Origin of the sequence: Streptomyces typhae, from assembly GCF_009755605.1 — a bacterium.
Taxonomy (GTDB): Bacteria; Actinomycetota; Actinomycetes; order Streptomycetales; family Streptomycetaceae; genus Streptomyces; species Streptomyces typhae.
This window is the reverse complement of the sequence record NZ_WPNZ01000031.1, coordinates 1-56190: the sequence shown is the minus strand read 5'-3', so window position 1 is coordinate 56190 and position 56190 is coordinate 1. Positions and strand designations below refer to the sequence as shown.

Below are 56190 nucleotides of genomic sequence, written 5' to 3'. Positions count from 1 at the left end.
TTCGTGCAGCTCGCCCTCAACCCCGACTTCCCGATGGCCCACCGCTCCGGCCCTCTGCTTGCTGACCGCGACGAACAGGGCCGTCCGATGCTGTTCCTCACCGAGCCGGAAGAGGCCGAGCAGTTCGGCCCGCTCCTTCCCGACGTCGCGGTCGCCCTGGGCTGGCACGCACCGACCCAGGCCCCGCCGCGCTGGCGGCGCGCTGCCCGGCCCGACGGCGGGCAGTGAATCATCCCCGCACCCCATGGAGGCGCCCCTGTACCCGCACCCTCCCTCTGACCGTTCCTACCCCTGCTCGCCGGATGCGGTGCGCTGGGTCACCCCGCGCCATCTGGCCGGGGACGACGACGTTCTTGCCGAGCGGATCGGCGATACGCTGACCGCACTGGGCTGGCGGATGTGGCCGACCGCCCGCGACACTCTGCTGTATGTCAGCCCGGACGCGCTGCGCGGCGCCGAATGGATCCTGGCCGCCAGCCCGTTCACCCTCGGCGGCCTGAGCGTGGCCCTGCAGATCTCCGCACGCCCCGACGCCGCCAGTGCGGTGGTGCAGTGGAACGCGTACTTCACCACCGGCGTGCCGCACGAGGTCCTGCACGACTTCCTCCTCGCGCTCGACGCCGGCGCGGCGCCCGACACCGGCTTCGAAGAACCCGAGGCGGTAGTGGCGGCGCTGCGCGCGCAGGGCTGGATCCCCGACGCGGACCGCCCCCGCACCGCCGCCACGGACCCCGGCTTCGCCTCGCACGTCTCGCTGGAGATGCTGCCGGACCTGATCGCGGACGCCGACCTGCGGGAGGACCTGCTGGGCTGGCAGGCATGGGCCGAGCCCATCTTCGGCGCCCCCTACCTGTGGTGCGCGAACTTCAGCCCCAGCGTCCCCAACGAGCTGGTCGCCGTCTTCGCCGCCTCGCTCGCCTCCCCGGCACCAGTGGCACGCCACCGCCTGCCCCAGAGCGCCATGAAGCGCCTCACCATCGTGAACCGCGCCTGACAGCAGGGCCCAGCCATCGCGCCGGGCCTTGCCCCGTCCTACCCGGGCTACGGGCACGCCTCGAACCTCTGGCAGAGGCTGCCCGTCACGAACCGCCCCACGCTGGTCAGACTGTGCGCTGCAAGCGCTGTGGCGCCGCCGGGATATCTGCCTGGTGCCTCGACTGCCCCGAGCGGGCCGCCAGCTCTTCGGCCAGCGAAGGGGCACTGCTGCGACGACGAGTGTTGCCCTCGCCACCGACCACGACGGGCTGCGCGCCGCACGCGCCTGACCCTTCTGCTCTGCTGTCTACCTCCATGGAGGTTCGTTGTCCCTGCCGCTGATCCGGCTCGCCATCGGCCGTACGAACGGCATCGCCCACTACGGCGTCCTGCTCGACGCCACCGGACCGATGACGGTGTGCGCCACCCGAAACCGACGGGTTCCCGGATTCCGGAAGTAGAACGGCCACGAACTCACCGCAGCAGGACTGCTATGACGGGCAGCCTGCAGCGGGTTCGTGGCCGTTCTGGGGGTCCTTGGCTCAGCGGGCACTGCGTCGAGGTAGCGCTTGATGCCGGACACTAGACGGAGCTTGTCCGGGATGCCCGACTTCCGAACCAGTACTGGCCACCTCACCCTGGAGCCCCCGGGACCGGCTAACCTCACCAGGTACAGCTCTGCGTGAAGTCTCAGCCCAAGTCGGGCATTACCAGCAGCGAAGTGTGCACACTGTCCAGATGAGCCACCAGGACAAGCTCGGCAAGATCTTCGGATCCGTTGCGCGACAAATGCAGGAACGCTTTGAGTGCACGAAGGGCGTGGTCCGGCACAAGGGGCTGAAGGGGAAGGCCGCCGAGAGGAATGTGGTCGCCTCGTATCTCGACCAGTACCTGCCGGGGACCGTCGACGTCCGACAGAACGTCGAGATCATCAGCAGCGCAGGTGAGCATTCCACCGAGTGCGACGTGGCCATCTGCGACGCTTCAACCCCACCTCTATGGTCCGACGAGGCCGAGCTCGTCCCGGTCGAATTCCTGCATGGCCTGATCGAGGTCAAGTCGGTTCTGAGCACGGACGGACTCCGTGAGACGTGGCGGAAGACCGCCGCCGTCAAGCGCTACGCGAAGACCGCGTGGATCCGCAAGCAGACCCCGGAAGTCTTCCACCGCGCCATCCAGGCATACGGCAAGCAGTTCGACTACTTCCCCACAGCGGGCTTCCTCTTCGCCTACACCTCGTCCGCGACGCTGCAGAGCCTGGGCAACGTCATGTGGGAACTCGCGCAGGACACCGAACCCGAGCACCGCCTGGACGGCGTTTGGATCCTCAACAAGGGATCGATTACCTGGGTTTCATCAACATCCGGCGAGTGGCTCACCGCTCAGGCCGGCGAGCCCTGGATGCGTCTTCTCACGCCCCCTCCCGGTGGATCGCCGCTGCCTCTGATGACTATGCAACTGCAAGGGGTCTTCCAGTCCGTGTTCATGCGGCCCTTCCGTATCGGTGACTACATGGGGGACCTGCCCTTCGGTACCGGGCACATCATCGGCCCCGAGAACCCCACGCTGATGCCGCCATGGCTCACGGACACCAGCCCAAATGCTGGCCGCGATAACACCTGAGAGCCTCGAACTCTCGACGGCCAAGCCTCCTGGCGCTTATTACCATGTACGCCGAGGGCTGCGAGCCGGGAGGTAGCCGGTTTCCGGCTGCGCGACCTCGCCGCACGGACCGCTTAGTCACTCTCGACCAAAAGCTTCCGCACAAGCGGAGGAGCCGAGCCCGCGACACGCCCGGCAGAGTCCGACCACGCAACTTCCGACCACTACCTTCAGTGAGGAAGGCTCCGAAACTGCGGTGCGGCAGTCCAGCTGGGTAAGTTCGGATAAAACCAGGTTGGCGCGCTCGACCTGGTACTGAACGCCGCCGTGTTGTGGACGACCCGCTACCGGGACGCCGCGGTCACCACGCTGCGGGCGCTGCCCGCCGGCCAGCGCGAGCACAACGTCCTGGACGAGGACGTGGCCCGGCTCTCCCCGCTCAAGCACGCGAACCTCAACTGCCGGGGCCGCTACAGCTTCCGCCCCTCCCTACCTGCGGGCGACGGGTTGCGTCCCCTACGCGCCTCGCGTGGACGCGCTCGGTGATGCGGACGACTACTACAGCACGGGGGTGATTTGAGTCGGAGCCGCTGATTTCAACGGGTCAAGACGCCATCGTGGCGGGTAGCACCCATGAAGGCGCATTCTGCGTTGTGCTGCTGGGGGAGGAGCAAGTGGGGGGTCTGGGGGAGCCGGGCGACGTTGCTACAGCCGAACGGGACGACGTCGAGCTAATCGCCGTGGATGCGGGCGGCCAGCGGATCTACCTGTCCGTACGGCAGGACCAGCCAGGGCAGGAGTCGGCAAGGAGAACTGGGGCCGAGGACGAAGAAGAGGAGATCGGCGCCCGGCGGCCGGGCCGTCCCCGACTTGAGCAGCTGCTGGACGGGCTTGCGGGATTCGCCCAGGAGATCGCTAGCAGGCTCCAGAGCACCGACGCCTCGAAAGTCAGCGTGCAGTTCGGCTGCGAGGTGATAGTGGAGTCTGGCCAGTTCGTCGCCGTGATCGGCAAGGCGTCTTCGAAGTCGACGATCACGGTCGGGCTGGAATGGGACAAGCCGACACCGTGAGTCCGCGATGACCAGACTGGAAGATCTGCTGCACGAGGCGACCCTGGAGCTGGAGTCCCGTGTACGCGGCGGCGGGGGCGTGATCGAGGGAACCGGGTTCCTGGTCGCGCCGGGGATCGTGGCCACCTGCGCGCACGTTCTCGCCGACCGCCGAGAGGAACTGCCCGGCACCGTTGAGGCCCGGACCGCCACAGGCCGCGAGCTGGTTCTCGAAACGGCGCCGGAGTGGTATCTGCGGGAGCGTGCGGGCGGGTTGGACCTGGCGTTCCTGCGCGCTCCGCTGGACGCCGGGCCACACGTGCTGCTATCTGGCGTAGTCCAGACGGGCGAGACAATGTGTACGTGGGGGCACCCGGCCGGCAGGTTCCGAGCTGGGCAATCGGCGCTGTTCACCGCGCAGGGTGCCTCCCGGCTGCGCGCGGTCGATGCTGGTGGTCGCCCACTGGGCGATGAGTGGCAGCCGGAGCGCGTGTTCGGTACCCCAGTAGGCGGCGGGTACAGCGGCAGTGCAGTGCTCAGCCGCCGTACCGGCGCGGTGTGCGGCATGCTGTACTCCCACAAGGCGGGCAGCGCACACCTGGTGTCTGCCGCCGACATCCTGACCGCCCTGCCGCAGGTCACTCAGGTCCAATCCGATCCGGCCTGTAACACACGATGGCTGGGGCAGCTCGACGACGAGCAGATGTGGATCGGCGGCTGGTCCTATCCGGGGCCGCGGCTGCGCGCCTACCTGGACGCCGCCATCCTCGTGGCGCGGGAGCACCCGTACCCAGGTGTGGTGCCGGGCACTCGCCCCCCGCCGTTGACCGCAGTGCACCTGCGCCAACACGCCCGGCAAACGCATGCTGACGCTGGCTCCAGCGCTGGACTTCCGGCGGACGCTTTCGATGCTCTGACAGTGCCAGCCGAGGACATCCTTGAGCGGGAGGAGGACGCCCTCGTGATAGCCGGGCCAGGGGGTGGCAAGTCCACCCTGCTGCGCACCGGACTGGTCAGTTTGGCCGAGCGCTGGCGCACGGACCACACCAGCCGACTGGTCCCGGTGTGCTTGTCGGCCACCGCCCTCGCTGCGCCCGGTTCATTGCACGAAGCTATCGCCCATGAGGTGAAAAGGGACCTGAGTACGGCAGCTCCAGCACCGGACTGGCCGCCGCAGTTCTTCAACACCGAACCGCTGCGCGGGGTGCGCTGGCTAGTGATGGTCGACGGCCTGGACCAAATCACGGACCCCGAAGCCCGCCGGAACCTCGTCACCAAGCTTAAGAACGCGTCCGCCCGGCCCGGCTCGCCCTACCGGTTCATCGCGACCACCCGTCCGCTGTCCCTGTCGGAGCAGCAGTCTGCACAGCTGACGAAGCGGGAGTCTGAGGGCTGGCCAGAGCGGCGCTACGAACTGCTGCCCTTCACTGCCGAGGACCTGAACCGGTTCGCCCAGCAGTGGTTCACCGCTCTAGAGCTGCCAGACCCCGGACGCACTGCCTCGGACTTCAGCAGCGAACTGCAACGGCGCCACCTTGAAGGTCCAGCCCGGACCCCGCTGATGGCGACCGTGCTGTGCCAGCTGTACAGCATGGACCCCGAACGGGTCCTGCCCGCTAGCCGGGGTCAGATCTACAAGCACTTCATGGACCTGCTGTACAGGCGCCAGCGCTCTGCCGGGCTACGGGCCCAGACCCGAACCACCCTGCAGGAGTGCGGGCAAGAGGCCCTCGACGCGGCGGATCAGATGCTCACGCAGTTGCAGAACATGATCGCCTTCCTGGCCGCTGAACGGCGCCTCGGCAACACCACGCCGACGCTCGACCTCATAGCTTCCCAACCAGACGCCGCACGGCCGGAGTGTGTTCCCGAGGCTGAATGGACGATGTTCTTGGCGGAGAGCCTGCGCAGCAGCGGGCTACTGACGGTACGCGAAGGGGAGGCCGCCTTCCTGCACCCGACCCTTGAGGAATACCTGGCTGCCTGCCACACCACACGCAACGGACCGGCCCGAGCTCAGGCGCACGAGGTACTCAACCGGCTCACCAAATATTCCTCTGGGGAGCGCATCCGGCCCTTCGCGCCGGAACAGTGGGCACACCGACGCTGGGGGACAAAGCCAGAAGATTCTGACTCCTTCGTCGGCTTCCTCCTCGACCTCAGTTACGCCGAGACCACCGACGCACTCCAGGTCGAAGAAGGTCTCCTAACTCTCGCCATGCAGGGACTGGAGGGTGCTGAGTTCGTCGTCAGGCAGGCACGGCTCGGAACTCGCATTCCGGGCCATGTCGCCAACGCCGTCACCGACACCCTCACAAAGCTTGCCAGTAACCGTTGGCTCGCCCGCTTTCAACGCATGGACGCAGCCACAGAGCTTGCTTGGTTCGACCACCAGCGCGCCACTGACCTCCTGACCCGCCTCGCCTGCGAGCACGACCTAAATTTCCAGGATCGCATTGAGGTGGCGGAAAGACTGTTTGAGCTCGATCAGGAGCGCGGCACCGACCTCTTGGCCCGCCTCGCCCGCCAGCCCGGCCTCGCCCGCCAGACCGGCCTGGGAGCGCCGGGCTTCGCAACGCGTGGCCTCGCCCGCAAGCTCGGCAACCCGCATGGTGCGGAATGCATTATGGCGGCGCTAGGAGTAGCCAAGCTTGATCATGAACGTAGCGCGGACCTCCTGGCTTTCCTGGCGCGGGAGCGCGGCCTGGGCGGGGAGGAACGCAAACTGGCGGCGGAAATACTGACCGAGCTGGATCAGGAGCGCGGCGCGGAACTCGCCCGTGATGGCGGCTACGGCCTTCCGGAACGCCGCCACGCCGCCGAAACGCTGATCAAACTTGATCAGGAGCGTGGCGTCGAGCTCCTGGACCTCCTGGCCCACGATGACAGCCTCGACGGACTCCAGGTTTGGGCAGCTTTGGCCCTGTTCGAGCTCGATCACCAGCGTGGCGCCGACATTCTGGCTCTGCTCGCGCGCGACCGAACTCAACCCTGGCGGGGGCGCCGCAAGGCGGCAGCAGCGTTGCGCGCCAACAGGCACCGCGGTTCGCATAAATGACCACCTATGAAACACCGAATCGCAGCCGAGCGGCGAACAGCCTCGTGCAGCACAGCCCTAAGCACCACGCTCAGCTGCATGCCGGTTGGTTCGCCCCTCATTGACGGCGCCCCTGACGCCCAGTGTGATGGGCATCACGGAATGCATTCCAAGATTCTTTGCCGGAACCGGGCTGCGCCGAGACCGAAGGCTGAGACTGAACCCCGCTGCCGGAAGGAACCGCCGCCCGTGATCTCTATCGGCAAGCCCTCTGCGCCTCCTCGGGGTGCAGGAGAGCCGCCCTCTTGGCCTACGCAGTTCACCCTGACTCCCCGTGCCGGCTTCGACGGGCCGTCACAGCTCCGCGACTTTCGCGCCCTCCTGCAGACACGGCTCGTGCTGGCGCTCGGGGAATCCGGCCAATCCCCGGCCCTGGATTGGGTCGCCAACCACGTCCTCGGCCTTCGAACTGGAAACCTGTGGCGTGAAGCCGTGTCGACTGCACTGATGGGCGACTGGGCTGAGCACCGGGGGACCGAGGTCTACGTGCACGGCAGCATCGCTGATCTGCGCGCGCAGGCCCGCACGATCCACCAGCAGCTGAGGCCGCTGTGGCGGCGCCGGGCGGGTGGCTCGCGGGTGGTGCTGCTCGACACTCCGCTGGGGCATGAGGTGACGCTCTACGACTTGGTGGCGGGAAGCCCCACCCCGCCGGAACTGGCCCTCGGCGCGCTGCCCGACGATCCCCGCCTCACCGCCGTCCTCAACGCGCTCACCCCCGCCGAGCGCCGGGTGGCCTTGGCTTGGGCCCACCCGGCCGTAGCCACCTGGGCCGAGGCGGCCCTCGCTGCGGGGGCGGCGGATCCGGTCAAGGCTGGCGAGCGGGTACGGCGCAAGCTCAAGCGACTCGGCCAGCAGCAGGTCGTCCGTGCCCAAGCCGCTCGACTCCCGCGGGACGGTGCCCAGTGAACCAGGGCCGGGATCGCGCGGTTCTCATCCGGATGCCCAGCGCGTCCGCCACCGCCGCCGTGCTCAGCAACGGTTCCGCCACCACCCTGCTCGTCGGCGGCGCAGTTCCCGCTAACTCACCCCTGGTGTGGCCACTCGTTGTCCTCGCACTCGGATCCATGGCCTACGACCTCGGGGCCCGAGCTCTGCGCCGGACGAGCCAGTAGCGTCTTGCGTCGGATCCCGGCGATCCGACGCAACACGCACCCGTGCGGCACTACGGGCCGTACCGGGAGACTGTCTGCCCGTGTTGTCGCCGAGCTCGCACGCGGCTTGGTGCCCGACGTGTTCGAGGAGCGCCGCAGTGATCCGGTGTGCTACACGCGCGACGTCCTAACGATTCGCGACAAGTTCCTCCCCACCTTGCCCGTGCGGGCAGTGTCAGGCGGCCTGGCCGAGGCTGGCGGCGGTCAGGTCCTGCTCGCGCAGCGGGGCGCAGCCGAGGTCGAGTTTCGGATCGTACGCCTCGGGCTGGATGCCGAGCTCATGCCTGAAGTACTCGTCGACCCGGTTGATGTGCTCGGTCAGGTACGGCGAGACATGGGCCAGGTCCTCCTGGGCGATCTCCCCCTTCGTCCAGCAGCTGCCGCACGATCTCCGCAGTGTGTCGCGTATCTCGGTCAGACCCCATACGCTCCCGGCGACCACACGCAATCACATCAGGACCGACCTCAGCGGAGAGTACGCGCCGCGACACCTCAACATGACGTCAAGCTGACTGATGGGCCTCACCGTTTCGCTCCGGAGGGCGGCGGTTCTCTACGACCAACCAGCCAACTGCTCCACCTTGGATGGCACGGATCATGTCCAGGTTGTGGTGATAGATCTGCGACCCGAGCTTGGTCAGCAGCACATCGTTGATCCGCTCGCGGCTCGCCGTACCAGGGTCGTTGTCGAACCGTCTCCACATGGCCTCCACGGCCTGGCCCAGCTCGACGAAGGCTGCCCCGATCCTGTAGTCGAGACGATCTCGGAGCGCGATGCCGAAGTACTGTTGGATGAGGGCGAGGTTCCGGTTGATGCTGTCGTTCCACTCGTACAGTACTTGCCCATAGTCCTCCATACGTGACTCGGACCGTTCGGAGCGGACGTCCGTGTCAGCAGCAAGGCTCCAGTAAAGAAGCCGAAGCCGATAGAGGCGCTTGTCCAGCAACCTGCTGACTTCCTCAAACACCAGGACGCCCCGTCCCCTCTCCTGGGTCTGGACATAATGCTGGTGGGCCCAGGTGCGTCGTTCGAAGAAGAAGCCCAGCAGCCCACCCAGCACCGTGGTTAACAGGAACCCAGCCACCACCGGAATCAGCTCTTTCACGGGCCCGTCCCTTACCTTCGTCCTCGTGCCGTCCCCCGGTCCACGCCGAGGCTGGGCCGGTCCGGGGAGGCTCTCTGCAGCCTGCAGCCTGCAGCCTGCAGCCTGCAGCCTCGCATCGCTCACCGCGTCATGGCACCGCGATCGACCAATCCTGAGCTCTCACTCAGCGTCATGAGCTGCAGGCACCAGCCACAGATACGCGACACCGAAACATGCGAGCCCACCAGTCCCGACGCCGGATCATGCCTGGATCGGGTCGGCCCTCTTGTCGGGGTGGGCAGCGGCGACGTACTTCATCGCAGTGACATCCGACAGGCCGAAAACGCGCATGAGGTGGACGGGGTCGGCGGTGTGCCGGGCCTCGTCGAAGATCCGGTCCTGACGCAGCTCGCTCGCGCGCAGCCCGACTGTGCGGAAGGGCTGCCCAATCACGTCGCTACTGGCTGGTCGGTGCAGGTCGTCGATGGCCGTTTCGCGGCTCACGATCAGGTAGGGGTTGGCGCAGTCCGGCCAGCGCCGATATCGCTCAGCGATCCAGGCGGTGGCGAGTTCCATGGTGAGGTCGTCGAGGTAGATGACGTGGTCCGGACGGCCGACGCGTCGAACTCGTTGTTGGCCGCGGGCCCGGTCCAGGTCCTCCAGCAGGAGCTGGGTGATGGCGCGGGGAAAGAGCGCATGGACGGCGACCAGGGAGACGATCAGCCGCCCTCGGGCATCTGTGATCGGGTTGAGCAGGCCCGTGAGCCGGTCCGATGGCAGCGGCCGGGGCAGACGGCGGGCAATGGCCAGCTCGACGGTGCGGGCGGGGTCGCGAAAGATCAGACGCTCTCGGCGCAGGGCCCGGAACATCGAGCGCAGGCCGACATGAACGCCCCGGGCAGTGGAGCCGCGCAGCGGTTCGATGGCTGCCTCGATGTGCTCCCTAGTGACCTCCCGCGGGCCGCCAAGACCGTCGTTGGCCCAGTCCAGCAGGACGGGGGCGACGTAGCGCGTATAGCGCTGGATGGTCTCGGCCCCCAGGGGTTGGCTCGGCTTGCTGCCCTGGCCGACGAGCACGTCGATCCAGACGTGTACCGGCTCGCTGAACGTCGCCGGCAGTCTGTCCGCGATGGAGCGCGCTTTCGCCACGTAGGTGTCGACGGGCTCGTCCGAGATCAGCAGACCGCGCCGTCGCAGGTAGTTGATGACGCGTGCGCCCTGGTGGTTGTGGCTCAGGCCGGCGACGGCCCTGATATCCGTTTCCCGGATCGGTGCGGCGATGCCCAGGTACGCGGCGAGGATCCGCAGGGTGCGGATGCTGGCGCCGAGCTGACCGATTTTCCAGCCCCGCCTGCGGATGTAGGCGGTGAAGTCGTCCAGCACGGCGGCTGCTTGCTCGGTCAGTGCGGGCAGTTCCGCCTCGTCCAGGCCCGTCCAGTCCCGTGCCGGGGTGTCGAACAGCTCCAGCTGGCCGGGGTCGGTCAGGTGGGCGGAGACGGAGCGAGCGGCCTGTTCGGCCTCCTGGGCGAGTCGCCGCTTGGACGCGTAGCGGCCCTTGCGGCGAGCGCCGGGATAGCGGGCATCGAGCGTCCGTAGCCGCGGGCCGATCTCGCGGCCGAACCAGAGCTGGTCGCCACCGGCCATCGCAGCGCCGTCGACGTCGATCTCGGTCTCGGCCAGCACGACGGTGCAGAACCGGCACAGGCCGCCGGTGACCGGCAGGACTCGGTGGCAGCGTACGCACTCGCTGTTCTCGTGGCCGAGGTACTTCCACTGAGCGCAGCTCAAGCAGACCCTCACCCGGTCATTGGCCCAGGCCAGACAGTGTGCGCAACTGCCGTGCACCAGGTCCGTTGCCGAGCCTCGGCCGCCGCGACGTGCTGAGCAAACCCACCCGTTCCAGCGCGTGTCCGACCGTGGGGCCCATCTTCGGCAGCCACGACAGCACTTCAGAGCGGACCTGCCGCTCACCGGGCTCACGCGCAGCAAGCGCCAACCGGGCCAGACCGGAGGTGAACTGGAACCAGGAGGCGGCTCTCACGCCCCGCTCTGTGGCGATCACCTTCAACTCGGCGATGAGCAGCTGAAGATCAGGGATCTCGCGGTCGCGGATGCGCGCGGGATCGGTGACCGCGAAGTGCCGCTTCGGTGTGGGGAACAGCGCGAGCTGGCCGGGCATCTGGGGTGGGCAGACTCGAGGGTCGTCCTTCACCGGCTCGGGGCACACCGCCCGTACCCACGGTGGAATCTTCTGCACGGCCATCGGCTGGTCGTGTCTGCGGATCGGCAGCGCGTCCGGCAGCCGGACCCCGCTCAGGCTGAACGCCAGTTGCAACGGTCGGCCGGGCGGCAGGTACCCGCGCCTGACCTCGGCCCACATCCACTCTTCGTCCTGTCCGGCACGGACCGCCAGCAGACACGCGCGGCACGTGCCGTCGCGAGCGACCGGCTGCGGATGGCCGCATCGGCGACAGGATCCGTAACGGCGATCGTGGACGCCCTTGTTGGCGTCTTGCCGCAGTCTTCCGCACGGTGGACAGAGCCATTGCATGGTGACGGTGCCCCAGCTCGCGCAGTACGCGCAGGAGCCCACTGGAGGCCGCTTTCGCCGGGCCACTGCCGCCTCCTCAGTTCGGGGGCAACGAGCGGCGCCGCCCGCCGCTGCCCGGCTTCGGGACCGGCCGGATTGCCCCCGCCGTGTCTTCCCCGCCGACGGCCCGCGGCTCAGCCTGCCGCTCGCTGTCGGCCACCTCGACGGGCTCGGCCTCCATCAAGTCCGCGACCGTGCAGCCCAGCGCGGTGCAGATCTTGTCCAGGTCGTCCAGCCGAACAGTGATCGGCTTGTTCGACCACAAGGCCGCGACCTTGCTCAGCGACGGGTTGAAGCCGACTTCCTGGAAGGCGGCCAAGAGCTGAGTGGGGCGCCAGATGTCGCGCCGGGCAGCAACCCAGCGCAGGTTCCATTTCATGGGATCACGACTCCAAAGTCAGCCGGCGAACCGCTCGCCGGGAGGACTCCAGGCTCTGCCGTTCCGGGTCGCCCTTGGCGGTCGCGAGATATCCAACCGTGGTGGTCGCCCAGGTATGGCCCAACAAGACCTGCACGTCCCACAACGGCATTCCCGCCTCGTAGTTGTGGGTGGCGCAAGCATGGCGGAGCAGATGCGGAAACAGCTCGCCAACCGGCCCCCGAAGGTGCTCGCGCGACGCGATCTTCAAGGCCCTACGGAACGTGTCCGGCAGCACAGCGGGAGCGACCGGCATCTCCAGCGCGGCGATCGACGCAGGCAGTCGCTCGGAGGGGAACAGCGGGGCGTGCGGGTCGGTGGGATCGTCACGGAACTCTCCGCGGACCTCCTCGATGTACCACCACAGCAGGTCGCGTCCCTGCTGGAACATGAACGCTTCGCGCTCACGCGGGCCCGACCCGCGTGCGCCCTTGCCGTGCACAAGGAAGCGGCCCCACTGGCCGTTCTCCCAGTGGATATCGCCCAGCCCCACTGCGCAGAGTTCGGCAGCCCGAACGCCGGAGATATAGGTGAGCTTGGACATCACATAGTTCCGGACGGCCACCGGGTACTTCCGTGCGACCGGAAGCGCATCCCGCCAGGCGGCGAAGAACTCCTTCGTGGCCCGGGCCGACGGCGGGATCCGCAGGCCGAAATCACCACGGTGCCGCGGCCGATTGAACGGGTCGATGGGCGATTCCACCGCTGCCCCGAAGCGCCGCAGGATCTCGCCTGCGTAGCGCTGCTCCAGGAAAGCGAAGTACCCGTCGATCCGGTTGATCTTCGATCGCATCGTCGCGTGACGACCCGGCTTGCCGGGCCCCGCGAAGTACCGGTCCACGTCCCGCGACGTCAGCCGCCACGGCACGACGTCGTAGAACGAGCAGACCTCCAGCACTGGCTGGACCAAGATCTGCAGCGTCCGTGGCGACAGGCCCGCCACGTCCCGTGCCCAGCAGTACTCGGCGAGGGTGTCCTGGAACAAGGCCCGTTCATCGGTCGCCGTGGAGGTCTCGAACGCCTTCCGCTGGAGCGTGAGCACGTCGGCGAGCCCAGCCTCCCGCGGCTGGTCCAGCACGTCCGTGCCACCGACGCCTGAGATGAGCGAGAGGTGGCGAGTCCCGGAATCCTCCACGAGCAGGCAAATTACGGGCTGAACTCCAGGAATCTGCCAGTAATCGTCAGAACCTCACACGAAGGTGTGGACCCCGCCAATGAGGCCCCGACTAGTGTCAACAGCGAGTACGTACGCGAGAGGGTGCACAGGGAACCCGTCGGATCTCCAGTCACTCGCCCGACCTTGAGCCCGTCGGCGAGAACACCGCACACATCCTGTGCCAGAGCTGCACCCGCGCCCGACTCATCCTCACCACACCCTCGCACCCCGGCGGCGAGCCGGACTTCCGCCCGGCCGCAGGCGCGGGCAAGAACGCCGCCGCGCACCGCCCCGTCCCCGGGCACCTGCTCGGCTACTGCGGCAACCGGCTCCAGGACGGGCCGTCAACCGCGCAACCCGTGTGCGTCATCTGCACCCGACTCGGCGCCGCGCTCGAACGCTTCTACCACACCGTCGGCGAGCTGATGTTGCCCGCCGGCGAGCCTTGCCATGTGGACGAGGACGTCCTGTGGGCCGCGAGCGGGCGGGGCAACCTCGTCACGGGCCACCGCCGCGACGCGCTGGTGGGCACCTCCTGGTGCGGGCAGCAGCTCTCCGGCCCCAACCCTGACGCCTGCAACGAGTGCGCGGCGTGCAGGCGCATCTGGCAGGAGGCCGAGGTCGCCCGCCAGACCTACACGCTGCCCCAGGCACGTGAATATGCCCGCCGATGGGACCAGCGGCACGAAGACGGCCTCGGTGCCTTCGACGACCGGGCCGGTGCGCTGCGGCCCGGCGACGCGTACACCCTGTCGGGGTGCGCCGAGACCCATCACGTCATCGCCCGTGCGGACCGTACCCGCACGAGCCACACCGACCTCATCGTCTACCTGGCCACCGAGGACCGGATCACTGATGTACGGATACACCGTCACCGCCTGGTGACCCTTCAACGCCCCTCGCACGCACGCGACACGCTGCTCCAGCTCTTGTAGTGCAACCTGCCCCTGCCCGGTGGCCGAGCCTTGCCAGCTCGGCCACCGGGCCTCTTGCCTTACACACCGCCCCCCCGCGTCGGGCAGTGGCTGTGCATCTCAAAGCGGGAGTCGTTCCGACGCGTCGGCGGATGTCACTTGTCTGCGTTGGCCACGTACCGCGATAAGACCGGATGTCACTGCGGGGGCCCGCGTCGCCAGGGGCAATGCAGGGGCAGTGACTTCTGCTTCCACTGACATTGATCTTGGCGAGAGCGCTCGACTGACTCCCGAATCCATCGCGGAATGACATCCGTGGAGACCTACGCAGCCACGGGCAGCAGGTCCCGACTCCACATCACAGATGCCCACATCACCATGACGACGCTCGTGGGACCCAGGCACGGGCGGCGCATGTCGGCTCATCGTCGGCTAGAGCATCGAGCAGCGGCAGATGCCCGGCACGATGTTGAGGAGGACCTTTCCGGGCACTGCTGGTGCGCAATGGAGGACAACTACTCGCTCAGAGAACGAGCAGCCCCGCGAGCGCTTGCGGGGCTGCTGCCAAGCCACCCGCGCACCAGAGGACGGCTTGACGAACCTGTTCACTCAGTGAACGCGCTGAACCTCAACTGCTGAACGCCCCGGCCGCCTGGCCGCAGGAGCTGGTGCCAGCGCACTGTTCGACTGCCGCCACGACTCAGGCGGCGTCCACGCCGCCTGCGGGAGCGTGTGCCGCCCCTTCATCCGGTGCGCCGGGCTGCTGTGGCCTTGGTGACGGCCTTGCGTATGTGAGCATCGACCAGGGCAGGGCTGCCCGCGACCACGACGATGACCGTCTTGGTGCGGACGGCGGTCTGTTTGACGGTGCTGCGCTGTCCGCCCACGGAGTAGGTGAGCAACTGGCTCCACCGCTCCTCGCCCAGCCGGGGAGCGGCCATCTCCTGGGTGGTCATGTCGATGACGGTGCTGCCCGAGACGACCTGGTACTTGGGGCAGTAGGTCATCGCGTCGAAGATGTGGCCGACGCCGTCGGACAGCTTTTGTGCGGTGTCGCTGTAGATCTCCTCGCTCACCTCGAAGGTGGTGCCGGCGTCGTAGGTGAACGCGGCCTTCGCTTTGCGCGGGAAGTCCAGGCCCTGGCCGGTTGCTGCCTCCCCGCCGAGCTGGTCCAGCGCGGGGCAGCCGATCACCGAGACGTCCTCGTCGTGCTGGGCGGGCTCCGCCTTGCGTACGTAGCCCTCGCCCAGGTCCTGCTCGGTAAGAAGCCGCTGATTCAACGCGGCAGAGGACAGTGGTGCGGCCCGCACGGCGTCGCTTCCCCTGCGGGGTGCGGAGGCCGCTGGTGAAGTCCCCCTCGGGCCGGAAGTGCCATCAGAGCAGCCCGTCAGGGCGAGGGCGGCGAGCGTGGTCAGGACGAGAGTGGTCGTGGTGTGGCGGCGGATGCGGAACCCCTTCGATCGACGGAGTGGACGAGTGGGCGGGAGCGGACAGGCGATCCGCTGCCGGCGGGTAGGGGTCGTGGGGGTCAGTGGCCCAGGTGGCGCAGGCCATCGTCCAGGGTGGGGTGGAAGTGGTCCACGGGTCCGGAGTTGCGGTTGTACCAGGCCGGGTCCAGACGGCGTTCGAGCGTGTTGTGGCCGGTGCGGCAGCGCAGCCAGACGGTGTCGTCGCGCATGCTGAAGATGATCCAGTCCCGGTAGGAGCCGCACTGCGGGCACGCGCGGACCGCACCGTCGATGACCAGCGGCTGCTGCCAGCGCATCATCAGCCCTTCGACCTCGTGGCGGGAGGGCACCCGAAGATCCGGCGGCAGGAAGTCGGGGACGTCCCCTGGGGTCGCGCTGTCCTGCGCGGTCGGCGCCGACTCGGCGGCAGGGCTCGGGAAGTCGGGTGCCTGCCAGGTCGCGACCATCTCCTGCATCGCCTGGCAGACCCGCTGGGCGTCACGGAACTCACGGTCAGCACGTCGTCGGAACATCTGTCCCCTTCCTTGCGGTCCATGGGCCACACGGAGAGTGCCCCAAGCTCTGACCTGCCGCAACTCGCAAATTCAGTAATTACCTCGCTTTCCTGGCACCGGTGTTGCGCCCGGCGGTGGGCTGGTCCGGCCGCCGGGTACGGCGCGATGGGGCGGTGCCGCGGTCGGTGTCGGGCATGGTGGAGGCGTCGGCGGGCAGGCTGGCCATCCGGCGTAGCCGCCAGACCAGAACGTCGCTGAGGGAGTCGGCGGTGTGCAGTTCGCGGTGTTCCGCGGCTTCGGCCAGCAGCGAGGTCACGTCGTGCCCGGCGATGTCGGTGTCGGCGAGGGTGGCGGCGAGCGCGTGCCAGCCCGGTTCGGCAAGGATCTGCTCGGCCAGCTCCGGTACCGCACGGCACAGGTGAGCCTCCTGCCGGTGCAGCAACGGTCGGGCGAGGCGGCGCCCGCGGTGGTGCAGCACGGCCATGGGGTGGGCGGCGGCGACCCGGTAGGCGGCGCGCAGGTGTTCGGCGGCCTGCCGGGCGGCGGTGGCCTGCTGGGCGTGGTCCTTGCGGCTGTGCCAGTGGGCGGCGGCGGTGACCAGGAAGAAGGCCATGTCGATGAGCATGGCGGTGGTGGCGCCGTCTTCCCCGCGGCCCAGCGCGGGCCCACCGTGGATGAGGGCGCGGGCTGCCTGGCGCAGCGCGCGGTCGTGGCCGCGCTCGGCTCGCACGTGGGAGCGGGAGGCCCGCTCGAACGCCCATGCCGCCTCGCTTAGTTGTGTGCGGGTGTGGGCGGCGGAGGTCTTGGCGAGCGCGTCCAGAACTTCCCCGGCCGCCGCGATGTGCGCGGCGGCCGGGCCGTCGTCACCGTGGTCGATGACCAGGATCGCCTGCCAGGCCACGTCCGCAGCATGGCGCCGCGCGTATGCGGGACCGCTCACCGCTGAGGTACGGTCCGCAGCGGTAGCGGTGTCCGCGGCGGTCTGGGCGGACCAGCGTTCACGGATCCGGGGCAGGGACAGGTCGGGGGCGAGCGTGGAGCCCGCGAGGTAGAGGGGTTCCTCATCGCCGGTGCGGTCGTCCGGCAGCGCGACCTTGTAGCCGAGCAGATCACCGGAGGGCGCGACACGCTGTTGGACCAGCAGTCCGGCGGCGGCCAGGCGCTCGAAGAACTCCGTCTCACTGGTGGCGCCGGCCACCGCCCGGCGCACGCTCTCGCGCAGCTCCTCGCGTGCGGTGCGCTCACGGCCTTGGCGGGTGGCCTTGTGGCGTTCGGCGCTCGTAGGCCGCTTGGCTGCGGTGCCGTCGCCGGTGTGCAGCTGCGTGAGGCCGTGTTCGGTTTCGATCAGGCGTGCTTCGGCCTGGCTGCGCTTCGCGTCGTTGTGCAGCCGGGGCCTGCGTCCGTCCTCGCGTACCAGGGTGGCGATGATGTGGATGTGGTCGTCGGCGTGACGTACGGCCGCCCAGCGGCATCCCGCATCGTCGCCAGACGGAGTGATGCCGGTGGCCGTGACCATGCGCCGGGCGATCTGCGCCCACTGCTCGTCGCTCAGCACCGGATCCTTGGGAGCGGCTCTCACTGACAGGTGCCACACATGTTTGACCGGGCGGCGTGAAGTGGGCAGGGCGGTCACCGGCTGGTCCAGGAGCTGCTGGAGTTGTTTGAGCGTTGCCTGCGGATCACGCCCGGGGTCAGGGGCGAACCCGTCCCAGGCGGCCACGAGGTGCGGGTCGGTGTGTTCCTCGTGGGTGCCGGGCCCGTAGAGGTAGGCGAGGAGGCCGATGGTGCGCGAGCCGCGCTTGTGGACTCTGGGGATCATCCGGTTCGAGTTGCGGTGTCGAGGTAGTACTGGGTGAAGGCGTCCACCCGCTGTGCGGCAGCGCGGACCGCTTGGAGGACGGCCCTGGTGTGGGGGACGTCCGCACCGGAATTCGTCGCCTTGGCCACCTGGTTCAGGTTGTTGCCCATGTGGCTCAGGTGGCGACGTACTGCAAACAGCTCCGTGATCACGTCGCGTTCGGAGGCGATTTCGGCAGCCGTGCGATCGAGGTCGCGGGCGGCTTTGAGCGCCGCGTGGGCGAGGAAACTGGCGATGCTCATGTGGCATGCGGCGGCGGCGCGGGCGAGCTGCTGAAACTCGGCGTCGTTCATGCGGCAGCTCGGCTGGTGCGTGCGCTTGTTCGCGTCGCTCAGACGCTTGCGCTGGCGCGTACGCGGTGTGGCAGGCGCGGTATGTGTGCAGCGCACGCTGTGGCAGGTGTGCTCTTCCTGCCTCTGGAGATGCGGTCCGCCCTCGGTCGCATCCCCCCGGACCGGCGCCCCCTGGTGCCGGTCCGTATCTCCCGCCATGTCAGAGGCGGGAGATTCCTTTGCATTGCTCCCGACGGGAGCAATGCAAAAGGGATAACTTGCTCCCACTGAAGGAGAGTTGGTGTCCGGCTGGCTGGAGGTGGGGGGTCTGGGTTCGTTCGGGTGTGTCATCGGGTACGGGTCCTTGTGGTGCGAGTGCGGTGCTGGATCTGGGCGGCGAGTTCGACCATGGCGGCAGGCCCGTCCAGGACACGGACGGGCGCCTCGAGGGTGCGCTGCACGAGCCACTGGCCGTTCGGGGCCAGGACGGTGGCGTGCAGGAGACGTCGGCGGACCAGCACCTCGGCCCAGGCGCTCGCCTCGGCTGCGGTCGGGAGCGGGGTACGGGAGCGGCGGGAGCACATGGCGGGTCCTCCAGGAGGCGGGGCGGTGGTCCGGCACCAGGGCCAGGCCACCGTGCTGCAGGGGATAGGGCGCTTGGCCTGCGGTTATGGCCCGGTCATCCGCATATGGGGCAGACGTCGAAGTGTCGGCCGAGGGCTTTGGCCATGCGGGACTTCAGGTCGAGGGCGTTGGTCGCGCTCGTCTTCGCGGCTTTGGTTCCCGCGCTGCGCTGGGAGTGGTTGCGCAGGTAGGTGATGTCCCGCTCGTAGCCGCTCTTGATGCGCGCGAAGCGCTCGCAGGTCTTCATCGAACTCTCCTTGTGTCGCGGGGTAGGTGGGCGAGCGTTGGGTCCGCGTACAGGGCGGCCTGGAGATCGCTGAACAGCTCGTTGCTGACGCTGATGTTGGCGTTGCGCAGGTGCGGTCGGATGGCCCGGCGGGTCATCCGACCCTCAGCGAGGGCGGCTTGGCGTGCGACCGCGACTTTCGCCTCCCACGAAACCTCGTCCTGGTCTGCGGGCTTGGTTCGCTGGTCCGCTGCCGGGGAGCTATGGCTCCGGGCCCCTTGTGGTCCGCCCGGCGAGCCGTCCTCGTCTTGGTCCGCCGACGGTTTTACGGGTTGGTCCGCTTCGTGGTCCGGGTGGTCCGGTGCGGGGTTGGTTCGCTGGTCTGCGGGGGTGGTGTCGGTCGGTTGGTCCGGGGTTCGGTGGTTATGGTCCGCGGTCTGCGGGTGCTCGTGGTCCGGCATCCGGTCCGCCGGAGCACCTTGGTCCGCGCTCACTGGACCAGGCTCTTCGGCCGGTCCGCGTACGTGGTCCGCCCGCTTGTGGTCCGCCGGACCATGCGGTCCGGATGCCGTTTGACCTGCGTCGTTACTGGTCCGGCGCTCATGTGGAGCCTCTTGCGGGCCAGCGGGAGCCTGCCGGTCCGCGGCGGGCAGAGCACGGTCCGCGGCCTGGTCCGCATCCCGGGCCGGGTGGCCCGGGGTGGTGTTGGTCTGCTGGTCCGCAGGGGCGTGGGCGCCCCGGTGGTCTGCGGTCGGCAGGTGGCTGCGGACGGACGCGGTGCTGTGGTCCGCGCTGCGCTGGGCTTGTCCGTGCTCGCCGTGCGAGGCGTCTGTGGGACTGGTCCGCCGGTCCCGCGCGGCGGCGGACCGGTGGTCCGTGGTCCGTGTGGTGGGTCCCGCTTCCGCGGTGGCTCTCTGCCTCGTGCTCTCGCAGCGCTGCGTGCTCCTCCCGCGCCGGACCGGTCTCATCTCTGGCTGGTCCGCCTGGGGCGCGCCGCCTGGGTGGTGGCGGGTGATGAGGATGTACAGGTGGACGGCGCCGGCCAGGGCGAGTGGGGCGAGGGTGGAGAGGATGGCGACGACGGTGTCGCTCAGGCGCAGGCCGGGATGGGTAGTGGTCTGCTGGTTGAGGCGGACGGCGTGCAGGGCGTTGGCCCAGATGCTCGCGGCGGTGGCGGTGGCGAAGAGCACCCAGACGTAGAGGCGGGCCCGGAGCGGGGCTTGGGAGAGGACGAGCAGGGCGCGTACTCCGTAGGCGATGAAGCCGTCGACAACGAGGGGGAAGAGGTAGGTGAGGTGTCCGCGGATGTGGATGGCCACGGCCATCTGCTGCAGGGCGTCGTAGCTGAGCGCGCAGCCGGCCAGGCCCAGGACCACGATGGCCAGACGGTCCCACAATCCGATGGGCGCGACGGCGGGATCTGCGGCGGTGGGGTGGGTCATGCGGCCTTTCCGAGCGAGGCGATCAGGGCGTGGCACTGCAGGTCGCGACCCTCGGTCGCTGTGTGCTCCTCGTCCGCACGGGGCTCGCGCAGGGTGCCGTCGGGTTCCTCGACGAGGCCCCAGCACAGGTCGCGCTCGTCGGTGACGCGGACGGCTTCGCGCATGAGGTCGCGGGTCCAGTCGGGGTCGGCGTTCAGGCGGTGGGCCACGCGCTGCGGGCTCCAGCCGCGCAGGAACAGGTGGTGGATGATCGTGCTGCGTTCCGCGGTGCTCAGGGGCACGTCGCGGCCCTTGAGGGTGGCGCGTATGCGGTCGTAGTCCAGGCGCTCACCGCGCTTGCCGGACCACTGCCGGCGCTCCTTGTCGGTCAGCCCGCCCCACAGGCCGAAGGTGACCTGGTGGTCGATGGCGTAGGTGAAGCAGTCCTTCTTCACCGGGCAGGTGGCGCAGAGTCGTTTCGCCTCGGCGATGGCCTTGCGGTCGCGGAGGGTGTGGAAGAACAGCTTGTCGGCGCGGGCCGGGTCCATGCCGTGACAGGCGGCCCGGGGATGCCAGCTGTGGTCGCCGGTTCCCCGCAGGGTCGGTGCGGGGGAGTCGTTGGTGGTCTGGTAGCGCAAGGAAGTCTCCGAGATCGCCTCACAGGAGGCGGACAGGGCTGCACCGCGGCGCGGCGAGGCAGACAGGGTGCGGCGGGCGGGGCCGCACGGCGGGATCGGTGGCGCTGGGGGGAGTTCAGGGGCGCTGGTAGCGGCGGTCTGGGCCGGTGAATTCGATGGCGGTGCACATGCCGGACAGGCGTGACAGGACGCGGTCGCCGACCTTGTCGCGCAGTACCGCCTGGCGCGCGGGGACCTGGTCGGTGCGCAGGGGTGGCATGTTGCTGGTGAAGAGCGTGGGCAGCCGGTTCTGGCAGCGCCAGTTGACCAGCCGGAAGGTGATCTCCTCGGTCCACTCACTCGGCTTGGCCGCGCCGAAGTCGTCGAGCAGCAGCACCGGGATCCGCATCAGCCGTCGCAGCAGCACCTCGGGGTCCGCTCCGGCGCGTGGGCGCAGGGCGGCGTAGAGGTCGGCGGCGGTGGTGGCGTGCCAGGCCACCCCGCATCCGGCGGCGGTCAGCGCACGGATCGCCCCGTATGCCTGGTGGGTCTTGCCGGTGCCGGTGGCCCCCCACAGCAGCAGGCTGGGCCCGTGCGTGACCTGACGCCGCCCGGCGGTGCCGTAGTGCGGGTTGACGCCCTCGGCGTTCGGCGCCGCGGCGTTGCCGGCGATGACGCGGACCCAGGCGGTGACGTCGGGGTGCTCGGGCAGGGCGGTGCGGTAGTCGACCGGGATGCGCGCCTGCGCGGCCTGAAGCGCCGGGATCGGCTCCGGGGTTTCCGGCAGCGGGCGCTTCAGGTCCAGGCCGCGCTCGGCAAGGCTGGCTTCCAGGCGCTCCCGCAGCCGGTCGGGGATCGCGGGCTGGGGGTCGGCGTAGCGGGCGCGGGTCACAGGCGGCCTCCGAACGTCGTCGGCCCGTCAGTGGGGTTGAGGTAGGGCGTGTACGTATCGCCGGTACTGGCCCAGGGCCCCGCGCCGGAGGCGGACGATCCCCCGCTGTCCGGCTGCGCTGGCGCGTTGACCAGCTCGTTCACCAGGCTCGGCAGGACGCTGGGGTGGAGGCCCTTGGCCCGCAGTCGGTCGAGGGCGGCGCGGATGTCGTCGGCCTCGAACCGCTCGTCGAGCAGCGCGTTGATCTTCCGGCCCAGATGGCCCAGGAAGTCCTCCGGTGGGCGTCGACGGCAGTCCCGGACGTATTCGGCCACCAGTTGCTTGGCCGAAACTCCCGGGGAGGCGTCGGGCGCGGGCGCCTCGCGCCCCGTAAGGAAAGATCCAGGATCCAAGATCCTAGATCCAGGGCGTGAGTCCTCCCGTAGTCCTCCGGGAGCCTTCCGGGAGTCCTCCGGTAGTGCCCGCTGACCTGCGGTTTTACCTGCTTGCTCTGAGTCGGTGTCCGCAGGGGCGCCGGCCGTTGCCGTCTCGGGCTCCAGTGCAGGCTCCGGGGTGCCGACAGCGTGGACGAGGGGGTGGGGGAGTCCACCCTGCGTGCTCCGGGAGCCCTCCGGGAGTCTTCCGGGAGGAGTCGGTGCGGTCGAGGGCGATGTCTCTGCCCGTGTGCTGGGGCAGGCCGCGTCCTGGCACTTGCCGCAGTGCTGTCGGGCTTGGTGGGCGGTGCAGCGTGGCAGGCGAGACGCGGTCGCCTTGTTGATCTTCTGGTGCTGGCCCCAGGTGACGATGTGCAGCCAGGTCCGCCCGTCGCATCCGGTGTAACGGCACACCAGTCCGGCCGAGGCCAGCTCATCCAGGTCACGTGCGACGTGGGTGGCGGTGTGTTCGGGGCGCAGGGCCCACAGCCGCCCGGCGATGATGGCGGGATGGTCGCGGTGCCGCCCGGAGTCGTCGGCCTGGGTCAGCAGCCCGAAGAAGGTCCGCTCCGCGGTGAGACTGACCGAGGCCAGGTCCTCCGACTCGAACGCCTCCGGCTTGATCGTGCGGATCCGCGCCATCAGACCCCACCTCCGACACGGTGCCGCAGCCTGTGACATCCGCCCCGGGTGCGGGTGCGGGTGCGGGTGCGGGCAGCGGACGGCGGGGGGCAGTCTGCCGCGCAGGCCGGTCTGGTCGGCCTTTTGCGCAGGGCAGCGCGCATGCAACACTCTCCTCTGAAGTGATGCCGCTCCGGGGCTATGGGAATACGGCCCGGTGCGGTGATGGTGGGTAAATCTCCGGCCTTTGCACGGGCGGGAGTTTCATCTGGCGGTCGGCGTCTGAGGGTTGCCTCCCTCAGGCGCCGCCGCTGTTTCCCGGGTTACCCGGCCCGGCCGCCCCGGATGAAGTTCACGCTGCTCCTTCTCGTCTCTGCCGCTGGGCGAGGGACCCGGTGGGGGACGACGAACATATGCGCACACCGCGACAAGATCCAGACTCTATTCACGGCCGCGGTACAAGTCGCACGGGGAAGGCGCCCACGCGTGCGTCGGCGAGGCGAGCCTGCCGGTCGCGAGATGGAAACAGCAGTCGAATCGCCACGAGCACCAAAGATGATCTGCACTACGCTCCTCCGCCCTCTCTGCCACAGCGTGTTGAATCAGCTGGTCAGGAGGATTTAAGCCAAGTCGCAGAGGAGCGTCAACGGCGATCATTTGCCCGATTCGTGAGCAAAGCCCACCCGGCTGGCGCGCGCCACCGATCCGCCCGCGGGTCCACAAGTCGCTTACAGGGCAAGCGCAATGAGGGCATCCAACGAAGGGCGAGGCCAGTTCCCCGGCTGGTCTAGACCGGCTATCGAGAGGGTGGAACGAAAACCGGCAAACTTTTGCCGGTTCCGCATAATGATCATGATTTCACTGCGGGGAGGCCGATTCTGCTCGCGTGAACCGCCCGGCATATGCGAGATCAGTTCATGGATAAACCAAATATTCGGAGTGGTATGTGGGGGAGGCCACACAGGGGCCAGATCGGACGAATCTTTGCGTATGGTCGTGGTCGCGAGACTGCAGGGCGGGGGCCGGCGATTGTGCTGTCCCCCTTTTTTCATGCCCGGAGCAGATGTCATCGACCCTGAAAGGAGAGGGAGGATCGCGATGGTCGCGAAGGCGGAGGACTGGCCCGACAGCAACGGTGCTACGGACGAGGAGTCCTCCGGCACGAGCACACGGCCGCGCTCTGGGGCGGACAAGCCTCATGCCGAGGAGACAGGTCTCGTGCCCGCGCGTCCCGCGCCCGCCGGCCAGTTCATCGGCTTCGGCGCAATGCTCAAGCGGTGGAGGAAGGCCGCCAAGGTCACGCAGCCTCGCACCGCCCGCGCGCTGGGGATCAGCGAGCGCAAACTGCGCGGCATCGAATCCGGCGCCACCCCCCGCTTCTCCGAAGGGCAGTGCGACGCCCTGGTCGAGCTGCTGCAGCTCGATGCTGAAGACCGGCACGCGCTTCTGCTCCACAACATCGGCACCTATCTGCGGTCCGTCGAGGGCCAGCCGGAAGTGGGACCCGCACTGCGCCTGCTCATCGACCAGCAGATGCCCAGCCCCACCTACCTCAGCGACCGGAACTGGAACATCCTCGCCTACAACCAGGCGATGGCCGAGATCTGGCCCTGGGTGATGGAACCGAAGGCCAACCTGATCCGCTGGGCACTGACCACGGCCGAGGGGCGCGCGACCTATCACGACTGGCACAAGCACGCCACGGTCTTCATGCGGATGCTCCGCTTCGCCGAGACCACCCACGGTGACGACGCCGACCTGAAAGAACTGATCGAGGACGTCAAGAAGAACCCGGAGATCCGCCGTATCTGGGAGTCCGACACCGACTTCGTGGAGCACCGCGACGGTCACGTCTTCCTTGCCACCGTGCCGACGCTCGACTACCGCACGATCGAGATCGTCAGCCACGTCGCGTACCCGGCGATCATGCCGGACTGCCGGTTCGTCGTAATGACCTGGGTCGAGGCCGGCGCCGAGGTGGAAGCCGACGCCACGCTCGACGCACTGGGCGGCATCCGCGACGCCTGGGCAGAAGAGACACACAACTCCGTGCAGGAGAGGCAACGGGCCCAGGGGCGCCTCGCCCAAGCCGACAGCCTGCGAGACGACGTCCGCACCGTGCGCCTGTTGGTCAGCACCCCGGAGCAGGCCGCGGCCCGAGCTGGCGAGCACGCCGTCCCCCTGCCTGCCCTCAGCCGCCGGATGGGCCCCGACGCACAACTGACCCTCTCGCCCTCAAAGCGCAGCGTGGTCTGGGCCGTCCAGGAGAACGCCGGACACTGGGCCGTCACCGAGATCGCTCCCATTCTCGTGCTCGCACGACTCCCCTGGACCGACCTTAATGACCAGGAACGGGCCGAGCTGAAGTCCGTCACCCGCACGGGCCTGCCAGACGACCCCGAGGGCGCACTCGCAGAGATCGACAACTACCTCAGCGAATCGGACGAGCACATACGCCTGCTCCGCGAACTCCGCGCCGAGATCACCGCCCCATACGCGTCGACCGACAGCGTTCAGGAAGCTCCTGGCGCCCGAGGCGCACACTCCCCGGACCAGCCGGCACCTCACGGCCGCAACTGAACAGAAAGCCAGCCCCACTTGCACACGTACACCTACTCCTGCCCGCTGCGCTGGGCTGACGCCGACACCTACGGACACGTCAACAACGCGCTGTACCTGCGCTACATGGAAGAGGCGCGCACGCGCATGTTCCAACAGGTGCTTCTCGCCGACGCCGCGGAGCGCCGTTGGCATTCGTTCGTCGTCAGTCGAGCCGCCGTCGAGTACCGCGTCCCTCTGCTGTACCGCGAAGATCCTGTCGACGTGTGCGTGCGGGTCGCGCAACGCCGCAGTGTGCAGTTTGACCTGGCCTATGAGATCCGCGATGCGCAGCACGTCTACGCCGAGGGCACAACCACTATCGTCGCCTACAACCTGGACACGCGGCGGCCCCGCCGACTCACCGGAACCGAGTTGACGTTCCTGGACCGCTATACGACGCCCTGATCCACAGATTCGCTCCGGAGGGGGCACCTGACTGGGTGTCCGCTCGTGCTGCCGGAGGGGCGCCCCTTTCAGGTCGAGCTGACGCTCTGGCCCGCGGAAGGCTGGCGTCGAGGACAGACGGCTGGGGCGATCCTCAAGGGGTGGGCGTGACCCACCCCTTCGGTAGTGCATTGAGGAGAGTGGTGACCTCGTCGGCGTCCTGTGGGCTGGTCTTCTTGTAGAGAGCGAGGGCGGCTGTGTAGTGAGTGCGTGCTGTGGCGGTGTCGCCGTCCTGTTCGGCGAGGCGTCCGCGCATCCGCAGTACGCGGGCCTGCCCGGTGGGACTGCCCGCATGCTGGAAGTCGTCTTCCGCGCGGTTGAGGAGCCGTGCGGCGTTGGCGGAGCTGCCGATGCGGCTGTGGGCTTCGGCGAGGACCAGGCAGGCGCGGCCGGCGTTGATCGTGTCGCCGACGCTGCGCAGGTCGACGTGGGCGGGGCCGACCCGGTCGATGGCACGGTTGGGCTGTCCGTCGTCGAGGTCGATCTGGCTCTCGACGATGCTGGTCAGTGCCGCACCGCGGCAGTCTCCGTTCTCCTCGCGCATCACGCGGGCTTCGAACAGGTACTGCCTCGCTTCCTTCTTGTCGCCATGGGCGCGGGCGCAGACGCCCAGTTCGTGGGTGGCCTGGCTCAGGCTGCGGATATCGCCGTCCTCCCGAGCGAGGGTGAGGGCCCGCGCAGCCCACTGGGCGGCTTCCGGGACGCGGTTCAGTGCGCGCAGTGCGATGACGCCGGTGGTCAGCATCTCCCGCAGCGCCTCCCGGTCCCCGCACGCCTCGGCGGCCTCGGCGCCGAGGCGGTGCAGTTCCGCGGAGAGTTCCATCGGGCGCAGGTAGTGGAAAGCGGGCCAGGTCGCGTGCACGAGCTGCCACACCAGGACGTGCCAGCCCTGACGGCGAGCTTCGTAGACCGTCAGGGCCACATCCGGCAGGTGGGCCTCGACCCAGCGCAGAGCCGCGCCGTGGTCGTCGTCGGCGAAGGCGAAGCGGTCGACGTGGTGGTGCAGGTCCCGGGCGAGCTGGCGGTGATGGGGGGTGAGAATCCGCTCCGCACGCGTGGACGTAACCAGCAGCCAGGCACCGCAGCGGCGCATCGCCTCGTCGACGCCGGTGGGGCCGTCCTCGTCCTGGGCGCGCTGCTGCGCGTGCTCCTTGACGGCGTCGTGGAAGCGGTAGGTCACCCCGCGCCCGGACCGGGGCCCAAGGCGCTCCAGGAGACCGGCGTCGGCCAGCGTCCGCAGGGCGGAGGCCGCCTCGGGGCGGGCGAGCTGGCAGATGTTGGCGGCGGCGTCGGCCTCGATCTCCCTGAGCGGGGCAACGCTCAGCAGCCGGTACGCCTGGCGGTCGCTGGCGGTGGGTAAGTCGGCGTAGCGCTGCTCCAGAACGGGCACGAGGGCATGCCTTTCGAGGATGGTGGCGTGATCCAGCTCGCGGGCGACGGCGGCGATCTGCCGCTCGGGGCGGGTGGTCAGGCTGGTGGCGGCCACGACGAGTGCCAGGGGCAAGTAGTTGCAGGCGCTGGCGATCGTCCGCAGGGCGCCCCGCGTCTGCGCTGCGCCCCGGCGCTCGTGTGCGAGTTCCCTGCCTGCGATGCGGGCCAGTAGCCGCTCGGCCACCGCACGGTTCAGGGGCGGCAGTTCGCATCGAAGAGCGCCCTGTGCCGTGAGCGCGTCCAGCCGCACGCGGGAGGTGACCATGATCAGGTGCCCGGCGTCGCCGGGCAGCAGAGGCTGCACGTCGGCGGCGCCCTCGGCGTTGTCCAGCAGGATGCCGAGGCGGGGGCCGTGGCTGGCGGAGCGCCACCAGGCGGCCAGTTCCTGGACGTCGTCGGTGCCGGGGTCGTGGCCAGTCGAGCGCAGGAAGTGCCGCAGCACCCGGCGCACCAGGGCCTCGGCAGACTCGTGGCGCCCGCGGGAGAGGTCGGCGTACACCTGTCCGCCGGGCGTGTCCGCGCTGCGGCTCGCAAGCCACTTGGTGGCCAGGGCGGTCTTGCCCACACCGCCGACACCCGAGATCACCACGAGCAGAGAGGGACCGCCGCGGCGGTCGGCGGCTGCGGCGTCCAGTTCGCGCAGCACCGTGCTCCGGTCGATCCAGGTCTGCGGGACCGGCAGCATCTGGCGGGGCGGCGGCGGAGCCACGCAAGGTGTGTGGAGCTGGAGGGTGCCGACGTGTCCGGCCTGGACCACGGCCCCGGCGTAGTCCGTCACCAGGTTGTTGGCGCTGTCGGCGGGTGGGTGCGGTACGTCCGTCACGCGGCGGCCCCGAAGTCGGTGGGGCGGTGGGGAGCGATGACCTTGCTGGTGGGCAGCAGTTGTCCGGTGTCCTCGAACAGCAGGACGGCGTGCCGTGTGCGGCCTTGGCTGGGGTGGACCGACCGGGCGCGGGCCGCCTCGTGGTCGGTGGCCTCCGCGGGGGGACACGGCGGCTGTTGCGGGCACATCACAGCACCTTTCTCTGAGAGGAGCGGGCGGGGAGGCTAGATGGTGGGTCCTTGCAGCACGAGCACGCTGACCTGCTTGACGACGACGTGGCGCAGTGAATCCCACTGCTGCGGGCTGCTGGCCAGGAGGCGGGTGAGCTGGTCCTCGGTGATCGCCCGCAGGTAGGGGTCGTCATCCGCGGCCGGTGGCGTGGCCGGTGGCCGGGGGCGGAGCGGGCCGTACTGCACGGGGGTGAGGATGTAGAGCGCGCCGTCAGGAGTCAGCCAGTCGGCGACGCGACCAAGAAAGGGCTCGATGTCCAGGTAGGCCAGCGACAGACGGCACGTCACGAGGTCGACGCTGCCCGCCGCCAGACTGTCGGGGGCGGGCCCGCTGGTGACGTCCCACTGCTCGTAGGTCATGCCCGGCTGAGGGTGGCGGCGGGCCTGACGCAGGGCCACGGCCGAGTAGTCGTAGCCGGTGACCCGCGCACCCCACAGGGCGAGCTGGCGCGTCCACGACCCGGTGCCGCAGCCGATATCGGCAACGCGCCGTCCACGCACGGAGGGAGCCCGCTTCAGGAACCGCTCCTTCTCCGCCTGGGTCACCAAACGCCCTCCCCATTTCGTGTAGTACGCGTCCCAGTCCCCCGCGGTCAGGGCGTCGGTGTGGTCAAGGGCGGACATGCGGGGGCGGGTCCTTCCGGGGGTCGCGGGGCGAGGCTGGTGCGAGGGGTGGCGAGGGACGCGACCTCTCGGTCTCGTGGTGTGCCCGCCTCTCCGGGCCAGGAGGCTTGAGCGGCGGCCACAGAACCCACCAGCTCACGCGTTCCCCTCGTGCTGAGCGTGGGCGTTGGGGGCCATCCGTCGCACCCACGTGTCGGGCTTCTTGAGCTCCTGGGTGGTGGGGAAGAACCGCAGGCTGTTCCAGACCTCGTTGAACGTCTCGATGCCCAGGCGGTTGATGATGCCGCTCACCCAGAGGAGACCGACCTGGTAGGGGTTCCCCGACGGCGCCGGGTGTGCTGGCGCGGTGGCGGGGTCCTGCATGCGCTCGTAGTACCGCTGCATCTGGGCCAGGAACTCGGGTGTCTCCCGGCCCGTGGGGCCCGGCTCCACGATGTGGCCGAGCAGGCGGGTGGTGACCTGGTGATCGGTCCACTCGGAATGACCGTGCAACAGCGGTCCCACCGCCACGTCCGCGAGGTCGCGGAGGTCGGGCCTGCTGGTGCTGTAGGCCCGCAACGCCTCACCGCTGCTTGCCCAGTGCTGGCCCACGTGCGCGAGCTCGTGCGCGAGCCCCTTGGCGATCAACGCCTCCCCGCCACCTATGTGGTGGATGGCCTCAGGAACGATGAAGATCTCCGGCCTGCCGGACACCCTGGTGACCGTGGCGGCAGGTCCCCCCATCCAGGACAGCCGCAGCTGCTCCTCCTCGGTTCCCAGCCGGGCACGCAGGGAGCTGACTTCCTCGACGGACATGTCGAGCTGTCGCTCATCGCGGACGAACGCCCGCCGCCGCGCCTCCATCACGTTGGCGATGAGCTGTTCGTGACCGACCACGCGGATTACCGGACGGTTGCCGAGCGGCAGCCTGGTCACCTCTGCCACGAGCGGCAGGACCTTCTCCGACAGGGGCTCGATCAGCTCGACGATTTCGGGATGCAGGTCGGTTTCGTAGCGGATGTCGCAGGTGCTCACGTGTGTCGTGCCTCTCCGTCGGTAGGTGTGTGCGGGTGGGGAAGGGGAGCGTCGTGCGCCGGGGCCTCGGGTGATGGGCCGGGGTAGGCGACGACGGCGAGGGCCCGGGTGGCGTGGGCGAGTTTCTGGAGGTAGTCGTATGCCTGGTCGGCTTTCGGGGCTACCGGGCGCCGTTCGATGAGCGCGTACGCCTCTGTGATCATGGTCGTGACCATGGCCTTGGGCTCCGGCTCCCAGGACCTCACCGCGTCCTGGCAGGGGACCAGGAGACCGGCCAGGTCGACCAGGAGCATGTCGATCAGCTTCGGCGTCGGGGTGGGCTTGGGGTCGCTGAAGGTGAAGAGGAGGTCGTCCCCGCTCGGGGGAGGGAGCGTGGCCAGGGCGTCGTCCACGGTGTGGCGCAGGGAGGCGAAGTTCAGGGGATCGCCTGCCTGCCACTGCGTGCTGGGCTGCTCGGGGCCGGTCATGGTGTTCTGCTTTCGCGGGGCACGTTCATGCCGGGACGTTGCTGGTGTCCGTGGGGGGCGAGGCGTTCGGACCACTGGACGGGGTCCTCGTCGAAGGCGGCGTCGGCGAGCCGTATCCGCTGAAACTCGCCGGTACCGGCGGGCGGATAGGTGTACGGGATGTCGCGCCACAGGCGCTGCAGGAGGTAGCCGCCCTCCAGCGCGTGGGCCCCGTGCAGTTCCATGGCGTCCTGCACCGACTGCATGGCCCAACGGTGGCCCTGGTACTTGGCGTTGATCAGGTCGGTGTCGCAGGGCAGGCCCTGGTCGAGGAGGTGCACGGACTGGTAGAGCAGGTTCCGTCCGGCTCGCAGGCGGGCCTCCATCTCGCCGACGCGGTCCCGCAGGACCGGAAGGTCGGACAGGGTTCCCTGGTAGCGGGCGCGATTCTTGAGGCGGTCGGTGGTGAGGTCGACGGCTGCCTCGTGAATGCCGAGGCTGACCGCGGCCAGGTTGGGGCGGCCGTAGAGGATGCTGCTGCTCTGGGCCACGCTCAGCCCGCCGCCAACTTCGCCGACGACGTTGTCCGCGGGGACGCGTACCTGGTCGAGTTCGAGGCGGCCGGCGGAGAAGCCGTGCAGACCCAGGCCCGGCCGGTGCTCGGCGACGGTGAGCCCGGGACGGTCGGCCACGACCATGAACGCGGTCAGCGCCTTCGAGGTGCGTACCCCGGGCTTGGCGGTGCGGGCAATGACGAGGTGGGCCCCGGCGAGGTGGCTGTTGCCGATGTGGACCTTGCTGCCGGTGATCACCCATGTCTTGCCCTTGCGGTTGGCGGTGGTCTCGATGCCGCCGATGTGACCGCCCGTCCGCGGCTCGGTCACCGCGATCGTCAGGAGCAGCGAGCCGTCGGCCACCCGTGGCAGCCAGCGTTCCTTCTGCTCGTCGGTGGCGAAGTGCAGCAGGGCGCCGACGGGGATCAGGGTGGCTTGCAGGATGGCCGCGGCTGCGGCCGAGACGCAGGCGATCCGGTGGACCAGGACCGTCTTGGCCACGTGCCCGGCGTCCAGTCCGCCGAAGGCGGCCGGGACGGTCACGGCGAACCAGCCCCGGGCGGCCATCAGCTCCGCGGCCCCGCGCTCCACCTTGCCAGGAGCGGCCTCCATGGACGCGGCCAGCGGCGCGAGGTGCTCGGCCGCGAAGGCGTCCGCCTCCTGCCACAGCAGGTCGTGGCGGGCGGTGAGGAACGGACGCAGCGCCGGTGGCGGCGTGGCCGGTGTGGGGGGTGTGGCGGGCATGAACGGCTCTGCCTCTCCCTGGGAAGGTCACAACATGCGGCGGCCGGGGGCTCCCGGCGGGGTTCAGCGGCCTGGGGCGGGTGGCGCGAGGTGCTTCATCACGCGGGCGGCGCCCTCGATGACGGTGTCCCTCAGACGCTCGGCCTGCTCCAGGTGCCGCTTCTCGGGGTCGATGACGCAGACGGTCCCCAGCACCACCCCGCTTTCATGGATGAGCGGGGCTCCGAAGTAGGAGCGGATTCCGACTGCGTCCACCACGTGGTTGCCGCTGAAGCGCGGGGACGCGTGCACGTCGTGCAGCGGGAGGGACTTCCTCCGGTTCACGACCTCGGGGCACCAGCCGTGTTCGAGGCTCATGGTGCGGCCGATGACGAAGTGCCCGCTGCCCGCAGGCGGCTGGTGCAGCCCGACGAAGGTCTGTTCGCCGAGGAAGAGATTGACGAACCCGTACAGAAACCCAGTCTCCCGGGCCATGTCGCTGGCCATCTTGTCGAGGTCGTCGCTGGGCTGAGTGGGCACCTTCAGGTATTTGAGCAGGTCGTAGCGCTGCTCCAGCTCGGCGGCCTGCCGTGCCTGTTGGTCGGTGACGGCGATGCAGTCCGGGGCGGGGGCGGCCGGGCGGCGGGCGGTTCCCTGCGCGTTGCGGTGCGGCAGTGCCAGCGGCGCCGCACCCGCCCCCTGGGGCACGGGGCGAGACGCGGCGAGCGGGTGATGGGTCATCAGACGTCCTGGAAGGAAGTAGGGAGGGAGGAGTGGCGAGGGCTGGCCGGTGTGTTCTTGGCGGCGTGATGGACCAGGGTCAGCAGGGCACCGGCGACGCGGTTCGCATCGCGGGCATCACAGGTGACCACCGGTACGCGGTCGGGCAGGTCGAGAGCGGCGCGGACCTGGCAGAGGTCGTAGCGGTGGGCGCCGTCGAACTCGTTGACGGCGACGACGAAGGGCAGGTCGATGTCCTCGAAGAAGCTGATGGGGGTGAAACTGGCCGCCAGGCGGCGGGTGTCGACGAGGACCACCGCGCCGACGGCGCCGCGGACGATGTCGTGCCAGAGGTTCACGAACCGGTCCTGGCCGGGCGTGCCGAACAGGAACAGCTCCAGAGGTATGGGTGCGTCGGGCAGGGTCAGGCGGCCGAAGTCGAAGGCGACCGTGGTGGTCCGCTTGGCCGCAAGGCCCTCCAGGCTGTCCACGTCCGCGCTCGCACTCGTCAGGTACTCCTCCGTACTCAGCGGCGTGATCTCGCTGACGGCGCCCACCGCGGTCGTCTTGCCCGTGCCGAAGCCCCCGGCGATCACGATCTTCAGCACCGTCGCGGCACCGGTCTGCGGCCTCGCGGGTGTCCGCGGTACCGCGACCGGGTTATCCGGCATGCGCGTAGGAGACGGCATCGGGAAACTTCTTTCTCAGGCCCGCAGTTACGGCGGCGAGCATCTGCGGGGAGGGACCGGCACCCGAGTCCACACTGGATGCCGCGTACGGGGAGGTGACGGGGACGACCAGGGCGTCGGCGTCCACGAGGTCCGAGACGAGGATCTTGATGGCCGTGACGGGACGGCGGAGCAGGCCCGCCAGCTCGGCCACCGACCGGTGGCGCTCACGGCATAGGGCCAGGATCCGGGCGCATTCCTCGGCCTGCCCCGGACCTGGCCGTCCCGGCCCGGCCTCCAGCACGGTCTCCAGCCCCAGCCGATGCCGCGGCGCGGTGCGCCCCCGCGTCAGGGTGTAGGTCCGCACGAACACCGAGTCCTCGGCCGTGCGGCCGGGCGCCGTCACCGCACGTCACCCGCGCTGACACGGACCGGCACCAGCATGTAGCGCTCGAACCGGCCGATGAGACGCCCCATCTCGAACCCGACCCGTCCGGCGTCGGCATCCGGGGTGGCGATGGCCGCCAGGACAGTGTCCACGAAACCGTCGGTGCCGGGGTAGCCCTCGACCGCGGCGGCGCGACCGGCGTTCTGCACGAAGACCAGGCAGTCCTCCCGCTCGATCATGATCTGCGTGGCGGGATGCGTCTCGTTGCGGGGGCCGGTGATGTTCGACGCGATAGAGGCCATACCGCTGACCGCGGCCGACAGTTCGTCTGCCCAGTCCTTGTCGACGTCGCTGTCCAGCAGCCGCAGCCCGTCCCGCGACAGCAGGACGGCGTGCGTGACCCCCGAGACGTCGATGGCGAACTGCCGCAGCAGCCAGGCCATGGCCTCCTGCGGACCGGCCGCCGACGCCTCAGCGGGCACCGCATCGGATACGTCGTGCGTCGGAGAGTGAGTGCTCATAGGGATCGCTCCAGAAGGGGGAAGGGCCAGAAAGTGCATCCGGCCACCGGGAACGGGGAGAGGAGGGGAAGAGGAGGGAGCGTCAGGGGCCGGGACGCTCCACCGGTGCGGGAGAGGAATCGATGGTCCCGGCGGTCTGGATGCCGGTGCGGAAAGCGCCCGCGAGGCCCGGCGACGCCAGCGGCGCAGGGGGCTGGTCAGGCTCGTGAGTCGGACGGAACGCACCGGGCCGACGTGTGCGTGTGCGCGTGGGAAGAGCGGGCACGTCGGCCTGACCAGCCTTGACGACTCCCGGTTCCCCCGCGGGGCCCGAGTGCACGACCTCCTCGGCCGTACGGGGGGCGGGAGCCGGGGACGCCGCACGCGACGGCGGCGGTGCGGTGAGGGTCCCAGTCGGGCGCACACCCGCATCAGCGACCGGGTCGATCGCCACAAGGAGCTGTGACGGGATCACGACCTGGGCAGTGGTGCCGCCGGCGACGTTCTCCTGCAAGCGCACGGACAGCCCGTGCGACTGGGCGATCTTCGCAGCGACCAGCAGACCGATCTGTCCCGCTCGCACCTGCCCGCTGACGTCCACCCCGTCCGGCGCCGCGAGCAACTGGTTCATCCGCTCACGCATCTGCGGATCCATGCGGATAGCCCGGTCCTCGACCTCGACCTCCAACCCGAGCGGCACACGCTGCGCGCGCACCACCACCTGGGTCGACGGATCGGAGCACTCACACGAGTTCTCGATCAACTCCGCCAGCAGGTGCGTCAGATCTGGGCCCACATGCCCGGGCAGCCCCAGCTCGATGCCCACAGACCCCGGCACAACAGCGACGCGCGCGTACTGCACCACCTCGGAGACCGCGCCCCGCAGCACGGTCCGCACGGGAACCGGCTGCCGCGTACTGCGCAGGGAGTGCCCGCCCAGCACCGCCGTGCTCTCCACCTGACGACGCACCCGCGTCACCAGATGGTCGATCTCCCAGATCCTCGCCAGCAGCTCCGGGTCGTCGGTCAGCCCCTCCACCTGGGTCAGCGCCTCCAGAGCCCGACCGACCAGGGCGTGCTCACGCGCGGCCAGACGCCGCAGCACCTCCAGCAGGACCCCAGACTGGGACTCGTCGTGCACCCGTATCAACGACGCGATGACCTGGAAGTGCAGCGCACCCAGCACTTCACCGAACTCCCCGGCCGTCCCGGGCTGCGCCGCCTGCCCCGTCGGCAAGGCCGGACGGCCCCCGCGGACCAACTCCTCCGCCGACCAGGCCACCGACTTCTCCACGGCCGCCGCGTAGTCCGTCGCGTACCGCGTGAGCGGGGTCAGTTCCGCTGCCCGGGTCTCCTCCGCGGCCGTCTGCACGGCCCGCGCAGCCGTACGAGCGCCACGTCCTGCCACCACCGCGACCACGGCCAGACCGCCGAGAAGGCCAGCCAGCAGCCAGTCCTGTGCTACCGCAGACATCGACCAGAGGGCAAAGGCGGCGCCCAGCAGCAGCGCGAGAAGCAGCAGAGGCAGAACCACGGCAAGACGGACACAGCGCACCGTGAACGCGTTGGTCCGCGAAGGCAGCCGTCTGTGATGACCGAGGGTCGCCGGGTGTGCGGGGAGGGCGCTGTCAGGCATGGGAATCCTCGGAGAAATGGCTCGTAGGGGTATGGCCCCCGCGTCCCGTGTTCACACATGGGCCATTGGTGTCACGTAGGGGAGCAAGGGAAAGATCCGCGGAGACGGAGCGTCGGGCGTCGGGCCTGTTCCTACCCGGGGTGTCAGAGCTTGGCCGCCAAGAACGCTTCTCTGTTCAACGAAGTTCCTCACCCCCGCCCTCCGACTCCGTGCATTTGCGTTTCGAGTGGTGCAAGGGTCGTCAGCCTCATCAGGAGCGACAACAGGGATCAGTGCATGGATCACTTCGGGCGATGGACTACATGCTGTTCCGAGGCCACAACCATGGAGGGATCCATGGTTCTTCACTCAGAGTGGTAGGAGGATTACTAAGCTCTAAGTCCGCGGGGAGGGGAGGTCGCAGGTGGAGCAGCGGGCTAAGGCGCACAGCTTGTCGTGTGCCCGGCGAATTTGCGTGGTGAAGACCGAGGCAGGGTGGGACAGCGGGCAGATTGCAGAGGAGATTCGCCGGTGCTGTGGCGTGAGCCGTTTGCGTGCTCGTCGACTCGCGCGGGGCTGGTCCTGTGACGACGTGGCGGAACGTCTCTCTGCAGCGGCTGACCAGGTCGGCATTTCGCCACCGCGTACTGATGCGAACACGGTCGGCCAGTGGGAGCGGGGCTTGCACGAGCCCAAGAGAGCAACGCTCGAATTACTGTGCAGCCTGTACGAGTGCTCGGCGCGTGACTTGGGGTTCGGTACTCAACCCCTAACCGCTTCGGCAGCCCTCGGCTCCTGGGATCAACCGCAGACAGCGGACGCCCGGATGCTGCCTGAACCTGTGGGTGATCCGCTGGCAGAGCATGTTGAGGCAGCCCGGCGCTCGGTGGATCGCACCCTCGCCCTGTCCACCGTCAGCGCGGCTCAGATGGATCTGCTCGATATGCGCATTCTGGAAGTGCGACGGCAATACCTCTACGAGCCCCCGACGCAGATGCTCCGCTCCCTGCTCGGCGAGCTTGAGGAGGTCAAGTGCCTGGCTGCGGACCGCCAGCCCGCATCCGTACAGGTCCGGCTGTCAGAGATGACAGCCGTGCTGGCCACGCTCATTGCGGACTCCCTGATGAAGCTGGGCAAACTGGCTTCTTCGCGCAAGTGGTACGACACCGCGCAGAGTGCGGCCGACGACAGCGGACGGGTAGAACTGCGGGCCCGGGTGAGAGCGCAACGCGCCATGCTCCCCTACTACTACGGCCCGCTGGAGGGCGCGGTCGTCCTGGGCCGGGAGGCACGCCTGCTCACACGTGGCCGGCCCACCTCGACGGCTGCTTTCGCAGCCGCTGCTGAAGCCCGGGCGCTTGCCCGCCAGGGAAGTTTCTCCGCCGCAGAGACGGTGATCACCACCGCCCAGCGACTCTACGAGCAGTGTGAACACGGAAGCCCGGACGATGCCTTCGCGTTCCCGGAGCGGCGACTGCTGCTGTACCTGAGCGGCGCTTACACGGCGATGGGCCGAAGCAGTCAAGCTCGTAAAGTCCAAGCACAGGCCCTAGATTTATACCCGGAGCGCACTGGCATCGATCCGGCTCTGCTACACCTCGAAGCCGCCATCTGCCTGGCCCACGACCACAGCGCTGCCGAAGCATGCCAGCTCGCCGGTCGCACAGTTCTCCAGGTCCCCGCCGAGCACCGAACGCACATTCTGCAGGAACGCGCCCGGGACGTACTCGGGGTTTTGCCGCCACGTATACGGGGCGCCCGAGCGGCGAGAGAGCTGACGGACATCCTGGCCCTGTCGCAGGCAGGAGGTGACAGTTTGGAGCCTCGTCAGCGAGCCTGAACGTATGACAGAACCAGCGTCTGCTCCCGGCGGTTTCAACGAGGCCGAACTGCGCAGCATCGTGAGGCACGCGTGCAACGCAACACGGCTCAATCCAGCGCGTGCACGGCTCCTGCGCGGTCACACCAACGCCGTCGTCCTACTGCCCGAGGCAGCGGTCGTGATGAAGGTCGCCCGCCGCGGCACCCCGATCGAAAAAGTGAGGCGGACCGTGTGCTTCGTCCAGTGGCTCGTAGATCGCGGCTTCCCGACGGTGCCCCTGCACCCCGGGCTTGAGCAGCCCGTCGTCATCGATGGCCACGCCGTCACCTTCTGGACCTACCTCCCTCAGCCGGAGGGACTACCGGTTGCGGCATCGAAGATCGCAAAACCACTCTTCGCCCTTCACAACCTGCCCACGCCGCCGCTCTCGCTTCCACAGCACGACAACATCCGCGCAATCCGTGCGTCCCTCGCGACCATCACCTCCCTGCCCGCTGCGGCGCTCCGGTTTCTCAGTGACCGTGCCGACCGCCTCGAAGTAGACCTCGAACACGTTGCCTTCGCCCTGCCCGAGGGACCGCTGCAGGGCGACCCCCAGCACAGGAATGCTTTGCATCAGCACGGGGATGCTGTGCTGTGTGATTGGGACACCGTCGCCATCGGACGTCCTGAATGGGACCTGGTGACCATCGAAGTGCATTGCCGCCGCTTCGGATACGAGCCTTCTCACTACCGGGATTTCGCCGATACCTACGGTTTCGACGTCACTGTCATGCCGCACTATCGAACGCTGCGCGACCTGCGGGAACTACGCATGATCACTACGAATGCGCGTAAGACACACCATGCGCCACAGAGTGTTCATGAAGTAAAGCGGCGCGTTGAGGGGCTTCGACGAGAGGATCTCGATTTGACGTGGCACATCCTGTGACGGAGAAACTGAGCGGAAACGCTGCCCCGGATGCTGCTTTTTCAGTTCAGACACCACAGCTACCACTTCGGGGAAGCCCCACTAGCCCCCCGGTCCTGCGTATGAGCGTTCGTTCCGGGCTACGAGAACTCATGGCTGACGACGCGCATGGTCTGTCCCACGTTCAGAGAACAGCACCAGTACAAGCGAGCGCCTGGCGGAGCCCCCGAGCTGGCATATGGCCTGACGTCGGGCGCGTTGCGACGTTGCATAGTGATCTGGCCCAGCCTTCTCACACAGAGCGGCGCCGACAGCACAGTTCCCGTCTTGCACCGTGTACGGAAGGACGCATCATGCCCATTGCCGACTTCACGCCGCCGCCCCCACGAAGCAGCTTGCCCTTCGAGTATCTCTTCGTGACGAAAGCGGTCCGCAGGGTTCAAGCGCCGACGGAGACGCACGAATACAAAAAGGAGCAAGGCAGCTCCGACGGCTCCCACACCTACGACACGACGGCCATCTGACGCTGGCGTACACGGACACGGCCCTGGGTGGCGGGCCCGCAGACGAAGGGGGAGACCGTGATTAAGCTGTGCATCACGCCCTACCGGAACAGCGCCTGGCAGTGGACCGGCGACCGGTACGTCACTGTGGACGAAGGCAATCGGGTCGAACCATTTCGGCACCCGATGGTCGAACATTTGGCCGTCGATGACGGTAGACGCTGCTTGATCGTGGTACGCGAGCGGGTCGCGGACCGCAACGTCTGCGAGCCGTCGGTGCGGCACATCTCCCCGGCCGTGTATGACGAGGCGAAAACGGCGCTGGCCCATTGGCCTGCGGACTACGTGGCAGTGGAGGTCACCGGGGACGAGCCCGTGCGGGTGACGGCGGGCCCCTGCCGCACGACGCCGCTGTACCTCGCGCACGACGAGGTACGCCTGTACGGCTCGTGGGACATGGCCGAGTTACGCGCGCATGCTCGTCAGATCAACGTCCGTGAGGCCGCGCGGCTGCTGCTCTACCGCCCCCGGTACAGCCACGACACCCTGTTCGACGGCATCCACCGGCTCACCGAGCGTTCCACCGCCCACTTCGGCGGTCACCTCTACCTTCGCTATCCCGAACCGGCCCTGCACACCGGCCCGCGTGAACTGACACCCGGCGCGGATGTCCTCGGCGCCTTCGCCCAGGCCCTGGACGGCGCCCTGGACGTGCGCCCGCTCGACGCACAGCACACCGTCTTCCACCTCACCGGAGGCTTCGACTCCGGCACCGCCGCCCTGCGCGCCGCCCAGCGATACCCTGGCAAGCTGAACACCGCGGCCCTGCTGATCGCCGGACCGGGACGGGCCCAGCAGGTGCGACGACGAAGAGAGATGCGAGCCGCGGTGCCCTTCGGCCCACTGGACGACGTGGTCGATGCCACCGTCGAGCTCCCGCTCCACCCTGCCTGCGCGCGGGTGCGCGGAGAGCCCATCAGCCCGTACGAGGAGCCCCTGCACCATCCCTTCACCGTCATGGCCGCACGGATCGCCGAACACGGCGCGCACACGGTGGCCACCGGCCTGGGCGGCGACGAGATGGTCGCCCTTTCCCAGGCAGAGCACCCGCACCGAGCATCGGGCCGGATGGAAGACGGCGAAGGACTGCCCTGGATCGGTCACCGGGTCGGTGAAGTGGCCGACTTCAGCGATGTCGGCATCGCTCCGCCTGCGCCCGTGAACAGCATGACCCTGCTCTCGCTGGAGACGTCCGCGCCGGTCCTGCTGCGCGCCGGGCTGTGGCCGCTGCATCCCTTCGCCGACCCGGGAATGGTCGCCCTGGGCGAGGCCCTGCCCATGGACTGGCGCGCCCTCAAGCAGCTCCAGCGCCGCCGGCTCGCCGCCCTGGGGCTGAGCCGCGACGTGGTCTGGCCGGCCGAACGGGAGTCCTTCGCCGAAGTCGTCGCCACCTCACTGATCACCTATGGCAAGCCGCTGCTGAAACAGATACTGAGCACCGGATCGCCCCTGTTCGACACTGGCCTGATCGACCCCGACGGCCTGGCCCGCGGTATGCAAGCCCTGGACCACGGCCGGTACGAGGAACGGCGGGACTCACAGTTGATCGAGGTGATCCACCTGCACCAGGCAGCCACAGCGTTCCTCTGAGCACGGGGACGGTTGCAGCACTTCAGGACAGGGCAGGCACCACGCCAGTGAAGCGGTCCTCCAGATCGGGGATGCGCTCAGCGTGACGCTCCAGCAGGTACATGGGCCCGTGCGTCTTCTGCATCGTGTGCACGAGCGAGAAGCCCTGTCGTTGGTAGTAGGCGACCAGGCCCTCGAACCGGCATCCGCGGCGCACCCACTTCTTGCCCTCCCGGGCAGCACGGTCCACCGCCCACAACGCGATCAACGCGCCCGGATGTGCGTCCCGCACCCGCGGATCCGTGATCGTGGTGTACAGATACAGCGCGGGCTCGGCCAGCTCCTGCTCGCTCCAGGCCATCGGCGGCGTCGAGTCGGTCACCGTCGTACAGCCCACCGGGGCGCCGTCGGCCTCAAGCACCCACGTCGTCCCGTCCCCGGAATGAGTCAGGGCGGCTACTTTCTCCGCGCTCTCCCGCCAGGTCGGCAGGCCCCGCTCCTCCAACCAGGCGGAACGGTCTCGGACGATCTGGGCGACAGACTCATAGTCATCCGGGTGGGCCAGTCGGATCGCGAACTTCACGCACTCTCCTCACGTCGCATCGTCCCACCCACCCTGGCATGGACGAACCGCCTACCGGGTACCTTCGAGAGCTTCGGCCAACAACTGCACGGCACCGAGCGGCTCGCTGCGGCTGGAGCCGACTGCGTGATGTCTGACCACACCAATGTCGAACATCTGTTAGCCACCATCCGTGATCTCGCAAAACGCAGTAATTCGGCATAGCGCGCGACGGCCCTGGCAGCGATCGAAGCCCTCGCCGCCAGCGCCTTCCCGTTCGGCGGATCCTGGAAATCGGCACCGGCACCGGCTACTCCACCGCCCTCCTCGCGCAACGCGTCGGGGCCGCGACCGTCACCTCGATCGAGATCGACCAAGGACTCGCCCACCACGCTGCGGCCGTGCTGCACGCAGCAGGCATCACACCGCAACTCGTCGTCGGCGACGTCGAGGCGGGATACCCGCCAGGCGCCCCCTACGACCGCATCGTCGCTACTGCCTCCTTCCGCGCCCTCCCGCAGGCACTGATCGACCAGCTCTGGCCCGAAGGTGTGCTCCTGGCCCCCCTCGACAGCCCCTTCCAGTGCGACGGCCTGGTGCGCCTGGTCGCCGATGGCGGCGGCCGAGCGAGCGGCCGATTCGTAGGGGCTGTCGATTTCATGCCAGTTCGGGGCCAGCGCGTCCACCGTAGCTACGCCGAAGTTGGCTGGCCGGTCTGGGCGGACTACCACATCACTGTGGACCAAGGATGGCAACGCGTCCGCACAGACGGATCCGGCACGTGAACGCCGAGAACGACTTGTGGAGAATCAAGGACGTCGTCGTACGCATTGCAAGGACCCGCCAGGAAGCAGCAGCCCGTGAGGTGGCGGTGGCGCGCTGGCTGGCCCAGCACCGAAGCCGACCTGGCGCCGCTGTTGCGCCAGATGCACGGGATGCCCACGCCATCCTTCTCCATCGGCCGACTTCAGCCCTTTGTGCGGACCGCCGAAACGCCTTGCGGCGGCGAAATCGGGGGCGTGATCCGCAGGCAGGTGCCACGGCGTGGGCTGCTCGGACAGAAGCGTGGGAGGGCGCAGTGCGCGCCGAGAGCCTCAAGCTCTCCGACTTCAGGGGCCTGTCAGGAGTGCGCGCCGCTGTGCTCCTCGGCCCCCTCTAGGGTCTGTTGTGAAAGTGCTGGTCACAGCCACTCGTTGATGGCTGCGACCAGCACGGTCGCTTCGTAGCGGACAGCGAGTTTGTCGTACCGGGTGGCGACGGCCCGGTGACGCTTGAGCCGGTTGATCCCGCACTCGACCGCGTGCCGCTGCTTGTAGTCGTCCTTGTCGAACTTCGGCGGCCGCCCGCCACGCGATCCGCGCTCGAGACGGTTGCGGACCCGGTCCGCCGGAACCGGGATGGTGGCCTTGATTCCGCGTCTGCGCAGGTAGGAGCGATTGCTGCGCGAGTCGTACGCCTTGTCGGCCCGGGCCCGGTCCGGGCGCTTGCGCGGCCTGCCCAGCTCCAGCCGGGAAACCCGGATGGCTTCCAGGACCGGCTCGAACTGCAAGGAGTCGCCCCGCTGCCCGGCCGTGATCACGACAGACAAGGGCTTCTGCCCCTGCTCGACCGCGAGGTGGATTTTGCTGGTCAGTCCGCCCCGGGAGCGTCCGAGGCCGTGGTCGGCCGGCTCGATGAAGGTCCCGCCGGGTGGCTCCTTCTGGAGGTCCCCCTTTTCACCGCTCCGGCGGCGTGCCGGTGGGCCCGGCAGACGGTGGAGTCGACGTTGACATCCCAGGTGATCAGGCCTTTCGCGTCCGCCTGGGCCTGGAGCTGGGTGAGGATCCTTGCCCAGGTGCCGTCCCGCTGCCAGCGCCGGAACAGGTCATAGACCCGGTCCCACGGCCCATAACGGCCGGGCACGTCCCGCCAGGGAGCACCGGTCCGGGTCCGCCACCGTATGCCGTCTATCAGCTGCCGCCGCGTCCACACCTGTGGCCGACCCGGCTTGATGCCCGTCGGCAGCAGAGGCTCAAGACGGGCCCACTGGTCATTCGTCAGATCCCCACGTCCCACAGGACATGATCATCACCGAACAAGATCCACTTTCGCAACAGACCCTAGTGGTGGGTGAGCCAGAAGATGAAGAGGGTGACCAGGCTGCTGCCGCAGCCGAAGCAGATGCCGCGCAGCAGTTGGCCGAGGGCGGGGCGGCGGCGGGCGTGGGCCCATTGGCGGGTGCGGTGGCCGCGGTGGGTGAGTGTGCGGGTGGTGTGGGTTGTGGTCTGGCGGATGCGGTGTGCGATGCGGCGCCAGCGGCTAACCTTCATGGGGATGTCCTTCGTCGCAGCGGTGTGTCGGGGGATGTCGTGCGATGCGAGGAGCCCTGCGTCCCGTTGGCCTAGGAAACCGGGGGCGCGAAGAAGGGGCTCCTTGCTGCTTGCTGGGGGTCAGGTGCGGCTGTGTTCGCGCAGGGCCTGGGCCAGGCGCCGGTCGGGGCGGGGCACGATCACGCAGGGGGCGCCGTCGTCGGCGAGGCGGTCGACTTCCATTTCCAGGCTGCCGGTGAGCGGTGCGGCTGTGGCGGGGCGGGGGTAGAGGTAGCGGGCGATGGCTTCGACTTTTTCGAAGTAGGCGTCGTCGAGGCGGTCTCCGAGGTCGTAGAGGACCTGGTGCAGCCAGTGGGATGCTTCGCGCTGTTCTCCGAGGGCGGTGTGGTGCAGGTGGAGGCAGTAGGCGGAGGCGCGGTGGCCGGCGCCTGCGGCGAGCTGCCACCAGAACTGGGCGGATTCGGGGTGCTGTCCGGTCAGGTGCAGGAGCGAGGCGAAGACGGCGGCGCCCTCGACGTCGAGGTTGTCCTCCTCGACGGGGCGGTCGGGGTTGCCGCGGGCGAGCTGGTCGACGTGGTGGGCGGCGTGCGGTGCGTTGAGCATCCAGCGGGCGATCACGGTCAGGCGCTGCCCGGCCTGGGCGGCGAGCTGGGTGTCCGCGGTGGTGTGGGCGCGGCCGGCGTCGATGGCGAGCTTTTTGAGTGCTGCGCCGACGTCGAAGGTGCTGTGCGTGCGGACCGGCATGGCGGCGCCGGCGAGCACGTCGTCGAGCGTCCTCATCATTCCCCCTTGTTCTCCTCGGTGTTCTTCTTGGTGGGGGCGGCCTTCTTGCGGCGGTCCCCGTCGGTGGGCAGCTGCAGCAGGACGCGCAGGCGTTCGCGTCCTTTGCGGATGTGGTAGTCCACGGTGCGTGAGTCCAGGCCCATGTAGCGGGCGATGCGGGTGACCGGGTAGTTGAGGACGTACCGGAGCACGATCGCGTTGTACTGGCGGGTCGGCAGCTCGAGCATGGCCTCGTACAGCCCGGCGTTGCTGGGCGCCAGCTCCATCTCGGCGCGGATCGCGGCGAGGTTGCGGAATATCGGGGCGTTGATGACGAACGCCGGCGGGCGCCGCTCCTGGGCGAGGCGCCCGCTGACATGGCGGCTGAGGACCGACATCGCGCGCTGGTCGAGGTCGGCTTCGGTCAGCAGGTCGTCCCAGGTCGCCAGTATCTCCAGGCAGACGTCGTGCACGACGAGTTCGGCCGCGCTGCGGTGGCCGAGGTGGAGTTCGGCGAAGGCGTGGAAGAACTCCTGCTGGCCCAGGTAGAACCCTTCGAAGTCGATGGGCAGTCCTGTGCGGAGCGCGGAAGGCGTGTCGGGGCCGTCCCGCAGGGGAATCCCGAACGCGTCCGTCAGTGCGTGATCGTCATCGGTCACGCGGGCCTCACAGTGGTCATCACATGTCCCTGTAGGTGCGGAGGTTGGCGGCGCGTGTCCCACCAGGGCGCTCACCGGCGAGCCGGGCGGCTCTAGTGACCACCCTGCCGAGAATCGAGCCCGCTCACTCAACGCGATCTGCAAAAAAATGACCCTGTGATCATGGGCAACTGCGGAACGTGTTCACGAGGAGTGCACAACTGTCCAGAAAGACGCCCTGAGCAGCACTGGTGAACTGCCGTTTACCTCCGCATGGCGAGTTCCCGCCTAGCAAGTGGCGACCATCACACTTAAGTCGGGCGAAGCCGGACAGCTCTCCTACCGGACCCGAACCGCGCTGCTCATCTTCCGGACTCAACCCGGCAGGGGTGAAGGTCTCCGGAGACCGGCGGCGCGGTCGTTGACAGTCCCGTCGTGTCATGTCGGCGGCGGTGTCAGGCGGGTTACGTCGGTGGGGGTGAGGTCGGGGCGTGGGCGGTGGAAGCGGGTGTCGCCAGCGGCCGGAGGCGTCGCGGGCGATGTCGATGCCGACTTCTACCACCAGCTCGGGTTGCACCAGCGTGGTGTTGAGGGTGTCGCGGCTTCCCCATCCGGCGGATTCTCTGTCAAGTACTGCGTGTTGAAGGAACTGCCTCCGACGGATCTCGTGACCAGGTTGCATAGGCATCATCGTGGCCCGCGTAGGGCGAGGACCTACCAGGCCCTCGACGCCGCCCAGGCTTCCGACCCACTGCAGAGCCCTCTCCGCGTCGCCGGAGGCGAGGACTGGCCGGATCAAGGCCGGGCCGTCCTGCAGTACCTCAAGCAGTCCGTGTCGGCGCTCCTCGTACCTGCGCGGCCGCCAGTCCGTGTCCCCCACGGCGAGAAGATCGAAGACGGCCAGGTGGACCGTGAAGTCCTTGCGGGTGCGCTTCACTCGCCGGGAGTGCCCATGGCCAAGCGAGGCGACGACGCTCATGCGGGAGTTCAGCACGCTGTTCGCCGAACTCGATGAGCTGCTTGATGAGTTGGGTGCACCAAAGGGGCAGCCGTTCCTGATCAGCCCGAAGGGCGAATGCGACGTCGAGTTGAACCGGTACTTCTCGGTGTGGCTGGCATCTTCCCCGTGGAACACGCAGGCCGCCCACGCCCGGGACCTGCGTACGTTCTTCGACTTCTTGTGGTTCGCGCGCGGAGAGCTCAGCTGGCGCGGTGCCACGGCGGATGATCGCGCGGCCTACGGCGCCATACCCCGCAGGCACTCACGACTCGCCCAGGCGATCCCGTGCCTCGCTCTCCTCGGTAACGCTGTCAGTGGCGTAGCTGATGTTCGCCAGGCTGTCGGAGGCGTTGACCCTCTCATAGAAGGTCTGCAGGTAGACCAGGTCGGTGGCAGAAAGATTCTCGATCGTTTCGGGGGTGATGTCCGTGACGGTCCCGATCCGGGTCACCACCGCGCTCAACAAGAGGACGCCGAGGTAGGCGGGGTTCTTCCGCACCCGCAGATCCACCAGTGGCTCGATCTCGTCGTAGGCGGTCGCCAGCCGCATCACCCCCTGCCGGTGCAGGGTTCCGTCTACACCCCTCAGACCACGGGGAAGCACGAACTCGAACTCGGCAGGGGCCGGCCCAGGTTTCTCAGACATACAAATACCCTTCGTTGCTCAGGCGAGATCACCATGATCTTCCCGCATACCCGACAAGATGCGGCCGACAGGATGCACCTCCTCGTGTCGCAGACACGCAGCCACGGCTTCCGGCTCCGACGACTGGCTGTGAAGGTCTGAGCGGTCTCTGGTCCACTTGGTGTGGTCGCGTACGCAGCGTGGCTGTCAATCTTCTCGTGAGGGCGGCTGAGATAGCCCCAAATTTCCCGGCCGGTGGACAACGTGGCCGACAGTTCTGCGCCGTGGACGAAGTGCGACCGCAACTCGAAGAGTTGCTGTTCCCCTCGGTGGAGGACGTGTTACTGAGTTTGTGGGCGTGATGTCGGCCTTTACATTTTCACCAAGCGTAAGAGACAGGTGTTGAAGTTGTTCCGCACACCTCCTCCCGCAGGATGCCCCTGACGCGTGTAAATTCCCTCATGATTTCCGCTTCCTGGGTGAACGGAACGCGCACCGTCCGTAACACGGCCACCCACTCGGCCTCCGACGAGATGACCGCCCAGCAGGCACTGGAACGCCTTGCAGCTCTGAGTCTCCTCGCGCATTGGATCGACGAATGCGAGGGACCGGTCTGACTCACCCTGCGCGGGTGGGAAAGCTGGCAGGGCGAGTGACCTGACGCGGTTGTGAATCGTTTCCCTTGCATGACTCCACGCAAGACAGTCACCAGGGTAGCGCTGGTAGCCGCGACGACAGCAGGGATGGCCCTAACCGTGGCTTCACCGGCATCAGCGGGAGGCGTCGGGGATTTCCTGTCACCGGCCTTCGGAACCGACTGCGCCAACCACCACGGTAGTCACGCAGCAGGAACGACCACCCGCGGTAGTGGAATGGCCGACAGTAACTTTGCCGGACTACCAGTCGGTAGTCCGGTCAATCAGTGTGGTGGCGCAGACCTCCCGGTGCAGAATGGGCAAGGGTTCAATCTCCATTTCATGCTCACGTCCCTGGGCGTCTCTAAAGACGAGCTGTAGGGACATTTGAGTTTCCGGACGATGCGGATGGCCCGACATGCGCCCGCCTGCCGCGCCGCCTTCACGGCCGGGGGTGACAGCGGGTGTCTGAGGGGTCTTCAGTGTGACCTGGTCACGCCCCTGACCGGCGTGTGGTCGGGAGGACCACCGCGGCCAGTGCCTCCCGCCACACGCCTGCGCGCTGGCTCCTCTCCCACCCCGACGCCCTGCCCGAACGCGACCGACTCCAGTTCAAGGCAGTCCTGGCCAACTGCCGCCAGCTGACAGCACTCGCGGAGCACGTGCGGTCCTTCACCCGCATGGTCACCGAGCTGGAGGGCGAACGACTGCCGGAATGGATCGAGTCCGCTCGCGCTGCCACCGACCTGCCCAGCCTCAGCCGGTTCGCCCAGCACCTCGAACGTGACCTCGACGCCGTCATCGCGGGTCTCACCCTGCCGTGGAACTCTGGCGTCGTCGAAGGTCACGTCAACCGGATCAAGATGCTCAAGCGTCAGATGTTCGGACGGGCCGGGTTCGAACTCCTACGCAAACGAGCCCTGTTGACGTGACCGAGGGACACGCGACCACAGAAAGTGGACCAGAGCCCCTTCACGCGTTCACAGCCAGACGACCGGGCCTTCGCCGCTGAAACTGCACGCATAGCCATACAGTCCTTCCCTCCGCAGGGACTCTCAGCCTTCGCGTCCTCACCGTCGTCGAGGTTACGGAGGGGTTCAAGCGGCGGGTGTTCGTCAGCAGCACGGCGTTGCGGAACAGGCCGAGAGCGGGGAGCTGGTCCCTCCCGCCGGGCTTCAGATGGACAACGGACAGACAGCAAACCCTCTCCATAACTTCGGCTCCAGGTTCAAACCGGCAGCATCGCCGACCGCCGTGACAGAACGACACAGCACCAGCGGGACGGGAAGCAGAAGGGACGGCATGGGCCAGCCGTACCCGCTTCCGCCAGCACGCTGACCGTTTCAGCCGGCTTTCACCTGGCCGCAGCCACAGCCCTGCTGCGTCGGCCCAGGTGATCTTCGGTGGCGTTCATCCAGCCGTCCTTCGCTGACACTCGCTCACGCGAGGTGTGCCCTCACAAATTCCTCGTAGTTGATCTGTCCGTCGCCGTTCACGTCAGCTTCGGTCACCCACCGAGCAACCTCCTCGTCGGAGAACTTCTCGCCGAGCTGGACCGTGACGTACTTGAACTCCTCGGGGCTGATCAGGCCGTCGCCGTTCTTATCTTGGACCCTGTACGCCTCCATGAGATCTGGGCTGTCGTCGACCGTGTTCGCCGAAGTCAGAGCCAGAAATTCGGCGTACTCGATCTGCCCGCTGCCGTCGGAGTCGAGCACGCTCACGAGCTCTGGGAGCTCGGCGTCCGTCGTGCTACGACCCATCGACCGCAAGACGGCTCCAAGCTCCTCAGGGGTGATCTTGCCGTCATGGTCCTTATCGACAAGCTCGAACGCTTCCCTGAACTCCGCGATCTGGATATCGGTCAGACGGACCAGTCCCATGATGCACTCGCTTCCCTAGAGGTCACCGGCAATCCGTGACGCTTCGATCTTGCCCTGGCGGCGTTCCGTCCACTCTGCCGATACCAGCTGTCACTCGCTCGGGGCCACGGCCCACCGCACAGGTCAGACCTGGTGATCGCCAGAACGGAATTGGATCCGGTAGGAGACCGCTCACCTTCGCCGTCATCCGCACCGGAAAGGCCCAAGACCCGCGCCACCAGCGCCTCAACCAGCTTCAACGACCCCGTCAGCGGGGTTCGAATAGGGGTTCCTATTCCAAAATGGCCGGGTCGGCGGGCGGCTGTGGCTGGGTGGGCAGAGCCCGCAGGACGGCGGTGGGCGCCGCGTGTTGGCGAAGCTGCCGGTTTTCCAGGGTCAGCTGGTGGACGACGCGGACCAGGGCTTCACGGTCGGCGCGGAGTTCAGAGAGCTCTTTGCGGCCTGCTGCGCGCAGTTCCTTGAGTTTGACGACTTGTTTGCGCAGCCGTAGCTCGGCTTCGGCAGGCTGGGCCCGCTGGCGGACCTCGGCGTAGAAGTCGTTCTTCAGATCGGGGTGCTGTTGGGTGAGTGCATTGCGGGGGACGTCGGCCTCCTGCGCGAGGGCGACCACGGTCAGGGCTCCGTTGGAGTGCTGGGGGGTGCCGGTGAGGATGCGGTGCATGGCGGCGCGGATGCGCTCGCGTTCGTCCAGTGCCGGGCTCACGGGGCTTCTCCCTCTTGGGCGGTGATGCGCTGGTGGTGATGGAGCGCGGCGTGCTGCCGGAGATTGTCCGCGGTACCGCGCAGCCGCTCGGCCAGCGGGGCGGGCAGCTGCGTGAGGCGCTGTTCGAGCTGTTGTGCCTTCTGAAGGAGTTGGCGGGCATGGCGTTAAAAGCCCGCGGTGTCAGCCAATGCACATTACTGGATCGGGCGTTCTTGGCCCGCCCGGCCGGAACCGATACCACCCCCCCCGTATCGCCCCCTGGCCGACCGCATCAACACCGGGCTCATCGCCACGTGTCCACGCCGCTGGGGCCAGTCGTAGAGGCGGGCCAGGGCCGCCAGCTCGCGGTTCCACTTCGACCCGCCCACCCGGTCGGGATTCCGCGGCGACCGCACACGCCAGTCATGAAAGTCGAACAGGTTGTCCGCACTGGCGCCATTCCAGACAAGTCCCCGACCCCAAAGGAAGTCGAAGAACACGCGGTAGTCCGAGGTGTAGTTCCGCTTCGTCTCATGTTCCAGGTGAACGAAGCTCGAGCGACACAGGTACTCGCTCAAGAGTTCGTCCACCCTGCAGTCGGGGGCGAGCATGATCGGGTCACCCGGATGGATACCCACTCGCTCCTCCCGAAGCGACAGATCCTCCCAGACCCCCAGCGCCGGTAACCGTTCCGTCCCGCCAACCGGCCGCCCTGTGGGCACCCAGAACACACGCCATCCAGGCACGAGTTCACCCCTGTCACATCGGCTTCAACACGCCGATTCAACAGGGAAGGCGGAGAACGTGCGGCCTGTCCAGGGGTGTCCGGGGCGGGTCGTCGTCAGTAGTGTGCCGGCGTCGCGGCGGTGCAACCGGTTCTGCAACCGCTCGAACGCGATCCGCCCCCGCCCCGTCCGCCTCCCACGTGAACAGTTCCCCGTCCAGCGCGGTGGCGTCCGGCAGCTGGCGGAGTGCGGGGTCGGTGATGTCGGGGAAGGCGGGTGCCAGGTCGGTGCCGTGCCGTGAGCGCAGTACCGCCTGGCCACCGTCGACGGTGAGCAGGGCGCGGAAGCCGCCCCACTTCACGTCTTCCGCCCAGCCCGCCTGGAGCTCCGGATCGTTCACGGAGGCGGCGAGCATCGGGGCCGGGAGGGGCCAGGGGGCGGGCGCACGCGGGCTGAGAACGGGTAAGAGCGGGCGCTCGCCCGAGCGAGCGCGTTTCGTTCGAATGGGGCATGGGTGCATCCGGCTCGGACATGTCCTTGGGGCGAAACTCCCAAGGAAAGAGGTACGGAAATGACTATCAACGCCTACGAGAATCTCCAGATCGTCCGCGGGACCGTTGCGGCTGACGGCACTCGGAAGCCTGGCGCCAACCACGGCTTCAAGGTTACGAAGGTCGGCACTGGCACGTACACCATCACCTTCAACAACGACTTCCTCGAGACGCCGTCGGTTGTTGCCACTCTGGATGGCGATGCCTGGAGCCTGCTGGACAATGTGCACGTCACCGGCGCCACGACCGAGAGGGTGACGGTCCGTACGGGCAACTCGAACGGCGACGTGGGAGACCGTCCCTTCCACTTCATCGCCACGGGCTGATCCAGTGAAGAGCCTCGCCCCGGCTGCGAGAACCAGCCGGGGCGGGCTCCCCTTCAGCGGATACAGGGCATCGTCTCCTTCACTGACTGATGGGGGCGGGTGACCGTGAGGTCGGACGTGGCGCAGCTTGAACAGGGCTCGCTCCAGGCGCGGTTGCGGCGGGTCATCGCGGTGGGCCCGGCCGGGGCCCGGCCGACCTCCCGGCTCCAAGAACTGGCATCCCGCCACACGCCGTCACCCAGGTGGTGTTCACGTGCATCTCATGGGCAGGGTCCGTCCGGTTCGTCGGCGCCGGGGTGGGTTTCGTCGTGGTCGGCGGCGGGTTCGGTGGTGGGTTCGGGGGTGAGGGTCAGGAGTTGGCGGCTTCGGTGTACTCGCTGGCGGCTGTGCTGGATCCGCTGGCGGCTTTTGCTGAGGTTGGCCTGGATCCCGTTGATGAGGGACCGGCTTCGTTCGATGGTCTGGCGTGAGGTCTGGACCTGGTCGGGGGAGGCGTGTCCGGTGGGCTGCTGGGGTGGTGGCGGGGGTTTCTCCATAGCGCACCTCTTGGGTCTGCTGGGTGTCTGCGGGAGGCAGCGGGCTGTGCGGGGCGCCCTGCGGGCGGGGGTTCTTGCCGCCTCCCGCGACGGCGAGAACGCCCCGCCCGGGGTGCTGCACGGGCAGGGGTCAGCTTTCCTGGAGGTGCAGCGTGGTGAGTCTGTCTGCGCCGCGGCCGGCTAACCGCGTGTGCAGGTTGAGGTCGGCGGGGGCGCGGATGACAAGGTGCTGGGGCGGGGTGAGGCGCTGGGCGAGGATGATGAGGATGTCCAGGACGCTGTGGGCCAGGAAGCGGGTTTCGGTGAGGTCCACGACGATCTCGTCGGTGCGGTCGGCTTCTTCGGTCACGGCCAGGGCCAGGGGCCCGCGGTGGATGCCGAGGATCTCACCGAACAGGCGCACCCCGGGGCCGTCGGTGAGCGGCAGCATGAGCAGGAGTTCGTCGGCGAAGTAGGTGCGCATCGCACCTCCCGGTGCGGATCGGGTCGCACCGGTGGAAAAGCGACGGACGCACAAGGGAGGTGCGGGGGCCGTGGCGAGGTGCACGCGGTGCTGTGTGGCGGGTTCAGGGTCCCGCTGATGGCAGCCGCTGGCGTGGTGGGCCCCAACCCGGACCCGAGAGATCGCCGGAAAAGTGGATGTTGCGCTAACAACATCGTCAACCACGGTCTGTGACCGAGCCTACTCCTGCCCCCACGCGGGCGACAGGCATATTCCGGGCAGGCCCGGCCGCGCGGCATGGGTGTGCACGGCCAGGCCCGCCTCCACCGCCGCCCCGGCGCGGGAGTGAAGAGGCGGCGGGAGCGCTGCCTGTGCTCTAAGCGGATGCCCTTGCCACCGATCGTTACACCGCCCCCGACCACCAGACATCCGGTCTTTCGCTCTCTGCGGCGGGCCGGGGGCTGAAGGCTTCTTTCGCTTCTTTCGCGGGCTCGGCCGCACGCGGCATGGGTGGTGTGTGCGGCCGGGCCTGCCTGCACCGCCGCCCCCTTGGCGCGGGAGTTCCGAGGGGCAACGGGAGCATCCTCCGGCGCGCGTCCACGCAGGTGGTGCCGGTGTGCTGCCGGGTCTCCCCGCTCCCGTCCGCTACACCATTTTCCTGAACCGGATTCAGCGGACGGCGCTGGCAAGGGAGTTTCGGTCCCCGCCAAGCGCGGGGCGCACGGAGCCCGGTCCGGAGCGGCCGGGGGTGTGACCTGCCATCTCCGTGGTCTTCCGTGGCGGGGGCGGCCCGGGAACCAGCGGCATCCCGCTCCCGTGGCACACCAGCGTCTCATGGTTGCTTGTCCCGGCTGGCCGGATGGGTCGTTTTCACCCTCAGGTGGGGTGTGCAGAAGGGGGCGAGGCCGTCCAGACTGCCGGGATCGGGAGTATCGGCCCGGGGCTGTGGGGACCTCGTGTCGGGGGACCTGCCTGGGGGGAGCGAGGGTGAGCGGGAAGTGGAGCGACGCGCTGGTACGCGTACGGATGTCGTTGCTGGTGATCGAGCGGGCTGGCTGCCGGATCGAGCAGAGCGAGGCGCTCGTGGCCGCCAGCCGGCGGCAGATCAGTGAGAGCCGACGGCGGCTGGACAGGACAGGCCGGTCAGGGCGCCATACACCGGCCCGGTGAGTGCCTGGGTCTGAACGCAAAAGGGGGTCAACATGTTTTTTGAGACACTGAGTTGAAGCCGCCGCAGTTCGTCATCCGCTACGCCGTTGGCCTGCAGGAACGCGAAGCGGTCGTAGTGGCCAACGGCCACAGCTTGGCAGACTATGTCGATCGGCTGGAGGAGGCCATGGAACAGGCGCTCACGACCGAACCGCCCTCCACACCTTTCCTGGCCTGGTCTCTGGCCGCAGGGGGCGCCGTGGTCATCCGGATTGACTCGATCATCGCCCTCGAAGCCTCCGGGGTTTAGAGACAGGTTTCTACAGCGCCGTCAACCACGGACTGTGCCGTACCCGCGCAGACGAGCGCGCGACAGGCCCTCTTTCGCACAGAAGCCGCCGCCCGCCTGCCAACCCGACCGGGCCGGTCGCCACTGCTGCCCGCACGCGGTTGCGTGAGGCGCGTGCAGACTCCGCTACGCCTACCGCGCCAGCCGCGCCCCACGGCACGGACTTGCCGGCGGTCTTGCCGCAGGACTGTGGGGGCCGGGCCGCCCCGGGGAGGAGGCGTGCGGGGCGGCCCGGCGGGTGAGGCCCGTTGGAGGGCCTGGTGGTGGGTGCGGCTGTCCGGGTCGGGGTCCGGGACGGGGACAGCCTGGCGGGCCGCGGGGGGTTGAGCGGCCGGCGTGCCCTCACGCTAGCGCCGCGCCGCTGCACTGTACTGGCCGGTAGTACGACATACGTCCTTCGTGTAGGGAAGAGCGTGCTCCGGTTGAGCGAGTGTGTCTCAGGCCGGGCGCTGGCTGTGTCTGCGTGCCACAGCGGCCTGGAGTTCGCGCCGGACTGTGCCGGGCAGGGGACGCCCGAGGGCACAGCGGACGATGGCTTCGGCGAGGGTGCGGAGTTTGATGTTGGTGTGCTGGGAGGTCTCGCGCAGTACCTCCCAGCCGTTCTCCGGCGCCAGGCGGTGGGCGGCGGCCAGGACGCCGAGGGCCTGGTCGATGACCGCGTGCGAGTCGATGGCCTGACGCAGCTGCCGGTTCTCCTCTTCCATCTGCGCGATCCGGGCGGCAACTGCCTCAGGGGCCAAAGACCGGTACTCACAAGTCGACATGACAGATCCCGCGGGACACGAAGGACAGGGACAGTTTTATCGTCACTGCTGCCCCGTATCCGCGCGCGCAGACAAGCACAGCCCCAGCTGCCCCCCCAGGGCTGCAACCGACCACACGGCTGTGCCCCCCGCACCACGAACCACCACATCCCCAACCCCCTGCACCCACCCGTCCCCGAGGAGTACCGCCCCGCACGGGCAGCGCGCCCCGGGGCCCTGCCCGCCGGTTCCGAGCGGCTGAGGCCCTGCCCGTCGACGTCCACCTCCCTGACAATGGTGCTGGGTTCGTGGTCGTCGAGCGTCGCGCTGGCGACAGGATTGCCGCATAGCTTCTGGTGCCGATCAATGATCCGGCAGCGGAGCGCCTTCGGCGAATTGAGTGAGGTGCTCTGGGCGCGCTCGGTGAGGACTGCCACACGGCCTACTCCGTTCACGCCGCGTACGACGATGCCACTACCCACGCGCAGGTCAACGCCGCAGTGTTCGAGCCGAACAGTGGGGCAGCCGTGAACGCCAACGTCGTTGGAGTAGTCAGAGACGACCAGTCCGTGATTAGCGAGGTCGTGCAAGGGCTCCGTGACGGGGCGCTGCAGCGCTACTTCCCCCGGATCGTTCCAGGATGGGCCCCAAATGGGCAGCTGCCGGGGGCATTCGCCCACGGCAGACGAGGAAGAGCCCCAAAGGACTGGAACCTCCGCCGAGGCCATGTCAACGTACAACGTCCCGGAAAACACCAGGGCAGCGAAGGAATGCGGACTTCTGGCGGGGGCGAGCCGCCCCGCCTCACAACAGCCCGCAGCCCGTGCCACTCTATTTCGCGGCCGAGCGCCCGACCCCACGGAGGTTCACCTGTCGAAGCCCGCTATCCGATCTGCCCGCTTCACCGCCCCCGTCCTCTTGACGCTAGGAGCCGTGAGCGCGTGGACGGCCCAACGAACTGAGGATTACGGGTCTCTCTCCACGGCGCTGTGCCTTTGCGTCTGCGCCGCTGGTTTGTTCGGTGAGGATCTGCTGCAACGTGACTACCGCCGTGACAGCACGGCCCTCGCGCACATCGCGGCGCACCCTGGGGCCGCCACTCGCCACGTAGCCCGAGCCGTCGGAGCCTCGGAGCGCGTCGTCGCCCGGAACCTCGACCGCCTCACCGACGACGAGCTGTTGGTGCTGGTCACTGACGGCGCGACTCCTGCACTGCGGTCCTACCGACTGGCGTCATGACCTGTGCCGGAGTAGAGGGCACGCCCTTGGGCGTGCTGGGCGACACATAGCAGACGATCCCCGGTTAGCAAAACCGGGGATCGTCCGGACCATTGGTGCCGTTCGCCTTCGGCTGTGCTTGGCGGTGGAGTCGGAGCGGACGTTGTAGCTCATTTGCCTGGCCCGCAGTGATGACGGACTAGGTCGTGTCTTCAATTGATCTTGTGTGCTGGATCATGGTCGGGTGATACGTCGCCATGGACTGTCCGATGCCGAGTGGGAGTTCGTCCGGCCGCTGCTGCCTGTGTCCTTGCGGGGGCGGAAGCGGCTGGACGGCCGAAGGGTCCTGAACGGGATCGTGTGGAAGTTCCGCACCGGCACCGCCTGGCGGGATGTGCCCGAGCGGTACGGGCCGTGGCAGACACTGCACACCCGCTTCCGCCGGTGGGCCCTGGACGGGACC

Annotated in this window: 59 protein-coding genes and 2 pseudogenes (1 of these 61 only partly in view); 21 read left to right on the top strand and 40 right to left on the bottom strand. The window is 68.5% G+C overall.

What is annotated here, in order from left to right; genetic code table 11:
* From GPA10_RS43900 to GPA10_RS37300, 8 genes and pseudogenes are all read left to right on the top strand, one after another.
* Window positions 1–228 carry the end of a hypothetical protein gene (locus tag GPA10_RS43900; protein WP_343041749.1) on the top strand. It extends 255 nt beyond the left edge of the window, so the window shows 228 of its 483 coding nt (coding positions 256–483); the start codon falls outside the window, past its left edge; the stop codon is at window positions 226–228.
* A 79-nt stretch (window positions 229–307) separates the two neighbouring features.
* Window positions 308–994: an SPDY domain-containing protein gene (locus GPA10_RS37325; RefSeq protein WP_425505886.1), complete on the top strand. Its 687-nt coding sequence runs from the start codon at window positions 308–310 to the stop codon at window positions 992–994.
* A 307-nt stretch (window positions 995–1301) separates the two neighbouring features.
* Window positions 1302–1436 carry a hypothetical protein gene (locus tag GPA10_RS43535; RefSeq protein ID WP_281364880.1) on the top strand — a complete coding sequence of 45 codons (135 nt, stop codon included), beginning with the start codon at window positions 1302–1304 and terminating at the stop codon, window positions 1434–1436.
* A 277-nt stretch (window positions 1437–1713) separates the two neighbouring features.
* A complete protein-coding gene (locus GPA10_RS37320) occupies window positions 1714–2598 on the top strand; it encodes a DUF6602 domain-containing protein (protein ID WP_157169275.1) in 885 nt (294 codons plus the stop codon).
* 267 nt (window positions 2599–2865) lie between these two features.
* Window positions 2866–3123 (top strand): annotated as a pseudogene (locus GPA10_RS37315) (Tn3 family transposase); the annotation flags it as partial.
* 71 nt (window positions 3124–3194) lie between these two features.
* Window positions 3195–3647 carry a CU044_2847 family protein gene (locus GPA10_RS37310; protein ID WP_157169274.1) on the top strand — a complete coding sequence of 151 codons (453 nt, stop codon included), beginning with the start codon at window positions 3195–3197 and terminating at the stop codon, window positions 3645–3647.
* Between the two features lie 7 nt (window positions 3648–3654).
* On the top strand, window positions 3655–6684 hold the full coding sequence (locus GPA10_RS37305) for a trypsin-like peptidase domain-containing protein (protein ID WP_157169273.1): 3030 nt from the start codon (window positions 3655–3657) through the stop codon (window positions 6682–6684).
* Window positions 6685–7170: 486 nt separating this feature from the next.
* A complete protein-coding gene (locus GPA10_RS37300; protein ID WP_198351818.1) occupies window positions 7171–7632 on the top strand; it encodes a hypothetical protein in 462 nt (153 codons plus the stop codon).
* Between the two features lie 420 nt (window positions 7633–8052).
* Here GPA10_RS37300 and GPA10_RS37295 read toward each other — a convergent pair whose 3' ends face one another.
* The 6 genes from GPA10_RS37295 to GPA10_RS37270 form a co-directional block, all read right to left on the bottom strand.
* Window positions 8053–8319: a hypothetical protein gene (locus GPA10_RS37295; protein ID WP_157169271.1), complete on the bottom strand. Its 267-nt coding sequence runs from the start codon at window positions 8317–8319 to the stop codon at window positions 8053–8055.
* Window positions 8320–8380: 61 nt separating this feature from the next.
* Entirely contained in the window at window positions 8381–8983 is a 603-nt protein-coding gene (locus tag GPA10_RS37290) for a hypothetical protein (RefSeq protein WP_157169270.1), read from the bottom strand.
* Window positions 8984–9223: 240 nt separating this feature from the next.
* Window positions 9224–10645: a site-specific integrase gene (locus GPA10_RS37285; protein WP_157169269.1), complete on the bottom strand. Its 1422-nt coding sequence runs from the start codon at window positions 10643–10645 to the stop codon at window positions 9224–9226.
* 121 nt (window positions 10646–10766) lie between these two features.
* Window positions 10767–11342 carry a hypothetical protein gene (locus GPA10_RS37280; RefSeq protein WP_157169268.1) on the bottom strand — a complete coding sequence of 192 codons (576 nt, stop codon included), beginning with the start codon at window positions 11340–11342 and terminating at the stop codon, window positions 10767–10769.
* A gap of 247 nt (window positions 11343–11589) precedes the next feature.
* Window positions 11590–11931, bottom strand: a complete 342-nt coding sequence (locus tag GPA10_RS37275; RefSeq protein WP_157169267.1) for a helix-turn-helix domain-containing protein — start codon at window positions 11929–11931, stop codon at window positions 11590–11592.
* A gap of 4 nt (window positions 11932–11935) precedes the next feature.
* Entirely contained in the window at window positions 11936–13072 is a 1137-nt protein-coding gene (locus GPA10_RS37270; protein ID WP_343041760.1) for a tyrosine-type recombinase/integrase, read from the bottom strand.
* Window positions 13073–13485: 413 nt separating this feature from the next.
* Here GPA10_RS37270 and GPA10_RS37265 point away from each other — a divergent pair, with 413 nt between their 5' ends.
* Window positions 13486–14061, top strand: coding sequence for a hypothetical protein (locus GPA10_RS37265; protein ID WP_157169266.1), 576 nt, complete (start codon window positions 13486–13488; stop codon window positions 14059–14061).
* 722 nt (window positions 14062–14783) lie between these two features.
* On the opposite strand, the gene GPA10_RS37260 is transcribed toward GPA10_RS37265, so the two are convergent.
* The 10 genes from GPA10_RS37260 to GPA10_RS44205 all read right to left on the bottom strand — a co-directional run bounded on the left by GPA10_RS37260 (window position 14784) and on the right by GPA10_RS44205 (window position 22968).
* Window positions 14784–15320, bottom strand: coding sequence for a hypothetical protein (locus GPA10_RS37260; protein WP_343041748.1), 537 nt, complete (start codon window positions 15318–15320; stop codon window positions 14784–14786).
* 248 nt (window positions 15321–15568) lie between these two features.
* A complete protein-coding gene (locus GPA10_RS37255; protein WP_157169265.1) occupies window positions 15569–16021 on the bottom strand; it encodes a hypothetical protein in 453 nt (150 codons plus the stop codon).
* 79 nt (window positions 16022–16100) lie between these two features.
* Complete coding sequence (locus GPA10_RS37250; protein ID WP_157169264.1) at window positions 16101–17822, bottom strand: relaxase/mobilization nuclease domain-containing protein; 1722 nt, start codon at window positions 17820–17822, stop codon at window positions 16101–16103.
* Window positions 17819–18250, bottom strand: coding sequence for a plasmid mobilization protein (locus tag GPA10_RS43120; protein WP_425505885.1), 432 nt, complete (start codon window positions 18248–18250; stop codon window positions 17819–17821). Before GPA10_RS43120 ends, GPA10_RS37250 begins: the two co-directional genes overlap by 4 nt.
* 230 nt (window positions 18251–18480) lie before the next feature.
* Window positions 18481–18717, bottom strand: a complete 237-nt coding sequence (locus GPA10_RS37240; protein WP_157169262.1) for a hypothetical protein — start codon at window positions 18715–18717, stop codon at window positions 18481–18483.
* A gap of 95 nt (window positions 18718–18812) precedes the next feature.
* A complete protein-coding gene (locus tag GPA10_RS37235) occupies window positions 18813–19004 on the bottom strand; it encodes a hypothetical protein (RefSeq protein ID WP_157169261.1) in 192 nt (63 codons plus the stop codon).
* Window positions 19001–20425 (bottom strand): DUF2637 domain-containing protein, encoded by a 1425-nt coding sequence (locus tag GPA10_RS44210; protein WP_157169260.1) that lies wholly within the window; start codon window positions 20423–20425, stop codon window positions 19001–19003. The genes GPA10_RS37235 and GPA10_RS44210 overlap by 4 nt, the downstream gene beginning before the upstream one ends.
* Window positions 20422–21042: a WhiB family transcriptional regulator gene (locus GPA10_RS37225; RefSeq protein ID WP_157169259.1), complete on the bottom strand. Its 621-nt coding sequence runs from the start codon at window positions 21040–21042 to the stop codon at window positions 20422–20424. Before GPA10_RS37225 ends, GPA10_RS44210 begins: the two co-directional genes overlap by 4 nt.
* A gap of 115 nt (window positions 21043–21157) precedes the next feature.
* On the bottom strand, window positions 21158–21913 hold the full coding sequence (locus GPA10_RS37220; RefSeq protein WP_343041747.1) for an ATP-binding protein: 756 nt from the start codon (window positions 21911–21913) through the stop codon (window positions 21158–21160).
* Entirely contained in the window at window positions 21910–22968 is a 1059-nt protein-coding gene (locus GPA10_RS44205; protein ID WP_425505884.1) for a hypothetical protein, read from the bottom strand. Before GPA10_RS44205 ends, GPA10_RS37220 begins: the two co-directional genes overlap by 4 nt.
* Window positions 22969–24045: 1077 nt before the next feature.
* Here GPA10_RS44205 and GPA10_RS37210 point away from each other — a divergent pair.
* Together GPA10_RS37210 and GPA10_RS37205 are read left to right on the top strand one after the other, a co-directional pair.
* Entirely contained in the window at window positions 24046–25527 is a 1482-nt protein-coding gene (locus GPA10_RS37210) for a helix-turn-helix transcriptional regulator (protein ID WP_198351817.1), read from the top strand.
* An 18-nt stretch (window positions 25528–25545) separates the two neighbouring features.
* Window positions 25546–25953, top strand: coding sequence for an acyl-CoA thioesterase (locus GPA10_RS37205; protein WP_157169256.1), 408 nt, complete (start codon window positions 25546–25548; stop codon window positions 25951–25953).
* Window positions 25954–26086: 133 nt separating this feature from the next.
* Here GPA10_RS37205 and GPA10_RS37200 read toward each other — a convergent pair whose 3' ends face one another.
* From GPA10_RS37200 to GPA10_RS37150, 11 genes are all read right to left on the bottom strand, one after another.
* Entirely contained in the window at window positions 26087–28246 is a 2160-nt protein-coding gene (locus GPA10_RS37200) for a hypothetical protein (RefSeq protein ID WP_157169255.1), read from the bottom strand.
* Window positions 28243–28434, bottom strand: coding sequence for a DUF5999 family protein (locus tag GPA10_RS37195; protein WP_157169254.1), 192 nt, complete (start codon window positions 28432–28434; stop codon window positions 28243–28245). The genes GPA10_RS37200 and GPA10_RS37195 overlap by 4 nt, the downstream gene beginning before the upstream one ends.
* 36 nt (window positions 28435–28470) lie before the next feature.
* Window positions 28471–29100: a class I SAM-dependent methyltransferase gene (locus GPA10_RS37190; RefSeq protein ID WP_157169253.1), complete on the bottom strand. Its 630-nt coding sequence runs from the start codon at window positions 29098–29100 to the stop codon at window positions 28471–28473.
* Between the two features lie 135 nt (window positions 29101–29235).
* Complete coding sequence (locus tag GPA10_RS37185; RefSeq protein WP_157169252.1) at window positions 29236–30114, bottom strand: hypothetical protein; 879 nt, start codon at window positions 30112–30114, stop codon at window positions 29236–29238.
* On the bottom strand, window positions 30111–30581 hold the full coding sequence (locus GPA10_RS37180; protein ID WP_157169251.1) for a hypothetical protein: 471 nt from the start codon (window positions 30579–30581) through the stop codon (window positions 30111–30113). Before GPA10_RS37180 ends, GPA10_RS37185 begins: the two co-directional genes overlap by 4 nt.
* Window positions 30578–31858: an acyl-CoA dehydrogenase family protein gene (locus GPA10_RS37175; protein WP_157169250.1), complete on the bottom strand. Its 1281-nt coding sequence runs from the start codon at window positions 31856–31858 to the stop codon at window positions 30578–30580. Before GPA10_RS37175 ends, GPA10_RS37180 begins: the two co-directional genes overlap by 4 nt.
* Before the next feature lie 63 nt (window positions 31859–31921).
* Window positions 31922–32578, bottom strand: coding sequence for a GAF domain-containing protein (locus GPA10_RS37170; protein WP_157169249.1), 657 nt, complete (start codon window positions 32576–32578; stop codon window positions 31922–31924).
* Window positions 32578–33228: a GTP-binding protein gene (locus GPA10_RS37165; RefSeq protein WP_157169248.1), complete on the bottom strand. Its 651-nt coding sequence runs from the start codon at window positions 33226–33228 to the stop codon at window positions 32578–32580. Before GPA10_RS37165 ends, GPA10_RS37170 begins: the two co-directional genes overlap by 1 nt.
* A complete protein-coding gene (locus GPA10_RS37160) occupies window positions 33218–33631 on the bottom strand; it encodes a DUF742 domain-containing protein (protein WP_343041746.1) in 414 nt (137 codons plus the stop codon). Before GPA10_RS37160 ends, GPA10_RS37165 begins: the two co-directional genes overlap by 11 nt.
* Window positions 33628–34134 carry a roadblock/LC7 domain-containing protein gene (locus tag GPA10_RS37155; RefSeq protein WP_157169247.1) on the bottom strand — a complete coding sequence of 169 codons (507 nt, stop codon included), beginning with the start codon at window positions 34132–34134 and terminating at the stop codon, window positions 33628–33630. The genes GPA10_RS37160 and GPA10_RS37155 overlap by 4 nt, the downstream gene beginning before the upstream one ends.
* Before the next feature lie 82 nt (window positions 34135–34216).
* A complete protein-coding gene (locus GPA10_RS37150; RefSeq protein WP_157169246.1) occupies window positions 34217–35749 on the bottom strand; it encodes a sensor histidine kinase in 1533 nt (510 codons plus the stop codon).
* Between the two features lie 571 nt (window positions 35750–36320).
* Between GPA10_RS37150 and GPA10_RS37145 the strand changes: the two genes are divergently transcribed.
* The 4 genes from GPA10_RS37145 (at window position 36321) to GPA10_RS37135 (ending at window position 40613) form a co-directional block, all read left to right on the top strand.
* A complete protein-coding gene (locus GPA10_RS37145) occupies window positions 36321–37568 on the top strand; it encodes an NsdA family TPR-like regulatory protein (protein WP_425505883.1) in 1248 nt (415 codons plus the stop codon).
* Between the two features lie 4 nt (window positions 37569–37572).
* Complete coding sequence (locus GPA10_RS37140) at window positions 37573–38481, top strand: phosphotransferase family protein (protein WP_157169244.1); 909 nt, start codon at window positions 37573–37575, stop codon at window positions 38479–38481.
* 332 nt (window positions 38482–38813) lie between these two features.
* Window positions 38814–38984 (top strand): hypothetical protein, encoded by a 171-nt coding sequence (locus GPA10_RS41980; RefSeq protein WP_198351816.1) that lies wholly within the window; start codon window positions 38814–38816, stop codon window positions 38982–38984.
* A gap of 210 nt (window positions 38985–39194) precedes the next feature.
* Window positions 39195–40613, top strand: a complete 1419-nt coding sequence (locus GPA10_RS37135; RefSeq protein WP_343041759.1) for an asparagine synthetase B family protein — start codon at window positions 39195–39197, stop codon at window positions 40611–40613.
* Between the two features lie 22 nt (window positions 40614–40635).
* On the opposite strand, the gene GPA10_RS37130 is transcribed toward GPA10_RS37135, so the two are convergent.
* Window positions 40636–41175: a GNAT family N-acetyltransferase gene (locus tag GPA10_RS37130; RefSeq protein ID WP_343041744.1), complete on the bottom strand. Its 540-nt coding sequence runs from the start codon at window positions 41173–41175 to the stop codon at window positions 40636–40638.
* Window positions 41176–41375: 200 nt separating this feature from the next.
* Between GPA10_RS37130 and GPA10_RS37125 the strand changes: the two genes are divergently transcribed.
* The gene (locus GPA10_RS37125) at window positions 41376–41939 is read left to right on the top strand and encodes a methyltransferase domain-containing protein (protein WP_343041758.1); all 564 of its coding nucleotides are present in this window, start codon (window positions 41376–41378) and stop codon (window positions 41937–41939) included.
* A gap of 395 nt (window positions 41940–42334) precedes the next feature.
* Here the strand turns inward: GPA10_RS37125 and GPA10_RS37120 are convergent.
* The 5 genes from GPA10_RS37120 to GPA10_RS37100 form a co-directional block, all read right to left on the bottom strand.
* A protein-coding gene (locus GPA10_RS37120) for an IS5 family transposase (protein WP_343041743.1) occupies window positions 42335–43209 on the bottom strand; the annotation gives its coding sequence in 2 pieces (ribosomal slippage) (window positions 42335–42816 and window positions 42816–43209; 876 coding nt in all).
* 44 nt (window positions 43210–43253) lie between these two features.
* The gene (locus GPA10_RS37115; protein ID WP_157169243.1) at window positions 43254–43463 is read right to left on the bottom strand and encodes a hypothetical protein; all 210 of its coding nucleotides are present in this window, start codon (window positions 43461–43463) and stop codon (window positions 43254–43256) included.
* A gap of 120 nt (window positions 43464–43583) precedes the next feature.
* On the bottom strand, window positions 43584–44246 hold the full coding sequence (locus GPA10_RS37110; protein ID WP_246260419.1) for a hypothetical protein: 663 nt from the start codon (window positions 44244–44246) through the stop codon (window positions 43584–43586).
* A complete protein-coding gene (locus tag GPA10_RS37105; RefSeq protein WP_343041742.1) occupies window positions 44243–44884 on the bottom strand; it encodes a sigma-70 family RNA polymerase sigma factor in 642 nt (213 codons plus the stop codon). Before GPA10_RS37105 ends, GPA10_RS37110 begins: the two co-directional genes overlap by 4 nt.
* Window positions 44885–46125: 1241 nt before the next feature.
* On the bottom strand, window positions 46126–46509 hold the full coding sequence (locus tag GPA10_RS37100) for a phage tail assembly protein (protein ID WP_157169242.1): 384 nt from the start codon (window positions 46507–46509) through the stop codon (window positions 46126–46128).
* A gap of 413 nt (window positions 46510–46922) precedes the next feature.
* On the opposite strand from GPA10_RS37100, the gene GPA10_RS44285 reads away from it, so the two are divergent.
* Window positions 46923–47105 carry a TIGR02391 family protein gene (locus GPA10_RS44285; RefSeq protein ID WP_484600354.1) on the top strand — a complete coding sequence of 61 codons (183 nt, stop codon included), beginning with the start codon at window positions 46923–46925 and terminating at the stop codon, window positions 47103–47105.
* A 545-nt stretch (window positions 47106–47650) separates the two neighbouring features.
* Window positions 47651–48055: pseudogene (locus GPA10_RS41975) on the top strand (ISL3 family transposase); the annotation flags it as partial.
* A 507-nt stretch (window positions 48056–48562) separates the two neighbouring features.
* On the opposite strand, the gene GPA10_RS37085 reads toward GPA10_RS41975, so the two are convergent.
* The 4 genes from GPA10_RS37085 to GPA10_RS37070 all read right to left on the bottom strand — a co-directional run bounded on the left by GPA10_RS37085 (window position 48563) and on the right by GPA10_RS37070 (window position 50813).
* A complete protein-coding gene (locus GPA10_RS37085; protein ID WP_157169240.1) occupies window positions 48563–49006 on the bottom strand; it encodes an EF-hand domain-containing protein in 444 nt (147 codons plus the stop codon).
* 271 nt (window positions 49007–49277) lie between these two features.
* Window positions 49278–49709, bottom strand: a complete 432-nt coding sequence (locus tag GPA10_RS37080; protein ID WP_343041741.1) for a hypothetical protein — start codon at window positions 49707–49709, stop codon at window positions 49278–49280.
* 194 nt (window positions 49710–49903) lie between these two features.
* Window positions 49904–50326 (bottom strand): site-specific integrase, encoded by a 423-nt coding sequence (locus GPA10_RS37075; RefSeq protein ID WP_198351813.1) that lies wholly within the window; start codon window positions 50324–50326, stop codon window positions 49904–49906.
* A gap of 145 nt (window positions 50327–50471) precedes the next feature.
* Entirely contained in the window at window positions 50472–50813 is a 342-nt protein-coding gene (locus GPA10_RS37070; protein ID WP_157169239.1) for an ATP-dependent DNA ligase, read from the bottom strand.
* A 171-nt stretch (window positions 50814–50984) separates the two neighbouring features.
* On the opposite strand from GPA10_RS37070, the gene GPA10_RS37065 reads away from it, so the two are divergent.
* Complete coding sequence (locus GPA10_RS37065) at window positions 50985–51290, top strand: hypothetical protein (RefSeq protein ID WP_157169238.1); 306 nt, start codon at window positions 50985–50987, stop codon at window positions 51288–51290.
* 260 nt (window positions 51291–51550) lie between these two features.
* Here the strand turns inward: GPA10_RS37065 and GPA10_RS37060 are convergent, their stop codons facing one another.
* Together GPA10_RS37060 and GPA10_RS37055 are read right to left on the bottom strand one after the other, a co-directional pair.
* Window positions 51551–51826 carry a hypothetical protein gene (locus tag GPA10_RS37060; protein ID WP_157169237.1) on the bottom strand — a complete coding sequence of 92 codons (276 nt, stop codon included), beginning with the start codon at window positions 51824–51826 and terminating at the stop codon, window positions 51551–51553.
* Between the two features lie 130 nt (window positions 51827–51956).
* Window positions 51957–52289 (bottom strand): hypothetical protein, encoded by a 333-nt coding sequence (locus GPA10_RS37055; protein WP_157169236.1) that lies wholly within the window; start codon window positions 52287–52289, stop codon window positions 51957–51959.
* A 1201-nt stretch (window positions 52290–53490) separates the two neighbouring features.
* On the opposite strand from GPA10_RS37055, the gene GPA10_RS37050 reads away from it, so the two are divergent.
* Entirely contained in the window at window positions 53491–53727 is a 237-nt protein-coding gene (locus tag GPA10_RS37050; protein ID WP_157169235.1) for a hypothetical protein, read from the top strand.
* Window positions 53728–54203: 476 nt separating this feature from the next.
* On the opposite strand, the gene GPA10_RS37045 is transcribed toward GPA10_RS37050, so the two are convergent.
* Window positions 54204–54470, bottom strand: a complete 267-nt coding sequence (locus GPA10_RS37045) for an ANTAR domain-containing protein (protein WP_246260417.1) — start codon at window positions 54468–54470, stop codon at window positions 54204–54206.
* Window positions 54471–55971: 1501 nt separating this feature from the next.
* On the opposite strand from GPA10_RS37045, the gene GPA10_RS37040 reads away from it, so the two are divergent.
* The coding region (locus tag GPA10_RS37040; protein ID WP_198351812.1) for a transposase at window positions 55972–56190 on the top strand (219 nt) is incomplete at its 3' end.

What these genes read in the sequence shown, in the direction of transcription:
- GPA10_RS37320 (WP_157169275.1), top strand. Translation starts at nt 1,714, where the DNA reads ATGAGCCACCAGGACAAGCTCGGCAAGATCTTCGGATCCGTTGCGCGA.
- GPA10_RS37305 (WP_157169273.1), top strand. Translation starts at nt 3,655, where the DNA reads ATGACCAGACTGGAAGATCTGCTGCACGAGGCGACCCTGGAGCTGGAG.
- GPA10_RS37300 (WP_198351818.1), top strand. Translation starts at nt 7,171, where the DNA reads ATGGGCGACTGGGCTGAGCACCGGGGGACCGAGGTCTACGTGCACGGC.
- GPA10_RS37280 (WP_157169268.1), bottom strand. Translation starts at nt 11,342, where the DNA reads ATGTGGGCCGAGGTCAGGCGCGGGTACCTGCCGCCCGGCCGACCGTTG.
- GPA10_RS37275 (WP_157169267.1), bottom strand. Translation starts at nt 11,931, where the DNA reads ATGAAATGGAACCTGCGCTGGGTTGCTGCCCGGCGCGACATCTGGCGC.
- GPA10_RS37255 (WP_157169265.1), bottom strand. Translation starts at nt 16,021, where the DNA reads ATGTTCCGACGACGTGCTGACCGTGAGTTCCGTGACGCCCAGCGGGTC.
- GPA10_RS37250 (WP_157169264.1), bottom strand. Translation starts at nt 17,822, where the DNA reads ATGATCCCCAGAGTCCACAAGCGCGGCTCGCGCACCATCGGCCTCCTC.
- GPA10_RS37240 (WP_157169262.1), bottom strand. Translation starts at nt 18,717, where the DNA reads ATGTGCTCCCGCCGCTCCCGTACCCCGCTCCCGACCGCAGCCGAGGCG.
- GPA10_RS37235 (WP_157169261.1), bottom strand. Translation starts at nt 19,004, where the DNA reads ATGAAGACCTGCGAGCGCTTCGCGCGCATCAAGAGCGGCTACGAGCGG.
- GPA10_RS44210 (WP_157169260.1), bottom strand. Translation starts at nt 20,425, where the DNA reads ATGACCCACCCCACCGCCGCAGATCCCGCCGTCGCGCCCATCGGATTG.
- GPA10_RS44205 (WP_425505884.1), bottom strand. Translation starts at nt 22,968, where the DNA reads ATGGCGCGGATCCGCACGATCAAGCCGGAGGCGTTCGAGTCGGAGGAC.
- GPA10_RS37210 (WP_198351817.1), top strand. Translation starts at nt 24,046, where the DNA reads ATGGTCGCGAAGGCGGAGGACTGGCCCGACAGCAACGGTGCTACGGAC.
- GPA10_RS37195 (WP_157169254.1), bottom strand. Translation starts at nt 28,434, where the DNA reads ATGTGCCCGCAACAGCCGCCGTGTCCCCCCGCGGAGGCCACCGACCAC.
- GPA10_RS37190 (WP_157169253.1), bottom strand. Translation starts at nt 29,100, where the DNA reads ATGTCCGCCCTTGACCACACCGACGCCCTGACCGCGGGGGACTGGGAC.
- GPA10_RS37180 (WP_157169251.1), bottom strand. Translation starts at nt 30,581, where the DNA reads ATGACCGGCCCCGAGCAGCCCAGCACGCAGTGGCAGGCAGGCGATCCC.
- GPA10_RS37175 (WP_157169250.1), bottom strand. Translation starts at nt 31,858, where the DNA reads ATGCCCGCCACACCCCCCACACCGGCCACGCCGCCACCGGCGCTGCGT.
- GPA10_RS37170 (WP_157169249.1), bottom strand. Translation starts at nt 32,578, where the DNA reads ATGACCCATCACCCGCTCGCCGCGTCTCGCCCCGTGCCCCAGGGGGCG.
- GPA10_RS37165 (WP_157169248.1), bottom strand. Translation starts at nt 33,228, where the DNA reads ATGCCGGATAACCCGGTCGCGGTACCGCGGACACCCGCGAGGCCGCAG.
- GPA10_RS37155 (WP_157169247.1), bottom strand. Translation starts at nt 34,134, where the DNA reads ATGAGCACTCACTCTCCGACGCACGACGTATCCGATGCGGTGCCCGCT.
- GPA10_RS37150 (WP_157169246.1), bottom strand. Translation starts at nt 35,749, where the DNA reads ATGCCTGACAGCGCCCTCCCCGCACACCCGGCGACCCTCGGTCATCAC.
- GPA10_RS37140 (WP_157169244.1), top strand. Translation starts at nt 37,573, where the DNA reads ATGACAGAACCAGCGTCTGCTCCCGGCGGTTTCAACGAGGCCGAACTG.
- GPA10_RS41980 (WP_198351816.1), top strand. Translation starts at nt 38,814, where the DNA reads ATGCCCATTGCCGACTTCACGCCGCCGCCCCCACGAAGCAGCTTGCCC.
- GPA10_RS37115 (WP_157169243.1), bottom strand. Translation starts at nt 43,463, where the DNA reads ATGAAGGTTAGCCGCTGGCGCCGCATCGCACACCGCATCCGCCAGACC.
- GPA10_RS37110 (WP_246260419.1), bottom strand. Translation starts at nt 44,246, where the DNA reads ATGATGAGGACGCTCGACGACGTGCTCGCCGGCGCCGCCATGCCGGTC.
- GPA10_RS37100 (WP_157169242.1), bottom strand. Translation starts at nt 46,509, where the DNA reads ATGTCTGAGAAACCTGGGCCGGCCCCTGCCGAGTTCGAGTTCGTGCTT.
- GPA10_RS44285 (WP_484600354.1), top strand. Translation starts at nt 46,923, where the DNA reads ATGCCCCTGACGCGTGTAAATTCCCTCATGATTTCCGCTTCCTGGGTG.
- GPA10_RS37085 (WP_157169240.1), bottom strand. Translation starts at nt 49,006, where the DNA reads ATGGGACTGGTCCGTCTGACCGATATCCAGATCGCGGAGTTCAGGGAA.
- GPA10_RS37065 (WP_157169238.1), top strand. Translation starts at nt 50,985, where the DNA reads ATGACTATCAACGCCTACGAGAATCTCCAGATCGTCCGCGGGACCGTT.
- GPA10_RS37060 (WP_157169237.1), bottom strand. Translation starts at nt 51,826, where the DNA reads ATGGAGAAACCCCCGCCACCACCCCAGCAGCCCACCGGACACGCCTCC.
- GPA10_RS37055 (WP_157169236.1), bottom strand. Translation starts at nt 52,289, where the DNA reads ATGCGCACCTACTTCGCCGACGAACTCCTGCTCATGCTGCCGCTCACC.
- GPA10_RS37045 (WP_246260417.1), bottom strand. Translation starts at nt 54,470, where the DNA reads ATGGAAGAGGAGAACCGGCAGCTGCGTCAGGCCATCGACTCGCACGCG.